This window comes from Ensifer sp. ENS06 (assembly GCF_014852205.1).
Classification (GTDB): Bacteria; Pseudomonadota; Alphaproteobacteria; order Rhizobiales; family Rhizobiaceae; genus Ensifer; species Ensifer adhaerens.
The window spans coordinates 1-56,167 of record NZ_JACVBC010000014.1; the positions used below are offsets into that span (position 1 = coordinate 1).

54 protein-coding genes (1 of these 54 cut by a window edge) are annotated in these 56,167 nt (G+C 63.3%); 30 read left to right on the forward strand and 24 right to left on the reverse strand.

The genetic code is table 11. The features are described 5' to 3' along the window. Both IB279_RS30305 and IB279_RS30310 read left to right on the forward strand, forming a co-directional pair. Nucleotides 1-810: electron transfer flavoprotein subunit alpha/FixB family protein (locus IB279_RS30305; protein WP_192340461.1), on the forward strand; the 810-nt coding region annotated here is incomplete at its 5' end. Between the two features lie 151 nt (nt 811-961). Beyond that, nucleotides 962-1,834: a 3-hydroxybutyryl-CoA dehydrogenase gene (locus IB279_RS30310; protein WP_034806743.1), complete on the forward strand. Its 873-nt coding sequence runs from the start codon at nt 962-964 to the stop codon at nt 1,832-1,834. A gap of 69 nt (nt 1,835-1,903) precedes the next feature. On the opposite strand, the gene IB279_RS30315 is transcribed toward IB279_RS30310, so the two are convergent. Next, the gene (locus IB279_RS30315) at nt 1,904-2,575 is read right to left on the reverse strand and encodes a TlpA disulfide reductase family protein (protein WP_192340463.1); all 672 of its coding nucleotides are present in this window, start codon (nt 2,573-2,575) and stop codon (nt 1,904-1,906) included. A gap of 26 nt (nt 2,576-2,601) precedes the next feature. Here IB279_RS30315 and argH point away from each other — a divergent pair, with 26 nt between their 5' ends. From argH to IB279_RS30335, 4 genes are all read left to right on the forward strand, one after another. After that, the gene (gene argH, locus IB279_RS30320) at nt 2,602-4,005 is read left to right on the forward strand and encodes an argininosuccinate lyase (protein WP_192340465.1); all 1,404 of its coding nucleotides are present in this window, start codon (nt 2,602-2,604) and stop codon (nt 4,003-4,005) included. A gap of 118 nt (nt 4,006-4,123) precedes the next feature. Further along, nucleotides 4,124-4,318 carry a lipoprotein gene (locus IB279_RS30325; RefSeq protein ID WP_034806616.1) on the forward strand — a complete coding sequence of 65 codons (195 nt, stop codon included), beginning with the start codon at nt 4,124-4,126 and terminating at the stop codon, nt 4,316-4,318. A gap of 72 nt (nt 4,319-4,390) precedes the next feature. Beyond that, entirely contained in the window at nt 4,391-5,659 is a 1,269-nt protein-coding gene (gene lysA, locus IB279_RS30330; RefSeq protein WP_034806740.1) for a diaminopimelate decarboxylase, read from the forward strand. A 206-nt stretch (nt 5,660-5,865) separates the two neighbouring features. After that, complete coding sequence (locus IB279_RS30335) at nt 5,866-8,526, forward strand: TIGR02302 family protein (protein WP_060518499.1); 2,661 nt, start codon at nt 5,866-5,868, stop codon at nt 8,524-8,526. A 118-nt stretch (nt 8,527-8,644) separates the two neighbouring features. On the opposite strand, the gene IB279_RS30340 is transcribed toward IB279_RS30335, so the two are convergent. The 3 genes from IB279_RS30340 to IB279_RS30350 all read right to left on the reverse strand — a co-directional run bounded on the left by IB279_RS30340 (nt 8,645) and on the right by IB279_RS30350 (nt 10,505). Beyond that, a complete protein-coding gene (locus IB279_RS30340; protein ID WP_034806737.1) occupies nt 8,645-9,004 on the reverse strand; it encodes a response regulator in 360 nt (119 codons plus the stop codon). Nucleotides 9,005-9,226: 222 nt separating this feature from the next. Further along, complete coding sequence (gene hpt / locus IB279_RS30345; protein WP_034806612.1) at nt 9,227-9,772, reverse strand: hypoxanthine phosphoribosyltransferase; 546 nt, start codon at nt 9,770-9,772, stop codon at nt 9,227-9,229. A 64-nt stretch (nt 9,773-9,836) separates the two neighbouring features. Then, complete coding sequence (locus tag IB279_RS30350; protein WP_112771861.1) at nt 9,837-10,505, reverse strand: hypothetical protein; 669 nt, start codon at nt 10,503-10,505, stop codon at nt 9,837-9,839. Nucleotides 10,506-10,812: 307 nt separating this feature from the next. Between IB279_RS30350 and ftsE the strand changes: the two genes are divergently transcribed. From ftsE to IB279_RS30370, 4 genes are all read left to right on the forward strand, one after another. Then, on the forward strand, nt 10,813-11,472 hold the full coding sequence (gene ftsE, locus IB279_RS30355; protein ID WP_034806610.1) for a cell division ATP-binding protein FtsE: 660 nt from the start codon (nt 10,813-10,815) through the stop codon (nt 11,470-11,472). Continuing rightward, nucleotides 11,465-12,487: an ABC transporter permease gene (locus tag IB279_RS30360; RefSeq protein WP_034806606.1), complete on the forward strand. Its 1,023-nt coding sequence runs from the start codon at nt 11,465-11,467 to the stop codon at nt 12,485-12,487. Before ftsE ends, IB279_RS30360 begins: the two co-directional genes overlap by 8 nt. 97 nt (nt 12,488-12,584) lie before the next feature. Beyond that, nucleotides 12,585-13,283 carry a YdcF family protein gene (locus tag IB279_RS30365; protein WP_060581207.1) on the forward strand — a complete coding sequence of 233 codons (699 nt, stop codon included), beginning with the start codon at nt 12,585-12,587 and terminating at the stop codon, nt 13,281-13,283. A gap of 135 nt (nt 13,284-13,418) precedes the next feature. After that, nucleotides 13,419-14,210, forward strand: coding sequence for a 1-acyl-sn-glycerol-3-phosphate acyltransferase (locus IB279_RS30370; protein WP_112771831.1), 792 nt, complete (start codon nt 13,419-13,421; stop codon nt 14,208-14,210). Nucleotides 14,211-14,214: 4 nt separating this feature from the next. Here the strand turns inward: IB279_RS30370 and IB279_RS30375 are convergent, their stop codons facing one another. After that, the gene (locus IB279_RS30375) at nt 14,215-14,766 is read right to left on the reverse strand and encodes a gamma-glutamylcyclotransferase (RefSeq protein ID WP_060518502.1); all 552 of its coding nucleotides are present in this window, start codon (nt 14,764-14,766) and stop codon (nt 14,215-14,217) included. 202 nt (nt 14,767-14,968) lie between these two features. Between IB279_RS30375 and IB279_RS30380 the strand changes: the two genes are divergently transcribed. Further along, nucleotides 14,969-15,979 (forward strand): DUF2125 domain-containing protein, encoded by a 1,011-nt coding sequence (locus IB279_RS30380; RefSeq protein ID WP_034806594.1) that lies wholly within the window; start codon nt 14,969-14,971, stop codon nt 15,977-15,979. A gap of 62 nt (nt 15,980-16,041) precedes the next feature. Here the strand turns inward: IB279_RS30380 and IB279_RS30385 are convergent, their stop codons facing one another. From IB279_RS30385 to IB279_RS30395, 3 genes are all read right to left on the reverse strand, one after another. Then, complete coding sequence (locus tag IB279_RS30385; RefSeq protein WP_034806590.1) at nt 16,042-16,965, reverse strand: prephenate/arogenate dehydrogenase family protein; 924 nt, start codon at nt 16,963-16,965, stop codon at nt 16,042-16,044. Further along, the gene (gene hisC, locus IB279_RS30390) at nt 16,965-18,071 is read right to left on the reverse strand and encodes a histidinol-phosphate transaminase (RefSeq protein ID WP_034806587.1); all 1,107 of its coding nucleotides are present in this window, start codon (nt 18,069-18,071) and stop codon (nt 16,965-16,967) included. Before hisC ends, IB279_RS30385 begins: the two co-directional genes overlap by 1 nt. A 146-nt stretch (nt 18,072-18,217) precedes the next feature. Next, entirely contained in the window at nt 18,218-18,982 is a 765-nt protein-coding gene (locus IB279_RS30395; protein WP_089044490.1) for a class I SAM-dependent methyltransferase, read from the reverse strand. Between the two features lie 81 nt (nt 18,983-19,063). On the opposite strand from IB279_RS30395, the gene gloB reads away from it, so the two are divergent. Beyond that, on the forward strand, nt 19,064-19,834 hold the full coding sequence (gene gloB, locus IB279_RS30400; RefSeq protein WP_112771830.1) for a hydroxyacylglutathione hydrolase: 771 nt from the start codon (nt 19,064-19,066) through the stop codon (nt 19,832-19,834). Next, entirely contained in the window at nt 19,834-20,271 is a 438-nt protein-coding gene (locus IB279_RS30405; RefSeq protein ID WP_112771829.1) for a cupin domain-containing protein, read from the forward strand. The genes gloB and IB279_RS30405 overlap by 1 nt, the downstream gene beginning before the upstream one ends. Before the next feature lie 12 nt (nt 20,272-20,283). On the opposite strand, the gene IB279_RS30410 is transcribed toward IB279_RS30405, so the two are convergent. Further along, nucleotides 20,284-21,174, reverse strand: coding sequence for a DMT family transporter (locus IB279_RS30410; protein WP_112771828.1), 891 nt, complete (start codon nt 21,172-21,174; stop codon nt 20,284-20,286). A 97-nt stretch (nt 21,175-21,271) separates the two neighbouring features. Then, nucleotides 21,272-22,048, reverse strand: a complete 777-nt coding sequence (locus tag IB279_RS30415; RefSeq protein ID WP_034806574.1) for a DUF3108 domain-containing protein — start codon at nt 22,046-22,048, stop codon at nt 21,272-21,274. 387 nt (nt 22,049-22,435) lie between these two features. On the opposite strand from IB279_RS30415, the gene rpmB reads away from it, so the two are divergent. Together rpmB and IB279_RS30425 are read left to right on the forward strand one after the other, a co-directional pair. Next, nucleotides 22,436-22,726 carry a 50S ribosomal protein L28 gene (rpmB, locus tag IB279_RS30420; protein WP_034806568.1) on the forward strand — a complete coding sequence of 97 codons (291 nt, stop codon included), beginning with the start codon at nt 22,436-22,438 and terminating at the stop codon, nt 22,724-22,726. A gap of 171 nt (nt 22,727-22,897) precedes the next feature. Beyond that, nucleotides 22,898-23,539 carry a VUT family protein gene (locus tag IB279_RS30425; RefSeq protein WP_034806565.1) on the forward strand — a complete coding sequence of 214 codons (642 nt, stop codon included), beginning with the start codon at nt 22,898-22,900 and terminating at the stop codon, nt 23,537-23,539. A 103-nt stretch (nt 23,540-23,642) separates the two neighbouring features. Here IB279_RS30425 and IB279_RS30430 read toward each other — a convergent pair whose 3' ends face one another. The 5 genes from IB279_RS30430 to IB279_RS30450 form a co-directional block, all read right to left on the reverse strand. Then, nucleotides 23,643-24,095, reverse strand: a complete 453-nt coding sequence (locus IB279_RS30430; RefSeq protein ID WP_181529551.1) for a GNAT family N-acetyltransferase — start codon at nt 24,093-24,095, stop codon at nt 23,643-23,645. 270 nt (nt 24,096-24,365) lie between these two features. Next, entirely contained in the window at nt 24,366-25,370 is a 1,005-nt protein-coding gene (locus IB279_RS30435) for an esterase-like activity of phytase family protein (protein ID WP_112771827.1), read from the reverse strand. A gap of 185 nt (nt 25,371-25,555) precedes the next feature. Beyond that, nucleotides 25,556-27,451, reverse strand: coding sequence for a cobaltochelatase subunit CobT (gene cobT, locus IB279_RS30440; RefSeq protein WP_034806554.1), 1,896 nt, complete (start codon nt 27,449-27,451; stop codon nt 25,556-25,558). Between the two features lie 105 nt (nt 27,452-27,556). Beyond that, nucleotides 27,557-28,552 (reverse strand): cobaltochelatase subunit CobS, encoded by a 996-nt coding sequence (cobS, locus tag IB279_RS30445; protein WP_112771826.1) that lies wholly within the window; start codon nt 28,550-28,552, stop codon nt 27,557-27,559. 74 nt (nt 28,553-28,626) lie between these two features. Beyond that, nucleotides 28,627-29,262 carry a J domain-containing protein gene (locus IB279_RS30450; protein WP_034806549.1) on the reverse strand — a complete coding sequence of 212 codons (636 nt, stop codon included), beginning with the start codon at nt 29,260-29,262 and terminating at the stop codon, nt 28,627-28,629. Nucleotides 29,263-29,407: 145 nt separating this feature from the next. Between IB279_RS30450 and IB279_RS30455 the strand changes: the two genes are divergently transcribed. Continuing rightward, nucleotides 29,408-29,689 (forward strand): BolA family transcriptional regulator, encoded by a 282-nt coding sequence (locus IB279_RS30455; RefSeq protein ID WP_060518522.1) that lies wholly within the window; start codon nt 29,408-29,410, stop codon nt 29,687-29,689. Nucleotides 29,690-29,704: 15 nt separating this feature from the next. Here IB279_RS30455 and IB279_RS30460 read toward each other — a convergent pair whose 3' ends face one another. Genes IB279_RS30460 through IB279_RS30470 form a run of 3 tightly spaced genes read right to left on the reverse strand, consistent with a single transcriptional unit; the run spans nt 29,705 to nt 32,725 of the window. Further along, nucleotides 29,705-31,012, reverse strand: a complete 1,308-nt coding sequence (locus tag IB279_RS30460; protein ID WP_034806542.1) for an HlyC/CorC family transporter — start codon at nt 31,010-31,012, stop codon at nt 29,705-29,707. Then, on the reverse strand, nt 31,009-32,142 hold the full coding sequence (gene aroB, locus IB279_RS30465; RefSeq protein WP_112771825.1) for a 3-dehydroquinate synthase: 1,134 nt from the start codon (nt 32,140-32,142) through the stop codon (nt 31,009-31,011). Before aroB ends, IB279_RS30460 begins: the two co-directional genes overlap by 4 nt. Further along, a complete protein-coding gene (locus IB279_RS30470; protein ID WP_112771824.1) occupies nt 32,135-32,725 on the reverse strand; it encodes a shikimate kinase in 591 nt (196 codons plus the stop codon). Before IB279_RS30470 ends, aroB begins: the two co-directional genes overlap by 8 nt. 235 nt (nt 32,726-32,960) lie before the next feature. Here IB279_RS30470 and IB279_RS30475 point away from each other — a divergent pair, with 235 nt between their 5' ends. The 5 genes from IB279_RS30475 to IB279_RS30495 all read left to right on the forward strand — a co-directional run bounded on the left by IB279_RS30475 (nt 32,961) and on the right by IB279_RS30495 (nt 37,040). Then, nucleotides 32,961-33,110: a hypothetical protein gene (locus IB279_RS30475; RefSeq protein ID WP_034806731.1), complete on the forward strand. Its 150-nt coding sequence runs from the start codon at nt 32,961-32,963 to the stop codon at nt 33,108-33,110. After that, nucleotides 33,107-34,063 (forward strand): site-specific tyrosine recombinase XerD, encoded by a 957-nt coding sequence (gene xerD, locus IB279_RS30480; protein ID WP_112771823.1) that lies wholly within the window; start codon nt 33,107-33,109, stop codon nt 34,061-34,063. Before IB279_RS30475 ends, xerD begins: the two co-directional genes overlap by 4 nt. A gap of 64 nt (nt 34,064-34,127) precedes the next feature. Beyond that, the gene (locus IB279_RS30485; RefSeq protein ID WP_034806530.1) at nt 34,128-35,081 is read left to right on the forward strand and encodes an acetyl-CoA carboxylase carboxyltransferase subunit alpha; all 954 of its coding nucleotides are present in this window, start codon (nt 34,128-34,130) and stop codon (nt 35,079-35,081) included. 280 nt (nt 35,082-35,361) lie between these two features. Then, entirely contained in the window at nt 35,362-36,804 is a 1,443-nt protein-coding gene (locus IB279_RS30490; RefSeq protein ID WP_192340467.1) for a murein L,D-transpeptidase family protein, read from the forward strand. Beyond that, nucleotides 36,804-37,040 (forward strand): sulfurtransferase TusA family protein, encoded by a 237-nt coding sequence (locus IB279_RS30495; protein WP_060518528.1) that lies wholly within the window; start codon nt 36,804-36,806, stop codon nt 37,038-37,040. Before IB279_RS30490 ends, IB279_RS30495 begins: the two co-directional genes overlap by 1 nt. A 45-nt stretch (nt 37,041-37,085) precedes the next feature. Here the strand turns inward: IB279_RS30495 and IB279_RS30500 are convergent, their stop codons facing one another. Together IB279_RS30500 and IB279_RS30505 are read right to left on the reverse strand one after the other, a co-directional pair. Beyond that, the gene (locus tag IB279_RS30500; protein ID WP_192340469.1) at nt 37,086-38,273 is read right to left on the reverse strand and encodes a GTP-binding protein; all 1,188 of its coding nucleotides are present in this window, start codon (nt 38,271-38,273) and stop codon (nt 37,086-37,088) included. A 12-nt stretch (nt 38,274-38,285) separates the two neighbouring features. Next, nucleotides 38,286-39,356: a D-alanyl-D-alanine carboxypeptidase family protein gene (locus IB279_RS30505; RefSeq protein ID WP_060518655.1), complete on the reverse strand. Its 1,071-nt coding sequence runs from the start codon at nt 39,354-39,356 to the stop codon at nt 38,286-38,288. Nucleotides 39,357-39,557: 201 nt separating this feature from the next. Between IB279_RS30505 and IB279_RS30510 the strand changes: the two genes are divergently transcribed. Continuing rightward, the gene (locus tag IB279_RS30510; RefSeq protein ID WP_034806520.1) at nt 39,558-40,721 is read left to right on the forward strand and encodes a M20 aminoacylase family protein; all 1,164 of its coding nucleotides are present in this window, start codon (nt 39,558-39,560) and stop codon (nt 40,719-40,721) included. Nucleotides 40,722-40,740: 19 nt separating this feature from the next. Beyond that, nucleotides 40,741-41,205, forward strand: coding sequence for an Lrp/AsnC ligand binding domain-containing protein (locus IB279_RS30515; protein WP_034806518.1), 465 nt, complete (start codon nt 40,741-40,743; stop codon nt 41,203-41,205). 68 nt (nt 41,206-41,273) lie between these two features. On the opposite strand, the gene IB279_RS30520 is transcribed toward IB279_RS30515, so the two are convergent. Next, nucleotides 41,274-42,326, reverse strand: coding sequence for an NAD(P)-dependent alcohol dehydrogenase (locus tag IB279_RS30520; protein ID WP_060518530.1), 1,053 nt, complete (start codon nt 42,324-42,326; stop codon nt 41,274-41,276). A 217-nt stretch (nt 42,327-42,543) separates the two neighbouring features. Here IB279_RS30520 and IB279_RS30525 point away from each other — a divergent pair, with 217 nt between their 5' ends. Then, on the forward strand, nt 42,544-43,482 hold the full coding sequence (locus IB279_RS30525; protein WP_060518532.1) for an AraC family transcriptional regulator: 939 nt from the start codon (nt 42,544-42,546) through the stop codon (nt 43,480-43,482). A gap of 30 nt (nt 43,483-43,512) precedes the next feature. Here the strand turns inward: IB279_RS30525 and IB279_RS30530 are convergent, their stop codons facing one another. Then, nucleotides 43,513-43,947, reverse strand: a complete 435-nt coding sequence (locus IB279_RS30530; protein WP_043617453.1) for an Lrp/AsnC family transcriptional regulator — start codon at nt 43,945-43,947, stop codon at nt 43,513-43,515. A gap of 126 nt (nt 43,948-44,073) precedes the next feature. Between IB279_RS30530 and IB279_RS30535 the strand changes: the two genes are divergently transcribed. Beyond that, nucleotides 44,074-47,130 (forward strand): aminotransferase class III-fold pyridoxal phosphate-dependent enzyme, encoded by a 3,057-nt coding sequence (locus IB279_RS30535; protein WP_192340471.1) that lies wholly within the window; start codon nt 44,074-44,076, stop codon nt 47,128-47,130. Between the two features lie 104 nt (nt 47,131-47,234). After that, nucleotides 47,235-48,257, forward strand: coding sequence for an amino acid ABC transporter substrate-binding protein (locus IB279_RS30540; protein ID WP_181529550.1), 1,023 nt, complete (start codon nt 47,235-47,237; stop codon nt 48,255-48,257). A gap of 97 nt (nt 48,258-48,354) precedes the next feature. Here the strand turns inward: IB279_RS30540 and IB279_RS30545 are convergent, their stop codons facing one another. After that, complete coding sequence (locus IB279_RS30545; protein WP_112771819.1) at nt 48,355-51,279, reverse strand: aminotransferase; 2,925 nt, start codon at nt 51,277-51,279, stop codon at nt 48,355-48,357. A gap of 115 nt (nt 51,280-51,394) precedes the next feature. Further along, nucleotides 51,395-52,138 carry a histidine utilization repressor gene (gene hutC / locus IB279_RS30550; protein ID WP_192340473.1) on the reverse strand — a complete coding sequence of 248 codons (744 nt, stop codon included), beginning with the start codon at nt 52,136-52,138 and terminating at the stop codon, nt 51,395-51,397. 136 nt (nt 52,139-52,274) lie between these two features. On the opposite strand from hutC, the gene hutF reads away from it, so the two are divergent. From hutF to IB279_RS30570, 4 genes are all read left to right on the forward strand, one after another. Then, nucleotides 52,275-53,651 (forward strand): formimidoylglutamate deiminase, encoded by a 1,377-nt coding sequence (hutF, locus tag IB279_RS30555; protein WP_060518540.1) that lies wholly within the window; start codon nt 52,275-52,277, stop codon nt 53,649-53,651. Nucleotides 53,652-53,687: 36 nt separating this feature from the next. Continuing rightward, the gene (locus tag IB279_RS30560) at nt 53,688-54,719 is read left to right on the forward strand and encodes an ABC transporter substrate-binding protein (RefSeq protein WP_089044502.1); all 1,032 of its coding nucleotides are present in this window, start codon (nt 53,688-53,690) and stop codon (nt 54,717-54,719) included. A gap of 143 nt (nt 54,720-54,862) precedes the next feature. Then, the gene (locus IB279_RS30565) at nt 54,863-55,720 is read left to right on the forward strand and encodes a proline/glycine betaine ABC transporter permease (RefSeq protein WP_060518542.1); all 858 of its coding nucleotides are present in this window, start codon (nt 54,863-54,865) and stop codon (nt 55,718-55,720) included. Then, nucleotides 55,713-56,167, forward strand: the 5' portion of a protein-coding gene (locus IB279_RS30570; RefSeq protein ID WP_112771818.1) for a glycine betaine/L-proline ABC transporter ATP-binding protein. 373 nt of this gene lie beyond the right edge of the window; only the first 455 of its 828 coding nucleotides appear in the window; its start codon is at nt 55,713-55,715; its stop codon lies beyond the right edge, outside the window. The genes IB279_RS30565 and IB279_RS30570 overlap by 8 nt, the downstream gene beginning before the upstream one ends.

Here is a 56,167-nt window from a genome sequence, read left to right on the forward strand (position 1 = left end):
GCCAAGGCTGCAGCCGAACAGGCCGCCAAGCTTGCGGGCGTTGCCAAGGTGCTCGTCGCCGACGACGCCTCGCTTGCCAACAACCTGGCAGAGCCGCTCGCTGCCCTGATCGTCTCGCTCGCTGGCAACTACGACACCATCGTTGCCGCCGCGACCTCGGTCGGCAAGAACGTCATGCCGCGCGTTGCAGCCCTGCTCGACGTTTCCCAGGTGTCCGAAATCATCGAAGTTGTCTCGTCGGATACCTTCAAGCGTCCGATCTATGCCGGTAACGCCATCCAGACGGTGCAGACGACCGAAGCCAAGCGCGTCATCACCGTGCGCACCGCTTCCTTCGCTTCCGCCCCTGAAGGCGGCTCGGCCGCGATCGAGAGCGTCTCGGCTGCCGCCAACCCGGGCGTTTCCTCCTTCGTCGCCGACGCGCTGTCGTCGTCCGACCGCCCGGAGCTGACGTCTGCCAAGATCATCATCTCGGGCGGTCGTGCGCTCGGTTCTTCCGAGAAGTTCAGGCAAGTGATCCTGCCGGTTGCCGACAAGCTCGGCGCTGCCGTCGGCGCTTCGCGCGCTGCGGTTGATGCCGGCTACGCGCCGAACGACTGGCAGGTCGGCCAGACCGGCAAGGTCGTTGCCCCCGATCTCTACATCGCCTGCGGCATTTCCGGTGCCATCCAGCACCTCGCCGGCATGAAGGACTCGAAGGTCATCGTCGCCATCAACAAGGACGAAGAGGCGCCGATCTTCCAGGTCGCCGACTACGGCCTGGTTGCCGATCTCTTCGACGCTCTGCCGGAGTTGCAGAAGGCGCTGTAAGCCCAAATCGATGCCACCCTCCGCACCCATGAAAAGGGCTGGCAAAAGCGGGGACTTGGCATTAACAATCTACCGGGCCGGCCAAACCGGCCCGGTTTGCGTGTCTGATGGCGGCCTTGCCGCCAACCCTTGAAGATGGATGTTCGCCGCGATGATCAAGACGGTCGGAATTATTGGTGCCGGGCAAATGGGCTGTGGCATCGCACATGTTTCGGCAATCGCCGGATACAAGGTGCAGATCTATGATCTGGCCGCCGAACGGATCGAAGCGGGTCTTGCAACCGTCAACGGCAACCTTGCCCGTCAGGTCTCCTCCGGCAAGATGACCGACGAGGCCCGCAAGGCAGCCCTCGCCCTGATCAAGGGCTCTTCCGATATCAACGACCTGTCCCAGGCCGATCTGGTAATTGAAGCCGTCACCGAAGACGAAACGATCAAGCGCAAGATCTACGGCCAGGTTTGTCCGATCCTGAAGCCGGAAGCGATTCTCGCGACGAATACCTCGTCCCTGTCGATCACGCGCCTGGCCTCCGCCACCGATCGCCCCGAGCACTTCATGGGCATCCACTTCATGAACCCGGTTCCGGTGATGAAGCTGGTCGAGCTCGTGCGCGGCATCGCCACGGACGAACAGACCTTCAAGACCGCCAAGGAATTCGTCGCGACGCTCGACAAGACCGTGACGGTCGCCGAAGATTTTCCGGCCTTCATCGTCAATCGCATTCTGCTGCCGATGATCAACGAGGCGATCTATACGCTTTATGAAGGCGTCGGCAGTGTCGAGGCGATCGATACCGCCATGAAGCTCGGCGCCAACCATCCCATGGGCCCGCTGCAGCTTGCCGACTTCATCGGCCTCGACACCTGCCTGTCGATCATGCAGGTGCTCTATGACGGCCTGGCGGACTCGAAGTATCGCCCCTGCCCGCTGCTGGTGAAATATGTCGAAGCCGGCTGGCTCGGCCGCAAGTCCGGACGCGGCTTCTACGACTATCGCGGCGAAGTGCCGGTTCCCACCCGCTAATTCCGTCAGCATTTGACAAGAAAAACCCGGCGATCCGCCGGGTTTTTCTTTGTCCAGATCTAGTCTCCTTCAGCTTCCCGCAGCAGGAGCAAGCGCCGCGCTGATCAGCGCCTTGGCGTCGTCGCTGTCCCAGGCGGCCGGCCCGTTCATCGAGCCGATCAGGCAGCCCTTGTCGTCGAGCAGCAGGGTTGCCGGCAGGCCGAAGGCCAGGCCTTCCTTCTTCATGTTGTTGAACACGCCCATCGAGGCGTCGCGATAATAGCCAAGCTCGTGCACGGCCGTCTCGTCGAGGAAAGCCTTCGGCTTCTCGTCGTCGCCGACGTCGATGTTGATCGCCACCACTTCGAACTTGTCGCTGCCGAGCGACTTCTGCAGGGCGTTCAAGGCCGGCATTTCCTCGCGGCAGGGAACGCACCACGTCGCCCAGAGATTGACGAGCAGCGTCTTGCCGGCAAAGGCCGAGACATTGGTCGGCTTGCCGTCCGGACCGTTGAAGTCGAGCGCGATCGGCCGCGGCGACGACGCCGGCGACATCGCGGCGACCTGCCCCTTCATGAAGGGTGTCAGCGCAGCGACCTTGGCCGAGGTCAGCGGGCAACTGGCGGAGGCCGTTTCGGTTGCCTCACCATTGCCAGACCCGGTCTCCTTCACGTATACCGCTGCCGCACCGACGATCACGCCGAACAGGGCGGCGAGCGCGAACAGTTTCACGGCCGGGGGGGATTTCTTCTGGTCGCGCATTTCATTCTCCAAGGCGGGCATTCTTCATGGCTGACGGCAATTCCGAGACGAAATCCTCCAACCAGATGTGGGGCGGTCGCTTTGCCTCGGGTCCGGACGCGATCATGGAGGAAATAAATGCCTCGATCGGCTTCGACAAGAAGCTCTATGCCCAGGACATCCGCGGCTCAATAGCGCATGCGACGATGCTGGCGCATCAAGGCATCATTTCGGCCGACGACAAAGACAAGATCGTTCACGGCCTGAACACGATCCTGTCAGAGATCGAAAGTGGTTCGTTCGAGTTCTCGCGCCGCCTCGAAGACATCCACATGAACATCGAGGCCCGGCTCGCGACCCTGATCGGTCCGGCTGCCGGCCGCCTCCACACCGCCCGCTCGCGCAACGATCAGGTGGCGCTCGACTTCCGCCTCTGGGTCAAGGAAGAGCTGCAGCGCACCGAGAAAGCGCTGACGGCGCTGATCGCCGCCTTCCTCGACCGCGCCGAGGAACATGCAGATACCGTCATGCCCGGCTTCACCCATCTGCAGACCGCGCAGCCCGTCACCTTCGGCCATCACTGCATGGCCTATGTCGAGATGTTCGGCCGTGACCGCTCGCGCGTGCGTCACGCCATCGAGCACATGGACGAGAGCCCGATCGGCGCCGCCGCCCTTGCCGGCACCGGATTCCCGATCGACCGTCACATGACCGCCAAGGCGCTCGGCTTTGCCGGCCCGACCCGCAACTCGATCGACACGGTATCGGACCGCGACTTCGCGCTCGAATTCCTGTCGATGGCCTCGATCACTGCCACGCACCTGTCGCGGCTGGCCGAAGAGATCGTCATCTGGTCGACGCCGCAGTTCGGCTTCATCCGCCTGTCGGATGCATTTTCGACCGGCTCCTCGATCATGCCGCAGAAGAAGAATCCCGACGCCGCTGAACTGGTGCGCGCCAAGACCGGCCGCATCAACGGTTCGTTGATCGCGCTGCTCACGGTCATGAAGGGTCTGCCGCTCGCCTATTCCAAGGACATGCAGGAAGACAAGGAACAGGTCTTCGACTCAGCCGAAAGCCTCGAGCTGGCGATCGCCGCCATGACCGGTATGGTTCGTGACATGACCATCCGTAGCGATCGCATGAAGGCCGCCGCCGGCTCCGGCTATTCGACCGCGACCGACCTTGCCGACTGGCTGGTGCGTGAGGCGGGCCTGCCCTTCCGCGACGCCCACCATGTGACCGGCCGCGCCGTGGCGCTTGCCGAACAGAAGGGCTGCGACCTCGCGGATCTTTCGCTTGCCGACCTGCAGTCGATCTACGCCGACATCACCGAGAAGGTCTTCGATGTTCTGACGGTCGAAGCCTCCGTCGCCAGCCGTACCTCCTTCGGCGGCACGGCGCCCAACGAGGTTCGCAAGCAGATCGCCTGGTGGCGCGCCCGCAACTAAGACATCTGCTCCCAAGCCCGCTGCGGGCGCCTCTTCGCCCGCAGAAACAGGGTGCACAAGTGCCTGAAAAATCGGTAAGACATCGCACCTGCATCAGTTCCCGCGAAGGAAAATCACGATGACATTCACGAAGGCGGCCCGGCTTGCACTTCTGCTGGCGATCCCCGGGCTGGTTCTTGTCGGTTGTGGACGCAAGGGCGACCTCGATCGCCCCGGCTCGACCGCGCCGATCAACACCAAGGCGCCGGCAGGAACTGTCGAGCAGAAGGAAAAAGCAGACGAGCGTTCGTTCCTGCTCGATCCCCTCCTCTAGTAGAAATTACGCAATTCCGAACGGAAGCCGCTTCGCACTTTCCTGGAATTGCTCAAAGCCGAGCTGCGTGACGTGAACCATTTTCAATACCGCGACGGAATTCTCTACGCCGAAGATGTGCCGGTGACCGATATCGCCCGCGCCGTCGGCACACCCTTCTACTGCTACTCGACCGCCACGCTCGAGCGCCACTACACGGTGTTCTCCAAGGCTTTCGCCGATGTGGATGCGATGGTTTGCTATGCGATGAAGGCCAACTCGAACCAGGCGGTACTGAAGACGCTCGGCCGCCTCGGCGCCGGCGTCGACGTGGTCTCTGGCGGTGAGCTGCGCCGGGCGCTGGCGGCCGGCATCCCGGCAAACCGCATCATGTTCTCCGGCGTCGGCAAGACGCCGCTGGAAATGGATCTCGCACTGGAAGCCGGCATCTACTGCTTCAACGTCGAGTCCGAGCCGGAACTTGAGGTCCTTAACCAGCGCGCCGTTCGTGCCGGCAAGCGCGCCCATGTGTCCTTCCGCATCAACCCTGATGTTGACGCGAAGACCCATTCCAAGATTTCCACGGGCAAGAAGGAAAACAAGTTCGGCATTTCCTGGGAGCGCGCCCGTGCGGTCTACGCCCATGCCGCAACGCTGCCCGGCATTGAGGTGACCGGCATCGACATGCATATCGGCAGCCAGATCACCGAACTGCAGCCCTTCGACGACGCCTTCAAGCTGCTGCGCGAACTGGTCGATACCCTGCGCTCCGACGGCCACTCGATCGATCACGTCGACATCGGCGGCGGCCTCGGCATTCCCTACAAGGACGACAACAATCCGCCCCCGCTGCCGGACGCCTATGCGGAAATCGTCAAGAGCCAGCTGCAGTCGCTCGGCTGCAAGATCGTCACCGAACCGGGCCGGCTGATCGTCGGCAATGCCGGCATTCTTGTGACCGAAGTCATCTACGTGAAGGACGGTGGCGACAAGACCTTCGTCATCGTCGACGGTGCGATGAACGATCTCATCCGCCCGACCCTCTATGAGGCCTATCACGAGATCCGCCCGGTCCGCATTTCCGCCGCCAACGCGCCGCGCATCCGCGCCGACGTCGTGGGCCCGGTCTGCGAAACCGGCGACTATCTGGCGCTCGACCGCGAGATGGCGATGCCGAAGCCTGGCGATCTCTTTGCCATCAGCTCGGCCGGCGCCTACGGCGCCGTGCAAGCCAGCACCTACAATTCACGCCTCCTGATCCCGGAAGTTCTGGTCAAGGGCGACCGTTTCCACGTCGTTCGCCCGCGTCAGGACTATGACGCGTTGATCGGTCTCGATTCGGTGCCGGACTGGCTCGACTGACCCGTCCGGGCGCGACAACGACAATCTGTGGATCGGCCGCCCGGCCGATCACGATTGTGTTTGCGCCCTCGTCTTCGCCACAAACGATGGTATCCTGAACGCAAGCGGGATAGGCGAAGTTGCGTGCATTTTTGAGCTCGGCCGTCGCCTCACTATATTGGGTCAGCCACAAGCGTTGATGGGCGACCGAAAGGAAACTTGGGCGGATGACGCAATTCCGGCAGGATGAAACGCCACAACCGAAGCCGTTTTCGAGAACTCTGGCGCTGAAGAGATGGCTGGCGCGCGCGGTGCTGGTCGCCGAGCAGGTCCTGCCGCGTATCCTTCTGCCCGGCGCGATCGCCCTTCTGTTTCTTGCCTTCGCCTGGCTCGGCTTCTTTCGCGCTGCACCTTTCTGGCTGCATGCGGTGGCGCTCTTTGCCTTTGCGCTAACCTTCCTCGCCTCTCTCGTACCGCTCAGCCGGTTGCGGCTTCCCGGTAATGCCGATGCCGATCGCATGCTCGAAGAGCGCAATGCGCTGCCGCATCAGGCCATCCGCGTCCAGGACGATCGCCCCGCGACCGACACCCCTCTGGGCGAGGCGCTCTGGCGCGAACACCAGGCGCGCATGGCACGCATGATCGGCACCCTCGAGACTGGCCTGCCGCGGCCCGATATCGCCAGGCACGATCCCTTCGCGCTCAGGGCCGTGCCTGTGCTGCTCGCTTGCGTCGCCTTTGCCTATTCCTATTCCAACCGCGCCGGATTGCTGAGCGATGCGTTCCGGCTGCCGCAGACGTCGATCGAGGCTGCCAACATCCGCGTCGATGCCTGGGTGACGCCGCCGCCCTATACCGGGCGGGCGCCAATCTTCCTGACGGGCAAGCCGGAAGCCGCCGCTGCCGTGAATGAAGACGCCGCGGCGATCACCATCCCGCAGTTCAGCGACATCACCGTCCGGATCACCGGCGCCGGTGCGGACGCGCCAGTGCGCTACGCGGAAACCGGCGGGAGCAAACCGATCGCCATTCCGGTGGCCGGCGAAAAGGCCGAGGAGAAACAGAGCAAGCCGAAAGTGGACGATACCGGCCCGAAGGTCGCCGAAATGGTTGCAACGGAGCCGGCGCGCAATCCGAATGCCGTGCGCAACCACGTCTACAAGGTCGTCAAGGATGGCGAACTTATCGTCGGCAGCCAGCGCTGGGCGTTCAAGATCACCCCGGACGGCGTGCCTCAGATCGCCTTTGACGGAATCCCCCATCCGACCATCAACGCGGCGCTCGAAATCACGTTTACGGCCAACGACGATTACGGCATCGCCCAGGCCTGGGCGGAGCTCAAGCCGCTCGACGAACCGGCGGAAGGCGCCCGCGCGCTCTATCCGCTACCGGAATACCGGCTCGATCTGCCGCGCCGTAACGCGCGCGAGGCAAAGGGCACGACCAGCCGAAACCTCAGCGAGCATCCGCTCGCCGGCAAGCGGGTAGCGGTGACGCTCGTCGCCCGGGATGCTGCCGGACAGGAAGGCCGCAGCCCGCCGCACGACATGATCCTGCCTGCCCGCCAGTTCTCGCAGCCGCTCGCCGGCGCCGTCGCCGAACAGCGTCAGGTTTTCGCGCTCAATGCCAACGACCTGCCGCGCGCCATCGACCTCAACGACGCCGTCACCTCGCTTGCCGAGGACTGGATCCCGAACCTCACTCATTTCCTGCTGTTGAAATCGGCGCGCACCCGTATGGCGCTCGCCTATAACGACGACATGTTGCGCGATGCTGCCGGATACCTCTGGGAGATCGCGCTCGGCATCGAGGACGGCGACCTGTCGCTTGCCGAGCGCCGCCTGCGCGAAGCCCAGCAGGCGCTGTCGGACGCCTTGGAGCGCAACGCTTCGGACCAGGAAATCGCCAAGCTGATGCAGGAACTGCGCCAGGCGATGCAGGAATACATGCAGGCGCTCGCCGAGCAGGCGATGAAAAATCCACGCATGACCGGCAAGCTCGACCCGAACAACATCCTGCGCCAGCAGGACCTCGAGAAGATGATGAACCAGATCGAGAATCTGGCGCGCTCGGGCGCGCGCGATCAGGCACAGCAGATGCTCTCGGAACTGCAGCGCATGATGAACAACCTCCAGGCTGGCCGCAGCCAGCAGCAGATGGGCGAGCAGAACGACGCCATGCGCCAGCAGATGGACAAGCTCGGCAAGCTGATGCAGCAACAGCAGCAGTTGATGGACGAGACCTTCAAGTTCGATCAGGCCCTGCGTGACCGGATGCAGCGGGGCGACCCGCTGCAGGGCGAAGACAACGAGCTCTTCGGTCAGGAAATGCCGCAGGACCCAGGTCAGCAGGGCGATCCGAATGGTCAGCCCAGCCCGCTTGACAACATGACCGCCGAACAGCTCAAGGATGCACTGAAACAGCTGAAAGAGCAGCAGGACGCACTCGGAAAACAGCTCGGTGAGCTGAACAAGGGCCTGGAAAGCATGGGCATCAAGCCCGGCAAGGGCTTCGGCGAAGCCAAGCGCGAAATGGACGGCGCTTCCGGCGCGCTCGGCAAGGGCCAGGGCGAACAAGCCGTCGGCAATCAGGGCCGCGCGCTACAGGCCCTGCGCCAAGGCGCCCAGGATATGATGAACCAGATGCAGGGCCAAGGTCAGGGCGGCCCTGGCATGGGTGTTCCGCAATACGGTCAAAACGGCCGCGATCCTTTGGGACGACGGCAACAGAATCTCGGCCCGAATTTCGGTGACCAGGTCAAGGTTCCAGACGAGATCGATTCTCAGCGCGCCCGACAAATCCTTGACGAGATTCGCCGCAGGCTGGGCGACAGCCTGTCGCCGGAGCAGGAGCGCCAGTACCTCGAACGCCTGCTCGACATGCGCTGAGCCGAGCGCCCGGCTCAGCCCTTTGCCTCATCACGGCAGAACATGACAACGGCTCCCGTCGCATCCAATCGATGCGCCGGGTCGCAGTCCTGTTGCTGTGGGCCGGCAGGTCTGGCCGTCAGGCGGCCAACGCCAGCGCGACTGCCTTGCGGATATCGGGAAGGGAGAAGGGCTTGGAGATGACGTCGACGATTTTGTCGGTGAGATCGTCAGCCCGCTCGCGCTGCTCGGCATAGCCGGTCATCAGCAGGATCTTCATGGCCGGAAAGGCCGCCGACGCCTGGTGCGTCAGCTCGATGCCGTCCATCACGGGCATACGGATATCGGAGAGCAGAAGGTCGAACGCCTCGGCCTCCAGGCAGGCAAGGCCATCGGCCCCATCGCCCGCTTCGACCGTCTCGTGGCCGTCGAGCCTCAGGGCCCGCGCAACGAAGGAACGCAATGCATCCTCGTCCTCGGTAATCAGGATCTTCGCCATCATGGCCTCCGCGTTCGCTTCCGAGTCCGGCGTTCACGCCGGCACCCGCACCTGATCCAAAAGTACAGCGGGCGTGGATCATCGGGAGACACACTGGCGCTGCAGCGCCGCCGATCCCCGTCGAGAATCACTGCGGCACGCACCAAAACAACCAGTTTTTCGTTTGTGTTCGGTAAACGCCGAACGACTGGATTTCAGGGCGCATGCCCCAAATCGAGACGTTTACTCGGCGTCGCCGGTGACAACACCGACAAAAGGCAGCTCGCGGAAGGCATAGGCGACGTCCATGCCGTAGCCGACGACGAAGTGATCGGGGCATTCGAAGCCGACATAATCCGCCTCGAGCTCGACCTTGCGCTTGACCCGCTTGTCGAGCAGCACGGCGATCGTGACGTTGCGGGCGCCGCGCTCGTACATCAGTTCCTTGGCGAAACGCAGCGTGCGGCCGGATTCGAGAATGTCGTCGATCAGCAGAACGTCGCGCCCATGCACGTCGCTGTCGATATCCTTGGTGATCTTGACGCCCTGCGAAACGGTGCCGGTGCCGTAGCTCGACAGCGTGATGAACTCGACTTCCGGTGCCAGACCGGCCGTATGCATCGAGCGGATCAGATCGGCCGCGAAGATGAACGATCCCTTGAGCACCGCGATCACCAGTAGATCCTTGTGCGGGCCGTTGACGATCATTCCGGCGAGCTCGCTGTTGCGGGCAGCGATGGTTTCGGCCGTATAGAGAGGTTCGATATTCTTACCGCGAACAACGGGCATCAAGGCTTCTCCAGCGTTTCATCCGGAAGACCTTAAGCCTTCCCTTTGGCGCCGCTTAGCACAATCAGCGGGCCGAAACACCGTTTTCGGCGAAGGAAACCGTCACATCCGGCATTTTTCCACCCGCATAGGGCAGTCTCGTCATGAAATGACGGCTCTCACCGGGCGCGACGGCAGCACCCTCGGGCATCACCCGTGTCGTCGTGACCTTGCGCCCGTTGGCGGCAATCTCCACCACGACGAGCGGCAATCGCTGCTCGATATCGGAGCGATTGTCGATCGAACCATAGACGGACAGCACACGCATGCCGCCGGAGTAGTCGAGCCCACTCTTGATCCCCGATATCGTCAGCGGCTGGACGTCGGCCTGTCCATCGCCGGCAAAGCCGACGATCGCCAGGAAGGAAGCAAGCGCAACGCCCGCGACCATCCCGGCAAAGCGGCGTGCCGGCATGTCGCGCAGCCGCATTTCGGCAAGACGCAACAATCGAGCGCCGAGCGACGGCTCCTGCTCCACGACCGTCAGCGTCGGCCGCCTGCGGCTGCCCGTTTGTGCATTGTCGTTGAAAACAGGATAGGGCGTGCGGCGCGACGAAGCGGATATCACCTCGAATTCCGCATCCACATAGTCGGCGCGCCTCGGCGCTGAAGCCCCGTCGCGTCCGCCGCGCTCGGGCGGCAGGAAATCTGTATCGGCGTTGTTGCTGGCGGATTTGGTCCGGAATGCCTGCATGATCATTTCCTCCTGTCCCGCAAGAGAACACGGCCGCAGGCGGCCAGTTTGTCTGCGCAACCCTCGGGCAATGCCAAGCCTCATGCGGTGCAAGAACTAGGCATTGCATCAAATCTTTCCGACACGTAAACCGGAATGGTTAATGTTTCGGAAAGACGTCGCGAAAGCGGCGCCTTTTCATGAAAAATTAACCGTCACTTAACCATGATTCCGCTGGCGGTTTTGCCTTTCTTGGCTGGTCGTCCTATGCGCGGAGGACCGGAACCGGCCGTCGGTTGCAGGGCCGTGAGAGAGACTGGGCTGCCGCTTGATTCACTTTGAGAACGTCGGACTGCGCTATGGCATGGGACCGGAAATCCTCCGGGACCTGACCTTCGACATTCCACGCCGTTCATTCCAGTTCCTGACGGGTCCGTCGGGCGCCGGCAAGACCACGTTGCTGCGGCTTCTTTTCCTCTCGCTGCAGCCGACACGCGGCCTGATCCGGATGTTCGACCGCAACATTTCGTCGATCCCGCGCGAAGAATTCCCGATGCTGCGCCGGCGCGTCGGCATCGTCTTCCAGGACTTTCGCCTGCTCGATCATCTCACCACCTACGAGAACGTCGCGCTGCCGTTGCGCGTGCGCGGCAAGGAGGAGACGAGCTACCGTGCAGACGTGCTGGAGCTTTTGAAATGGGTGGGTCTCGGCGAGCGCATCAACGTGCTGCCACCGGTCCTTTCCGGCGGTGAAAAACAGCGCGCCGCCATCGCTCGGGCGCTGATCGACCGGCCGGAGATCCTGCTTGCCGACGAGCCGACCGGCAACGTCGATCCGCCGATGGCAAGGCGCCTGCTCAATCTTTTCCTCGAGCTCAACCGGCTCGGCACGGCGGTCGTGATCGCCACCCACGATCTGTCGCTGATGGACCAGGTGGAGGCGCGGCGCATGATCCTTTCGCAAGGGCGGCTCGACATCTATGAGTGACAGCCGCACGAAACACCAAAAGGATGTGCCCGAACAGGCACCGGAGGCACAACAGCGCCGGACGGAAATGCGCGTGCGCCCGACCGGCCCGATCGTGCCGTCGAGCAATGTGTCGGGCCATGCGCTGATGTGCGTCATCGCCATCATGTCGTTCCTCGCCTGCCTGACGCTCGGCGGCGTCAGCATGGTGCGAGCCACGGCCCAGAGCTGGCAGTCGCAGATCTCCCGCGAGATCACCATCCAGATCAAGCCCGACGACAATCTCGACATGGAAAAGGCGCTGGCGGATGCCCGCGACCTGGCGCTGACCTTCAGTGGCACGACGGACGGCAAGATCGTCGACCGGGCCGCCACCGCCCGCCTGCTCGAACCCTGGCTCGGCGAAGGCCTCGATCTTGACGAATTGCCCGTGCCGCGCCTCGTCATCATCACCATCGACGAAAGCAATCCGCCGGACTTTGCGGCCATGCGCAAGGCGCTGACAGAAATAATCCCGCAGGCTTTCCTCGACGACCACCGCACCTGGGTCGACCGGCTGGTCGCCATGGCCAACACCACGGCCATGATCGGCACCGGCGTGCTGACCCTGGTCTTTTCCGCCATGGTGCTGACAGTGGTCTTCGCAACGCGCGGCGCGCTGTCGGGCAATCGCCATATCGTCGAGGTGCTGCATTTCGTCGGTGCCGAAGCCGGCTTCGTCGCGTCGGAATTCCAGAAGCACTTCCTCAGGATCAGCCTCAAGGGCGCCGGCGCCGGCGGTCTGCTCGCAGCACTTTTCTTTGCGCTCGCGGGTTTCTGGCAGTCACGGACCTTGGCGACCCCCGAGACAGATCAGGCCACGGCCCTCTTCGGTACCTTCACCATCGGTTATGGTGGCTATCTCGGCATTGCCGCGATCATCGTCGTCATCGCCATCCTGACGACCGTTACGGCGCGGCTGACGGTTACCCGCACGATCTACGAAATCGACCTCATCCGTTCGGACCCCGGCCGTACCGACCTCTACCAAAGCTGAGCCGCCTGATGTTTCGCCGCCACTCGATCTATTCCTTGCCGCAATCTGCGGCTATGTGAAGAGAATCATGATGGCGCGAGAGCTACGCGGGAACGGAATGGCCGGAGGAGATAAATGGCACGGGCAAGCCGACGATCGCCGGCGGTCCCGCAGTCTCCTGCGCAAAATCCTCCGCCGAACCTTCTTCGTCCTGCTCCTGCCGCTGGCAATCCTGATCGCCGCCTTCCTGAACTTTGCGGACACGGTCGCCTCCCTGCAGCCGCCGGGTCATCCGAAGGCCGACGCGATCGTGGTCCTGACCGGCGGTTTCCAGCGCATCGACCAGGCGGTCGATCTTCTGAAGGGTGGCGCCGGCAAGCGCCTGCTGATCTCCGGGGTTCACCCGACGACCACAGGCAGCCAGATCCGCCGCAACACCCAGAGCTCGGCCGACCTTTTCAAGTGCTGCGTCGACATCGGCCATGAGGCGATCGATACCATCGGAAATGCCACGGAAGCGGCACAATGGATCCATGATCGCGGCTATGCGAGCGTGCTCGTCGTCACCAACAACTATCACATGCCGCGCAGCCTCCTGGAACTGCGCCGCGCCCGGCCGGAAACGGAGTTCATCCCCTACCCGGTCGTCAACTCCGATCTGAAGACCACAAACTGGCTGCGCAATCCGATGGTGCTGAAGTCGATCCTTCTGGAATTCGGCAAGTATACGGTGGCTTCGATACGCGACTTCGCCGGCGCCCGCCCGACCAGCGGCCTGCGCACCGACGCATCGCGAGCGACGCCCGCCGAAGAATAAGGGCCAGCAGGAACAGTCTTCGCCGCTGCAAAGTGAAACAGAGCAGTTTTCCTTCAGCACTTAATCGTGTAGGCAGCGATCAACCGGCTCAAAGACGCCGGTCCCCTTGAGACCTCGCCTACGAGAGCGTGCCTGATGATCGTCTTGCGTTCGATCCTTTTCAACATGGTGTTCTACGCCAATCTGATCGTCCAGATGATCGTGCTGACCCCGATCTACTTCCTGCTGCCGCGCAAGAAGGCGTGGTTCGTGCCGAAGAACTGGGTGCGCAGCAACCACTGGCTCATGGAAAAGATGGTCGGCACGACCTTCGAGATCGAAGGCTTGGAGAATATCCCCGAGGTTCCCTATATCTTCGCTCCCAAGCACCAGTCCTTCTGGGATGCCTATGCGCTGCTCCCCTGGCTCACCGATCCCTTTTATATCCTGAAGCGCGAGCTCACCTGGATCCCGCTCTTCGGCTGGTATGTGCTCAAGCAACGCATGGTTCCGGTAAATCGCGCGGCCCGCGGCAAGGCGATGACCGGCGTGATGGACCGCACCAAGCAGGAAATGGCAACCGGCCGCGAGCTCATCATCTACCCGGAAGGCACGCGTCGCCCGCCGGGCGCTCCGCCGGAATACAAATACGGCATCGCCCGCCTCTACCGCGACCTCAGCGTGCCGGTGGTGCCGGTCGCCATGCATCCCGGCCTCTTCTGGCCGCGCCGCAAGTTCCTGCGCTTCCCCGGCCACTTCAAGGTTCGCATCCTGCCGCCCATCGAGGCCGGCATGGACCCGGACGCTTTCCTGGCGAAGCTCGTCGAGGTAACCGAGAGGGCGAGCGACGAGTTGCTCGTCGAAACCGTGAAGGCCAATCCGCACCTGCCGCTGCCGCCGACCGCCGAGCAGCGGCTGAAGGAACTGAAGGCAGAAGGCCGGGCCTGAGCCTTCAGGCCCGGGCTGAACGCGGCGCCTGCCGCAGCAATCCGACCACCTCTTCCAGCCAGTGATCGCGGATGCCCATTTCCTTGAGATGGGCGAGCGTGTTGAACACGTATTCGCTGTTCGGCCCGGATTTTCCCGTCGAAACCGCGACGATTCCGGCCGCCTCCGTGGTGGTCAGCGAGCCCGCATACTGCACGTGGGCGCGGTCGATGACGTAGGCGAGCGCCGGAACGCGGCGGCCGTCGGCAAGCAGCACCGGCATGGTGCGTTCCTTGTAGACGTGGGTCACCAGTTCACGCTCGCGCAGATAATCGACGACATCCGCCTGCTGCCCGCGCTGGACGCGAAACGCCGTCCCGATGCAGGAGCCGCCGCGGTCGAGCCCAAGCACCAGCCCCGGCCGCTGTTCGGTGCCACGGTGAACCCAGGAATGCACGCAGAGTGAGCGGCGAAAACCGAAGGCGCGTGCCGTGAGCTTCTCCTCGAAGGCAAAGCCCGGGTTCCACATCAGCGAGCCGTAGCCAAACACCCAAAATTCGTCCATATCCACTGTCATTCAACCCGCACTGCTGTTCTCACTGCCGAATCACGATCGGTCGCGTGGGACGGTGAGCCATTTTCGGTTTCTACGGCACAGCATCCCGGCACGAAAGAGACAAGGTCGTCCTCCTGCGGCCGAAGGAAAGAATAGTTTTGCGGATCGATGGCGCCACCCGAAAGGCAGCCTCCATCCTGTTTTGAATGAGGTACCCCCGCCCATGTCGGCCACCGCAGTCTCCAACCCATCGCCGGTCAGCCGGAAATTCCGCTGGCTCCTGGCAGGCATCGTGCTTGTCACCGGCGTTTATTCGGCCGGCTGGTTTCTCGCCGCCGACCAGATCGAGAAGCGGCTTGCGACCCGCCTCGCTGAAGGACAGGCGGCCGGCCTCGGCGGCGAATGCACCAACATGGACGTGCGCGGCTTCCCGTTCCGCATCGGCCTCTTCTGCGACAAGGTCCATCTGGACGACACCCGCAACGGCACCTCGGCCTCGTTCGGAGCGCTGAGGACCGCTGCCCAGGTCTACCAGCCGGGCCATGCGGTGATCGAGCTTGACGGCCCGGCCGAGATCCGGGCTTCCCCCGGCCTCAACATCTTCGCCGACTGGACGTTGCTGCATGCGAGCGTGCGCGCGACCCTGTCCGGCGTTGACCGCACGTCGCTAACCTACGACAACCTGACGGGCCGGTTGCGATTGCCGCTTGAAGGCGACGGATTTGGCTTCGGCGCCAGCCACGGCGAATTGCACCTGCGCCAGAACGGCGCGGATCTCGACGCCGCCTTGAGCGTCGACAAACTGGACGTTCGGCCCGAGGAAGGCCCGAGCCTCGCACCGCCGGCGACCGTCGCCGCCGACCTGACCTTCACCGACCGGGCCGGATGGATGACAACCCCGCCGACGCCCGAGATGTTTCGCGGCAGCAAGGGCGAGCTGAGACAGCTCACCCTCGACCTCGGCTCGGGCATGAACGCCAAGCTTTCCGGGCCGTTCTCGGTCAATGATCAGGGACTGATTTCTGGCGAGTTCTCGCTGACGATGACCAATATCGAGGCCTGGCGCGCCAATCTGGTCACCCTGATCCCGGATGATGCCAACCTCGTCGACAACACCGCCAACATGCTGAAGGCTCTCGCCAACGGCAAGAACGAGGCGACCGTGAAGCTCAACGTGCGCGACGGCACGGCATTCCTCGCCTTCATCCCGATCGGCGTCCTGCCGACCCTCTAGGCTACGGTCATACACCTCACAGGAAGGAAGACCGCTCCACGGTCTTCCTTGATCTGCTCAGGCTATTTCTGATCCATGGCATGGCGACCGAAGTCCGGCATCGCCGTGTCCTGGCCGGCCTGAATGATCGAGCGGCGAATGGCCCGGGTGCGGGTAAAGAGATCGAACAGCTTGTCGCCGTCGCCCCAGCGGATCGCCCGCTGGAGGTAGGCGAGATCTTCCGAAAACCGCGCCAGCATCTCCAGGATCGCATCCTTGTTGTGCAGGCAGACGTCGCGCCACATGGTCGGGTCGGATGCCGCCAGACGCGTGAAGTCGCGGAAGCCCGAAGCCGAATATTTGATGACTTCGGATTCGGTAACGGTCTCGAGATCGTCAGCCGTGCCGACGATGTTGTAGGCAATGATGTGCGGCAGGTGCGAAACGATTGCCAGCACCTTGTCGTGGTGTTCGGCGTCCATCTCCTCGACCATCGAGCCGAGCGTTTCCCAGAAAAGCCGCAGCCGCGCCACCGCTTCCTCATCCGCGCCAGGGGGCGGCGTCAGGATGCACCAGCGGCCGCGGAAGAGGCCGACGAAGCCGGCATCCGGGCCGGAATGCTCGGTACCGGCAATCGGATGCCCCGGCACGAAATGCACGTTCTCGGGCAAGTGCGGCGCCATCTGTGCGATCACCGAACCCTTGGTCGAACCAACGTCGGTGACGATGGCGCCTGGCTTCAGATGCGCTGAGATCTCGGCGGCAACAGCGCCGGACGCGCCGACCGGTACCGAGACGATGACGAGATCCGCGTCGCGAACGGCATCCGCCGCAGACAGCGTATAGCGATCGCCGAGCCCGAGTTCCTGCGTCCGCTTCAGCGTCGCCTCGCTGCGCGTGGAGACCACGAGCGTGCCGGCGAGCTGCTTCTCGCGGATTTCGCGCGCGATCGACGAGCCGATCAGACCAATGCCGATGAGGGCGATCGTTTCAAACTGCTGAGCCATTATTTCCGTCCCATGAATTCGGTCAGCGCCGCGATGACGCCCTCGTTGGCTTCCGCGGAGCCGATGGTCATGCGCAAGGCATTCGGGAAGCCGTAGCTGCGGACTGCCCTGAGGATATAGCCGCGGCGGGTCAGGAACTCATCGGCCTCCTCCGCCCGCTTGCCGGCCTCGTCGGGGAAATGGATCAGCACGAAATTCGTGACCGACGGCGTGATGCGGAGCCCGATCGCCTCGAGCGCTTCGGCAACGCGGGCAAGCCAGGTGAGATTGTGATCGACAGCCGTTGCGACGAAAGCCTGATCGCGGATCGCCGCCGCACCCGCCGCAATGGAAGGCGCACTGAGATTGAACGGCCCGCGGACACGGTCGACCGCGTCGATCACTTCCGGCGGCGCATACATCCAGCCGATGCGCAGGCCGGCAAGACCATAGATCTTCGAGAAGGTGCGGGTCATTACCACGTTGCGGCTGGCCGAGACGAGCTCAAGACCGGCGGCATAGTCGTTGCGGCGCACATATTCGGCATAGGCGGCGTCGAGCACCAGGAGCACGCCCTCGGGCAGGCCCGCATGCAGCCGGCGGACTTCGTCGACCGGGATATAGGTGCCGGTCGGATTGGCGGGATTGGCGAGAAAGACCATCTTGGTCCGCTCGGTGACCGCGGAAAGGATGGCGTCCACATCGACGCGTGCATCTTTTTCCTCGACGGTCACGGGCGTCGCACCGGCCGCCAGGATCTGGATCTTGTAGACCAGGAAACCGTGCTCGGTGATGATGCCTTCGTCGCCGGGGCCGAGATAGGTGTGGCACAGCAGCCCGAGCAGTTCGTCCGAGCCGTTGCCGCACATGATGTTTGCCGGATTGAGCCCGTGAACGGCCCCGATTGCCTCCCGCAGCGCCCGCGCCTGGCCGTCCGGATAGCGCTCCAGATTGAAGGCCATCGCCTGGAAGGCTTCTATCGCCTTCGGGCTGGCACCGAGCGGCGTCTCGTTCGACGAGAGCTTATGCACCTTGGCGACACCCGGCGCATGCTCCTTGCCCGGCACATAGGCGGCAATGTCAAGGATGCCGGGACGCGGCTCAGGGCTCTTCGAAGCAAGGCTCATCGGGTCAGCTTTCTATGGCCATCAAGGTGCCACAGCGACCTTTGTCGCGCCTTGGGAGGCGCGGGGCGCTATAGGCAGGAAAAGAGGTCAAGCCATTACCGGCGCAAGCGGCTTTTGTCGAGGGTCCGCCGCCTGTACGCAGCGCCTTATCGGGTGAGGCGTGGCCGTTCGCGTGTGCTCGGCACGCCCTGCGGCGCCAGCACCGGCACGAAGACACGGCGGGACGCGCGCGCTGCGACCGGCAGCCCCTGGTAAAGCCGCTTCTGCGCCTCGACGACGATGACGCCTGAGAACACTGGCCAGAGCCAGCGGCCGAGCCGCTCAAAGCCTCGGCGCAGCCGCAGGATCGCCCGGAGCTTCGACGGCGGGAAGAACAGCGCGTCGGCCGTAGCCCCCGGCGTGAAGTTGGTCTCGCGCAACAGCGCCGTCAGCTGCCCGCGCGAATAGGGTCGGCCGGAGCCGAAGGGCGTATGCTCCATGCGTGCCCAGACGCCGCGTCGATTGGGCACGACGATCACGAGCCGGCCGCCCGGCGCCAGCACCCGCCAGATCTCCTTCATCGTCTCGCGCGGACTTTCGGCAAATTCCAGCGAATGCACCATCAGCACCCGGTCGATCGATGCGTCCGGCAGCGGCAATTCCTCGTCGAACACCAGCGCCGTCGAGGAAAGCTCGGCAACCGGCCAGTTCACCGCGCCCTGGCCCGCAGGCATGAAGGCGAAGGTGCGCTCCGTGTCCTTGCGGAACCGCTCGAGATAGGGAACGGCATAGCCGAGGCCGACCAGCCGCTCGTCCGGCAGCCGCGCCCAGACGGACGAAAGCGCCATGGTGACGGATTGCTCCGCCATCCGGCCAAGCTCGGAGTGATAGAATTCGCGAAGGTCGACAATATCGGTATGCATTCGCAACATGTTAGCTTCGAAGCGGTAGACTTCAAGGTAAGGCTCGCTACATTCGGCAGCATCTCCCCTCTCCTGACCGGAGGACCTGCCATGGCCGCGCTCGAACTCGATCTTTTCCTCTGCCGCACCGACAATTTCGGCGTGCTGATCCACGACCCCGAAAGCGGCCTGACCGCCTCGATCGACGCGCCCGAGGAGGCGCCAATCCTGGAGGCGCTGGAACGCCGCGGCTGGACGCTCAGCCATATTCTCACGACGCACCATCATGGCGACCACGTCGCGGCCAATGACGCGTTGAAAGCCCGCTTCGGCGCCATCATCATCGGTCCGTTCAACGAGGCCGCGAAAATTCCGGGCCTCGACAAGACGGTGCGTCATGGCGAACGCTTCGAGTTTGCGGGCCGCAACGTCGAGGTGATCGAAACACCCGGCCATACCGCCGGCCATATCTGCTTCCATTTTCCACAGGACAAGCTGCTCTTTGCCGCCGACACGCTTTTTGCGCTCGGCTGCGGCCGTCTGTTCGAGGGGACGCCGGCGACCATGTGGCAGTCTCTCAGCCGGCTGATGGCCTTGCCGGACGACACGACCGTCTATTTCGGCCACGAATACACGCTCTCCAATGCCCGCTTCGCGGTCACCGTCGATCCCGACAATGCCGAACTCAAGGCACGCGCTGCCGAGATCGAGGAAATCCGCTGCGACGGCGGCTTCACCGCGCCGACGACAATCGGCCTGGAGAAGCGTACGAACCCGTTCCTGCGCGCCGCCGATCCCGGCATTCGCGCCCATCTCGGCCTGCGAGATGCCGACGATGCCGCGGTCTTTGCGGAAATCCGCAAGCGGAAGGATAACTTCTGATGGCTGAAGCACAGACGGCGGAAGAGGTCATCGAGACGCTCGCCCTCACACGCCATCCGGAGGGCGGCTGGTACATCGAGACCTTCCGTGACACGGCCGGCGGCCCGCGGGGCCATTCGACGGCGATCTATTATCTGCTTGAGCGTGGCGACCGTTCGCACTGGCACCGCGTCCGCGACGCCGTCGAGATCTGGCACTACCACGCCGGCGCGCCGCTCGAACTCAGCATTGCCGAGGACGGCAAGCCCGCCGAGACGTTGCGGCTTGGGCCCGACATCCGGGACGGTGAGCGGCCGCAGGGCGTAGTACCGGCCAACTGGTGGCAGTCGGCTGCCTCGCTCGGCGATTGGACGCTGGTCGGCTGCACGGTCGCGCCGGCCTTCGATTTTGCCGCCTTCGAGATGGCAGCCCCCGACTGGCAGCCGCCGACCCGATAGCGATCTTTCGGACTACTCCGCCGGCTGGGTGACTGCGGCATCCTTGCGCAAAATCAGATCCTGGGCGGCGAGCACCGCCCCGCCGGTGACGAACAGGCAGGCAAGCGCTATGCGCCAGGATGGCTCGGCAAAGCCGAAGAGGATCAGGATCAGCGTCGAGAGCACCGGTGCTGCATAGCTCGAAACGCCGAGAAGCTGGATGTCGCCGTTCTTCACCCCGAAGTCCCAGGCATAGAAGGCCGCCCCCACCGGCAAGAGGCCGAGGCCCGCGACCGCCAGCCACTCGAAGGTCGTCGCCGGCCAGACCGTCGTTTCGAGCGCGAGATGGCAGACGAAGGACAGGATCGAGGTGGCAAGGCAGAAGCCGGTGACCACATCGGTCGAAACCGCCTCGAAGCGGCGTGTGATCAGCGAATAACCCGACCAGGTAAAGGCGCAGAGGAAGGCCGCGCCATAGCCGATGAGATAGGCATCGTCGAAGGCGACGCCGTTGCGCGCGACGATCAGGATCGTGCCGACGAGGCCCGCAAGCGCGCCGGCGATGTGATACCAGCGCAGCCGCTCCCCCGGCAGCAGTGCCGAACCGACAACGATCAAGAGCGGCCAGAGATAGGCGATCAGCCCGGCCTCCACCGCCGGCGCATTGCGCAGCGCCGTGAAGTAGAGGAAGTGATAGCCGAAGAGGCCGGCAATGCCCGTGATCCAGACCTTCGCCGGCTGCTTGAGCAGCGCCAGGCGCTCCGGTTTTGCCACAAGCACCGCAAGGCCGGGCAGGCTGCCGATCAGGAAACAGATTGCCGAAAGCTGGAACGGCGGCATCTTGCCCGATGCCGCCGTGAACAGCGCGAGCAGCGACCACATCAGGATGGCCGAAAAACCGATCAGAGTTGCCTTGAGTTTCATAGTCGTCCCCGGGCGCGATTTCTCTCAACGGAAACCTGCGCCGTCAAAATCACGGTGCTTGCTGGTATTTAACCTTTTAGTTGCACGCGATCGCGCGTCAACCACCAAATCGCGTCGCCGAGACCGTGACCGGCCCAAGCTTGGTGGGGATGCGGACATAGACGGGGGCATAGACATTCATGGTCTCAGCCTTGGCGAACCAGATTTCCATCGTCTGCAGTCGCCGCAGATATTCGACGTCCTCGCGGCCCTTCTTGTAGCCGGCCTTCGGCACGAAGCGGATGCCGCAGACGATCACCTCGCCTTCGAAGCCCTTCGTCTTGAAAGGCCTGGTGCCCTTCGGCGAAAGCTTGATGTCGAGCCGCGACTCGCCGTCGAAAATCGGCAGGGTGTTGGGGCAGACGCGCGCTTGCGCCGGAATGATCAGCCCCGAAAGCGGATCGAGAACGTTGCGCATGTCGCGCGAGGTGACCGGCACCCAGTTCTTCGGCAAAGGCGTGCGCTTCGGCGTCATGCTCGCATGCACGACATTGCCGTTGCGGTAGGTAACGCTGATCGCCCGGCTCTTCGAGCCGCTGCGATAGGACATCGAATATTGCGACGCGCGCAGGTAATCCTTGTCGACAACGCCGGAAACCTGTGTCTGGCCCGACGTGCGGCTGAGGATATCGAGCAGGCCCGCCGATTTCAGCGTCCCCGATATCGTGTAGCGATTCTTCTGAACCTCGGTGTGGAATGAGGCGCGCGCCACCGGCAGACCGGACAGCGAGATGCTGTAATCCGTCAGATGCTCGGCATCGGCGGCCGATGATGCTGTGGAAAACAAGACCGCCGAAAGCAGCATTGCCCCGCGAAAGCCATTTCGCAACTTCATGCCTTTAGGAATCCATCACTTGAACATCGCCGCAATACCCTGAAATGCAGGGTGTTTACGGCTTTTCTGCGCCATTTCGCTGTCGCCGGCTACGCGGTCGGTCCAATCACGGAACCAAACCGTCGTGTGTCCTCGGTCAAGAAATAGCGCATAGCAAAACCGCTTGGAATGGGTCTCACGCACCATTATTGTTGCCCGGACAGCGCTTCGCATGGGCAGATCGGCCGGGAAAAACCGCGGTTTTCCGAGAATGCAAGAGGTTTGGCTTGACGGGCGGGCCGTCTCTGACTATAGAACCGCGACTTTCCAATAATGGCCTAGGAACGCGGCCTGGGCTCTGGGCCCGCTACCGCATTGTCCGGCGGCGATAAAGAGAATAGGTGTACCATGTCCCGTAGTTGCGAATTGACCGGCAAGGGCGTCCAGTCGGGCAACAATGTAAGCCACGCCAACAACAAGACCAAGCGCCGGTTCCTTCCGAACCTGTGCAACGTCACGCTGATTTCCGATGCTCTCGGCCAGCGCTACCGCCTGCGCGTTTCCGCAGCTGCTCTCCGCTCGGTTGAACACCGTGGCGGCCTCGACGCCTTCCTGCTGAAGTCGGACGAGAACGAGCTGAGCATGCGCGCTCGCCTGCTGCGTCGCCAGATCGTCAAGAAGGTTGCTGAAGCCGCCTAATCGGCGCCAGCGCACCGTCTTTGACACGCGTTTAAAAGGCTTGCGGGTTCATCCGGCAAGCCTTTTTCTCGTGCGCACGTTTCTTAACCGATACGCGCTTTTGCCTTCATCGGCCGGGTGCACTGCCCTGCTTTCATCCCTCTAGCTGGTGGCATACCCCAGGATAAAAAAATGCTGATCAACCGCACTTTCTTCGTCTATGTCGCGCTGATGACCCTCGTGGTCGTCGCCTCGAACATCCTCGTTCAGTTTCCGCTGCCGGGCTCGATTGCCGGTATGCAGCTCGGCGATCTCCTCACCTGGGGCGCCTTCAGCTATCCCTTCGCCTTCCTGGTGACCGACCTTACCAACCGCCAGTTCGGGCCGCGCATCGCGCGCCGCGTGGTAGTCGCAGGCTTCATCGTCGCCATTCTGCTCTCCATCGTCGCCGCCACGCCGCGCATCGCTATCGCGTCGGGCTCGGCCTTCCTGTTCGGTCAACTCCTGGACATCTCGGTGTTCAACCGGCTCCGCCGTCAGAGCTGGTGGCATGCGCCGCTCGCAGGCTCGCTGATCGGCTCGGCGCTCGATACCGCAATGTTCTTCTCCTTTGCGTTCGCACCGTTCTTCGTGTTCTTCGGCCCGAACGACAGCTTTGCGCTGGAAACCGCACCGCTCCTCGGCGTACTTGCGGCTGAAGCACCGCGCTGGATCTCCTGGGCGGTCGGTGACTTGAGCGTGAAGATCCTCTGCGGCCTCGTCATGCTGCTCCCCTATGGCGCGCTGATGAGCATCGTGAAGCCCATGCCCGCTGCGGAAAAGCAGGCGGCCTAAGGGCCGCCTGCCGGCACGCCTCGGCCCGCGCCGAAGCGGCGACCGGGCGTCGATTGCAAGGCGCGGGGAAGAGCAGCAGCCGCCCTTCCCCGCGCCTCACCTTCTAGCGCTGCTTCAAAAGCATCTGAGCGTTTTCGAATGGCAGCCCTTCGTCGTCTTCCGACCGCCGGGACTGTTCTTCAAAGCCGAGGTTCTCGTAGAAGGCATAGGCCTGCGAATTTGCGGTGTAGACCTCCAAGCGGAGCTGCCCCTTCAGCTGCAGGGCATGCGAAACCAACAAGTGGCCGATGCCGGCACCCTGGTGTCGCGGCGAGACGAACAGCCCACCGATGAAATCGTCGAGCAAGCTGACGAACCCGGCCGGTTCGCCGCCCCGGATGGCGACCCAAGTCTCCGCGTTCGGCAGATAGACGGTCTCGATCAACAGGCGCTGTTCACGCAACCGCGCCTCGCCGACAAATGCGTGCGCCGTTATCGAGGCCTCGAACCAGATGGCCGACAGTTCTTCCAAATCCGCAGCACGATAGGCGCGGATCATCACATCCATTTTTTTCATGGTTTTTCCGTTCAATAGATATGCATCAAGAGGGACGCCTGTTCGGCGCCTTGAACAACCGCGAATGCGGGTAAATTTTCAGCCTCTGCGCATAAATCTCCTTCAACGGACAATCGGCCAATAGGCCTTTGCCGGGACACCGTCAAGCATCGGACGGGCTTGTTCGGGCCTCTGCGCAGCCGCGCCGAGCGAGACGGCTCGATCCTTCACCGGCTCTTGGCCGGATCTCCACACGATCGGGCGGATCGCACTGTTCAGGAGTTGGCTGGCTTACTGTGTCAGCGCGGTGTTGAGCCGGAACTCCAGCATCAGGTTGCGCTCGAGGATCGAATGGTTGTCGTCGGAGACGACGATGACCCGCACTTCGCCGTCGGGACGCACGACGACGTCGAGGCCTTCCATGTTGTCGATCTGGTAGCCCATGTCCGCTTCGAAGAGGACTTCGCCGTCGACGACCGCGCCGGGCTTGATCTTATCGCCTGGGACCCGACGGATCTGCATGCCGAGACCCGAGCCGAAGGAGAAACGTCGCTCCAGCAGCAAGAGGTCGCCGTTCGGCAGGAAGGCGCCATCGGTTGCCGCATAGGGATCCTTGCGCACGACGCTGAATGCGCCGCGCTGTGGCCCGTCGAGGATACCGGCCAAAAGATTGTCCGCCTTGTCGACGCTGCGTTCGGCAATGGCGATCATGGCGCCCGCGAGGGGGCTGTCCTTCGGCGAGACCGCGATCGTCTCAATGCCGGCGTTGCTGCGCAGCTCGCTGATCGGAAACGGCAATGCCAGGCTTCCGATCGGCTTCGAGCCGGCAAAACCCGGATCCGGATAGATGTCGATGCGATGGGCCTGCTCGTAACTGACGATCGCCTGGCCTTCTCGAAGGGCAAGCCCTTCGGAATCCACCTTCCATTTCGCCAGGCCGACATCACCGTTACGATCCGCCATCGGCGTGGCGGTCAGGTTGGTGATACCGGAAAGCCGACCCTGCTCGTCGCGGGTTACCGCACCTTCCAGCCAGTGGCCGGTATCCATGACGGCGACGAAAGAGCTGCCGTCAGGACGAAAGCGGATTGCCGAAACCGCGCCGAACAGCGGATTTGACGAGGTCATCTCCAGACCGCCGAGAAACTCCAGGGCGCCAAACCGGGTGGCGCTGGAGCCGACAGCGAAATTACTGATCTGGCGGCTGCGGATCGGCAGGTCTTCGCTATCGGAAGCGGACCATGCCGGGCAGGCCGAAGCCAGGAGGAAAAGGGCTAGGAGACCGCGGCCAAGCATCAAGAGAAGTACCTTCAGGGGGGCATCGGGAATGACGCGGCGTGCGCTCACAGTGAGCCCGCCACGCATGGTAGCTTGGTAGACTGTAAAACTATGTCCGTAAATTGACTTCGGCCGCCAGCGATGCGTGCAGGTGCCGATTGGCAGCTCGCAGGCGATGTTCCACCGCCCCCAAGGGGGAAGCATCACCCGGCGCGGCGAAGACGCGAAGAACCGCGGCGCTGGCTTTCGTCCTCGAAGAGTGCGGCCAGCTGTTCGGTCATCGCGCCGGCAAGCTCATCGGCATCGACGATGGTGACGGCACGGCGATAGTAGCGCGTCACGTCGTGGCCGATACCGATCGCCAGCAGTTCCACCGGCGAGCGCGTTTCGATCTGCTCGATGACCGCGCGCAGGTGACGCTCCAGATAGTTTCCTGGATTGACCGACAGCGTCGAGTCGTCGACCGGCGCGCCGTCCGAAATCATCATCAGGATGCGCCGCTGTTCGCGCCGCGCCATCAGCCGCTCATGCGCCCAAATCAACGCCTCGCCGTCGATGTTTTCCTTGAGCAGGCCTTCCCGCATCATCAGGCCCAGATTGCGTCGTGCGCGGCGCCACGGAGCGTCGGCAGACTTGTAGACGATGTGTCGCAGGTCGTTGAGGCGACCCGGGGCCTGTGGCTTGCCGCCGGCCAGCCACTTCTCGCGTGACTGCCCACCCTTCCACGCCTTGGTGGTAAAACCGAGGATCTCGACCTTGACGCCGCAGCGCTCGAGCGTGCGCGCCAGGATATCGGCGCAGGTGGCCGCAACCGTGATCGGACGGCCTCGCATCGAGCCGGAATTGTCGATCAGCAGCGTCACGACGGTATCGCGGAAGTTGGTGTCCTTTTCGCGCTTGAAGGAGAGCGGCTGCATCGGATCGATGATGATGCGCTGAAGTCGCGCCGAGTCGAGATAGCCCTCTTCGAGATCGAACTCCCAGGAGCGGTTCTGCTGCGCCATCAGGCGGCGCTGCAGCCGATTGGCAAGCCGGCCGACCGCGCCTTGAAGATGGGCAAGCTGCTTGTCGAGGAAGGCGCGCAGCCGGTCGAGCTCGGCCTCGTCGCAAAGCTCTTCCGAGGCGATGGTCTCGTCGAACTCGCGGGTGAAGACGGCGTAGTCGACCTTCTCGTTGAAGTCGGCGAAGGGCTGGTTCGGACGCTTGACCTCGCCGGGCGTTTCGCTGTCCTCGTCGCCTTCGTCCTGGAGATCGTCGTCGGAGATCTCCGCGCCGTCCATCTCGCCTTCTTCCATCTGCTCTTCGGCAGCCTGGTTCTCGTCGGCGGGTGCGGCATCGTCGCCGGCTTCCTCGTCGCTGGCGTTCTCGTCCTGCTCCTGGCTGCGCGGCTGGTCTTCGTCGGTCTCGCTTTCCTGCTCGTCCGGCTCGTTGTCGTCGTCACCGTATTTCTCGGCGACTTCCATCGAGGTCAGCATGTCGCGAACGACCCGGGCAAAGGCCTGCTGGTTGTTGATCGTCGACGACAGGTGCTCAATGTCGCCGGCAGCCTTGCCCTCGATGAACTCGCGCCAGAGGTCGAGCACCTTGCCGGCAGACGCCGGCGGCTTCTGGCCCGTCAGCTTCTCGCGCACCAGCAGCGCTACGGCCTCGCCGAGCGGCGCGTCCGCCTGGCGCTCGATGGTTGCGAAATTCGCCTTGGCGTATTTCTCTTCGAGCATGACGTTGAGGTTCTTGGCGACACCCGCCATGCGCAACGACCCGATCGCCTCGACACGAGCCTGCTCCACCGCATCGAAGATCGCGCGGGCGTCCGCCCCTTGCGGCGACATGGTCGCGTGGATCCGCGCATCGTGACAGGCCTTGCGCAGCGCCATGCTGTCACCGAGCCCGCGGGTCACGGCAAGTTCCTGCAGGGTCGGGCGCTTGGAAAGTTCCGGCAGACGGATGCGTTCGCCGGTCATGCCCGGCCGCTCGTTGGCGAAGGCGACTTCCACCTCGGCATCGCCCGCGATCGATCGGATGCAGCCGGAAAGCGCCCGCTTGAACGGTTCCGCAGCATTCTCGCGCGTGGTTGGCTTTGCCTTCGAATTCGAGCTCACGACAGTTCCTTCTTCAGCCAGAGGCGACGGCGCCCCAGTGGGGCGTCATCCGGTTTGCCACAGCGTCATGACCCGCCCTCCCAAAGGGGACGGCAGGCCGTGGGATCAGGCGGTGGCTTCGAGCACGATGTTGGCAGCGCTTTCCTTCAGCTCGATGCCGAAGGCGCGCTGGTAGTGCTCGGCGACCAGCGCCCGCTCAAGCTCGTCGCACTTGTTGAGGAAGGTCACGCGGAAGGCGAAAGCGATGTCGCCGAAGATGTGGGCGTTCTCGGCCCAGGTGATGACCGTACGCGGGCTCATGACGGTCGAGAGATCGCCATTGATGAAAGCAGCGCGCGTGAGGTCGGCGACACGTACCATCTTGGAGATGGTCTCGCGGCCCTTGTCGGCAGTGAAGCCCTTGACCTTGGCGGCGACGATGTCGACTTCCTTGTCGTGCGGCAGGTAGTTCAGCGTGGTGACGATCGACCAGCGGTCCATCTGCGCCTGGTTGATCTGCTGCGTGCCGTGATAGAGGCCGGTCGTGTCGCCGAGGCCGACGGTGTTGGCGGTCGCAAACAGGCGGAAGGCCGGGTGCGGACGGATGACACGGCTCTGGTCGAGCAGCGTCAGGCGGCCGGAGGATTCCAGCACGCGCTGGATGACGAACATGACGTCCGGGCGGCCGGCATCGTATTCGTCGAAGACGAGCGCGACATTGTGCTGGTAGGCCCAGGGCAGGATGCCGTCCTTGAATTCGGTGACCTGCAGGCCGTCCTTGACGACGATCGCGTCCTTGCCGACGAGGTCGATACGGCTGACATGGCTATCGAGGTTGACGCGCACGCACGGCCAGTTGAGGCGCGCGGCGACCTGCTCGATATGGGTGGACTTGCCGGTGCCGTGATAGCCCGACACCATCACGCGTCGGTTGTGGGCGAAGCCTGCGAGAATGGCGAGCGTCGTTTCGCGGTCGAAGAGGTAGTCCGGATCCAGATCCGGGACATAGGCGTCGCCCTTCGAATAGGCAGGAACGCGCAAATCCGTATCAATGCCGAAAACCTCCCGGACGGAAATCGTGGTGTCGGGGAGGTTGGAAATGTCGAGGTCAATCTTGCTCATCATGTCTCCAGAGCGGCCACCGGACGGCACCCGCGCATTCGCCTGCAAAAGTGCTTCTGTATTAATCCGGGTTGTTAGCAGAAACCAGCCTGTTTTAACAATTGGTAGGCCTGAATAACCGCGCGAAAACGCTCTTCCGATCCTCTATCTCCGCCATTGGCATCGGGGTGATGCTTCTTGACGAGGTCCTTGTATGCCGCCTTGATGTCGGCAGTGGTCGCCGAGGCTCCGAGACCAAGCGTTTCGAAGGCCTTCGCCTCGAGCGTCTTCAGCTTGCGCTGACGTGGCTCGGGACGACCGGATCGCGCCCGTGCCTCGCTGACAAAGCCGAAGGGATCGCGCATGCGGGCCTGGGCGCCGGCAGAGCCAGACCGCGTCTGCGACTGGGTCGGGCCGTTCTTGGCGTTCTTGTTGACGCCGACGGTCCAGGTGGGCCGATGACCGGTGATCGCTTCCTTCTGGTAGCGGGCGACCTCGCTGTCGGAGAGGCCGGAGAAGAAGTTGTAGCCCTTGTTGTATTCCTTCACGTGCTCGAAGCAGAACATGAAGTACTGCCCCTCGGCGTTGCGACCGACGGGCGCCCGGTGCACACCCTTCTGATCGCAGCCGTCCCACTGACAGACGGGAGCCGCCGGCTCTGCCTGCGGCTCGACCTTGCGCCGGGTTCGAATGCGATCGAAGTATTTTGAATCGAGTCTCATGGCGCTCATTATGGGGTTTGGCGGGAGTCACAACAAGAATTGACAAAGCGGAATGTTGCTGGCTTTGTGCGGGCATTTTGCGCCGCCGTGCCAGCGATTACCGGGTTCTTAACTGCGAGGGGGCGCCAAGCAAACAGCAAAATGGGACGGAAGAATGTCGCTCACCGAGACCATCGAAAAGAAGCTGATCGAGGCCTTCCACCCTGAACGGCTCGAGGTCATCAACGAGAGCCATCAGCATGCCGGCCATCAGCCGGGGTTCGATGGTACCGGCGAGTCCCACATGCGCGTGCGTATCGTTTCTAGCGCCTTTGCCGGCATGAGCCGCGTCGCCCGCCACCGCGCCATCAATGATCTCCTGAAGCCAGAACTCGACGCCGGCCTGCATGCGCTCGCCGTCGAGCCGGCAGCCCCCGGCGAGCCGACCCGCTGGTAGAGGCAATCGCGGCCATCACGCAGGCGGAGCACCCTCTTCCGCCGGACGGATGCGCAGCTTGGTAATGCGGTTCTTCACCCGCTTCATCACGATGAAGCGTTTGCCGTGGAAGGTGAAGGCCTGGCGCTCCTCCGGAATGCTCTTGGACTCGTGGATGACCAGACCGGCCACCGTCGTCGCCTCCTCGTCCGGCAGCGACCAGTCGAGCGCGCGGTTGAGATCGCGGATCGGCACCGAGCCATCGACGACGATCGAGCCATCGGCTTCCTGGCGCACGCCCTGAATGTCGAGGTCGTGCTCATCGGCGATATCGCCGACGATTTCCTCCAGAATGTCCTCCAGCGTCACCAGACCCTGAACCTGACCATACTCGTCGACGACGATCGCCAGATGCAGCTTGCGACGCAGGAACGCGTTGAGCTGATCCTTGAGGTTGGTCGTGTCCGGCACGAACCAGGGCTTCTGCGCGATCTTGACGATATCGAGGTTTTCCGGCTCGACATTGGGTTCGGCCAGCGCCCTCAGCAAATCCTTGGAATGCACGACGCCGATGATGTTGTCGGTCGACCCGCGCCAGAGCGGCAGCCGCGTGAACGGGCTTTCGAGAATATCGCGGACGCAGGTTTCCGGCGGCTCGTCGGCATTGATCGCCCGCATGCTGGTGCGGTGGATCATGATGTCGGAGATTTCAAGCTCGCCAAGATCGAGCACGCCGCCGAGCCGATCGCGGTCGGCCTTGATCACCGAGCCCTCGCGGTGCAGCAGGTCCACGGCGCCGCGCAGTTCCTCATGCGCCGACAGCATAGACATGTCGGAGGCCAGGTTGATGCCGAAGATGTTGAGCAGGCGCCGGACGATGCCGTTGACGAGGCTCGAAACCGGGCCGACGACGGCGACGAAGAGACGGACGAGCGGTGCCACGGCAATCGCGAAACGATCCGGCGAGGCAATCGCCCAGCTCTTCGGCAGTACTTCCGAGAAGATGACGAGCAGCACGGTCATGGCGAGTGTGGCGATCGCCACGCCGCTGTCGCCGAAGAGACCGATCAGCAGGCTCGTCGTCAGTGACGAGGCAAGAATGTTGACGAGATTGTTGCCGATTAGCAACGCGCCGATCAGCCGGTCGCGACGCTCGATCAGCCGGTTGACGATGCCGGCGCGCTCTTCGCCGTTGTTTTCCAGCGTATGCATACGCGAGCGCGACGCGGCGGTCAGCGCCGTCTCCGAACCCGAAAAGAAGCCCGAAAGCACAAGCAGGCAGAAGACTGACAGGATCGACAGCCAGTACTCCGCCAGGAAGGCAATGAAGGCTTCGCCGGTCATTGCGGGTGCTTTTCCCTCAGGAAGCTCAGAACCTCGGAGGATGGGACGTCATCAGCGACGAAGGACTGGCCAATACCCTTCGTCAGGATGAAGGTGAGCTTGCCGCCCTTGACCTTCTTGTCCTGGGCAATCGCGTCCATCAGCCGTTCTGCCGGAGGCAGTGTACCGGGAATTTCCGACATGCGCGTCGGCAGGCCGACCGCCCTCAGATGCGCCTCGACACGGGTTGCATCGTCGGCGCTCGCAAGGTTCATGCGCGTCGAGAACTGATGCGCCAGCACCATGCCGATCGAAACGCCCTCACCGTGCACCAGCCGGGCGCTGTCGTATTCGGTCGCCGCCTCCAGTGCATGGCCGAAGGTGTGGCCGAGATTGAGCAGCGCGCGCAGGCCATTTTCGCGTTCGTCCGCCGCCACGACGTCCGCCTTGGCCTGGCAGCTGACTGCGATCGCCTCGATGCGGGCGCTACCCCCCGCAAAGACCGCTTGCCAGTTGTTTTCGAGCCAGGCAAAGAAGTCCGGTTTGTCGATCAGCCCGTATTTCGCGACCTCGGCATAACCGGCGCGGAATTCGCGCTCGCTCAAGGTGTCGAGCACGTCGGTGTCGGCCAGCACCAGGTCCGGCTGGTGGAAGACGCCGATCAGGTTCTTGCCGCGCGGCGAATTGATGCCGGTCTTGCCGCCGACGGAGGAATCCACCTGCGCCAAAAGCGAGGTCGGTATCTGGATGAAGCGCGAGCCGCGGCGCACGATGCCGGCGGCAAAGCCGGTGAGATCACCGATGACGCCGCCGCCAAGCGCGATCACCGCATCGTTGCGCTCGATCCGGGCGCCGAGCACCGTTTCGCAGACCGGAATCAGATGTTCGAAGCTCTTGGTCTTTTCGCCGGCGGGAAGCACCAGCGACACGGCGTCGATGTCGCACTCCCCAAGGCTCGCCATCAGCGGCTCAAGGTAGCGCGGCGCGACGTTCTCATCGGTGATGACGGCCATCTTGCGCCCCTTGAGGCGGGCGGCGATTTCCTCACCGGCCGCAGCAATCAGCCCGGGACCGATCAGGATGTCGTAGGAACGGTCACCGAGGTCGACACGGACCTTGCGTTCGGCGGCAGGCATCGCATGGCTATTCATGGGTCTTCTTGTCCTGGTAGTCGATGACGGCGGTGAGGACATCCTCGACCATCGTCTCTTTCTTCACATCGCGCGACAGCACCGTCAGGTCCGCTTCGGCGTAGATCGGGTAACGCGCATTCATCAGGTTTTCGAGCGTCTGCTTCGGGTTCTCGGTCTTCAGCAGCGGCCGGGTGTCGCGCTTGTTGACCCGCTCCCAGAGCACGTCGAGCTCGGCGTTCAGCCAGACCGTCAGGCCACCCTTCTTGATCTGGCGGCGCGAGCGCTCGTTGATATAAGCGCCGCCGCCGGTCGAGACCACGCGCGGACCGCTGCGCAAGAGCCGCTTCAGCACCCGCGTTTCAAGCGCCCGGAACTCGTCTTCGCCATAGCGGGCAAAGAGATCGCTGATCGTCATGCGCGAGACGCGCTCGATCTCATGGTCGGAATCGACGAAGGGAATGCCAAGCGCCTGAGCCGTCAAACGACCGATTGCCGATTTGCCGGCGCCCATCAGGCCGATGAACACGAGATTACGTTTACCGAGTACAAGCTTCGCCCGCTCGGCAAGCGTTGCGGAAACCGGTTCGATCACGTCGTTCATTGGACTTCTTATTCCCCATTCCCTTTCGGTATCGACAAATCAGGGTGTAGCGTCAAGTCGTCGCGCGCGTCCGCTCACGGTTCTTGAACTCGGCGGAAGCGGCGTTCATATAGGTCTGGCACCCGCCACAGCGTCGCGCGCTCATTCCGAGCGCCTGAAACGCACTGGCCGTTTGAACGCCTGCATGTATCCTTGCGTCCGCTTCGATCGAAAGGCACATGCACAGGAGATTGAAATGCCGACCCTCTTCCGGTTCCTGTTCTTCTGCGCCGTAATTGCCGGGATAGTGTACGGCACGATGATCTCTCTCGTCACCTTCGTCGAGCCGACGGAGCGCGACGTCACCGTGAAGATCCCGTCCGAACGGGTGAACAAGACCCAATGAGCGATCTTTCCGCCGCCCATGTCGAGGCTTTCCTCGAAATGATGAGCGCCGAGCGGGGTGCAGCGGTCAATACGCTGCAATCCTACGAGCGTGACCTCGAAGATGCCTCCTCGCATCTGCGCACGCTCGGAACCGGGCTGACCGGGGCGACACCAGATGACCTTCGCGGGTATCTCGCCCATCTCGCCGGTCAGGGCTTCAAGGCCTCCTCGCAAGCGCGGCGGCTTTCGGCGCTCAGGCAGTTCTACAAATTCCTCTACGCCGAAGGCATGCGCGGCGACGACCCGACCGGGATCCTCGACGCGCCGAAGAAGGGACGTAGCCTGCCGAAGACGCTGAGCGTCGACGACGTCTCGCGCCTGATCGGCCAGGCGGAGACCGAGGCGGCAGCCGGCGGTACCGACCACCTCGCCAAATTGCGCATGCATGCGCTGATCGAACTGCTCTATGCGACCGGCATGCGCGTCAGCGAACTCATGTCGCTGCCCGCAAGCGTGCTCGCCCAGAACGGCCGCTTCCTCGTCATCCGCGGCAAGGGCAACAAGGACCGCCTCGTTCCGCTATCACAGGCAGCGATCCGGGCCATGCGGGCCTATGGCGAGGCGCTCGCCGAGGAGATTGCGCGCGAGGAAAGTGGCAACCGAGAGAGCCCGTGGCTCTTCCCCTCCTCGGGCAAGCAGGGGTTCCTGCCGCGCCAGGTTTTTGCCCGCGATCTGAAATCGCTGGCCGCGCGCGCCGGCATTCGCGTCGCCACGATCTCCCCGCACGTGCTTAGACATGCCTTCGCCAGCCACCTGCTGGCCAATGGCGCCGACCTTCGCGCGGTGCAGGAACTGCTCGGTCACTCGGACATTTCAACGACACAAATCTATACACATGTTCTGGAAGAACGGCTGCACAACCTGGTGCAAAACCATCACCCTCTTGCCAAACAGGCGAAAAAACAGGATTAGGACCGCCGGGCAGGCTGGTTTCGGCCCGCAGACCCTTGTCGCAAAATGATCGGAAACGCATCTCATGCACAACTATCTCGATTTCGAAAAACCCATCTCCGACCTCGAAGGCAAGATTCTCGAATTGAAGAAGCTTGCCGGCGAAGACGAGAGTGTGAACACTTCGGATGAGATCGAACGCCTGGAGACGCGCGTCCGCGACGCGATGGTCGAGATCTATTCCAAGCTGACGCCGTGGCAGAAGACCCAGGTCGCCCGCCACCCCTCGCGCCCGCACTTCCTGGATTATGCCGCCGAGCTCTTCACCGAGTTCACGCCGCTTGCCGGCGACCGCAACTTCGCCAACGACGACGCCATCCAGGCCGGCCTTGCGCGCTTCCGCGGCATGCCGGTCGCCGTTCTCGGCCAGGAAAAGGGCAACGACACCAAGTCGCGCATCAAGCACAATTTCGGCAGCCCCCGTCCGGAAGGCTACCGCAAGGCGATCCGCGTCATGGAAATGGCTGACCGCTTCGGCCTGCCGCTGATCACGCTGGTCGATACCGCAGGCGCCTACCCTGGCGTTAACGCCGAAGAGCGCGGCCAGGCGGAAGCGATTGCCCGCTCCACCGAGATGTGCCTCAACGTTCGCGTGCCGATCGTCACCGTCGTCATCGGCGAAGGCGGCTCCGGCGGTGCGATTGCGATTGCCACCGGCAACCGCGTCTACATGCTCGAGCATGCGATCTACAGCGTCATCTCGCCGGAAGGTGCAGCCTCTATCCTGTGGCGCGATTCCACCCGCGCCAAGGAAGCGGCCAGCAACATGAAGATCACGTCCGAGGATCTGAAAGCGCTCGGCGTCATCGACGGCATCATTCAGGAACCGGTCGGCGGCGCGCACCGCGACCCGAACGCGGTCATCGGCCGCACCGGAACCGTGATCGCCGACGCGCTCAAGGAACTTTCCGGACGCGATGGCGACCAGTTGCGCACCGATCGCCGACAAAAATATCTGAATATCGGCCGTAACCTCTAAGCCGGATCGGCAGTCCTTAAGCGGGAGCGGGGCGGAAATCCCACGACCTTCCCCTCGCCCGATCTGATGGCCCGCGATTGCGGAAGCGGATTTCGCAACTGCAAAGCGGAGTGTGGCCAAATCTTGGCCATATTCATGAGGTCATGAACAGCGCATCGGCAGGGCCACCCTGCAGGGTTAAGAATTCGTGAAGTATAATCGCTTAGTGATTCTCTAAAAGGCCCACCCTCGCGGACTTGGGCTTTCCTAGTCGAGTTTGGGTTTGAACGGGCCTCTGCTGATGCGTTTCTGGAACCTTTTAGCTTCCGCCGCCATTGTCGCCGCGCTTGCCGGCTGCACCAACGAAACGCTGGATGCGACGACATCGGTCGATATCAAGTCCGTCAGGAACAAGACCGAGTATCAGGTCTCTGCCCCGATGGTCAAAAAGATGAGCGAGCTCGGGATGCAGAAGCAAGCCCCGATCGCACTGCGCATCTTCAAGGAAGAAGGCACGCTCGAGGTCTGGAAGGCCAATACCGCCAACCGCTTCCAGCTTTTGAAGACCTACAAGATCTGCGCCTGGTCCGGCAAGCTTGGGCCCAAGGTGAAGGAAGGCGACCGGCAGGCGCCGGAAGGCTTCTACCCGCTCTTCCCGCGCCAGATGAACCCCAATTCCAACTACTATCTGGCGATCAACACCGGCTATCCCAACGCCTACGACAAGGCGAACGGTCGCCAGGGCACACACCTGATGATCCACGGCGCCTGCTCGTCGTCGGGCTGTTACTCGATGACCGACGAGCAGATGATCGAGATCTTTGCGCTCGCCCGCGATAGCTTCAAGGGCGGCCAGGAAAGTGTTCAGCTGCAGGCCTTCCCCTTCCGCATGACCGCGGAGAACATGGCGCGGCACCGCGACAATCCGAATATCGACTTCTGGAAGATGCTGAAGGTCGGCTACGACCAGTTCGAAGTCACCAAGCGTCCGCCGGAAGTCAATGTCTGCGAGAAGAAGTACGTCTTCAACCAGCAGGCCTCCGGCCCGTTCAATCCGGGTGGCCAGTGCCCCGCCATGTCGACGCCGCCGGCCCTGCAGGTGGCGATGGCGAGCTTCGAAAAGAGCTACCAGACCGACTACGACAAGGCGATGAAGAAGTATGACGGCATGGTCTGGTACGAACCGAGCGAAGCCGAGCGCAAGGCGATCGTCGCCAAGCAGCGCGTCGGCCGCGAACTCGCCTATGCGCCGACCGGCAACTCGCTTGACGCCGGCAAGATGATGAAGGCGAGCGATCTCGAAAAGAAGATCGCCTTGCAGAAGGAAGCGGAAGAAACCAAGCAGGCCGTCGAGATCCAGAAGAAGGAACTCGAAAAGGCGACCGATGGCGGCAAGCACGTCCCGGTCCCGGCCGCCAATCCCATTCCGCAGCCAGTGATGCAGGCGGCCGTCGAGCAGCCGAAGAAATCCTTCTGGAGCCTGTTCTCCAAGAGCGAGCCGGAATTGCAGATGCCGGCCCCGGTCGTCATCACGCCTGAACAGCAGGCTACTGCCGCACCGCTGACGCAAGCCGCCTCGGCAACGACGGCAAAGCAGGCGAAGGCGCCGGCCCCTGCCGCCCAGCAGCAGGCCGCTGCCGTGACCACGGCAACGACACCGTCAGCCGATGCGGCCGCCGAAGCGCCTGTTATGACGGAAGAGCCGCCGAAGAAGCGGCCGTTCTGGAAGATCTGGGGCAATTGATGCCGGACGAACAGAAGATCGTCTATGACCTGAGGGGGCTTAAATGCCCCCTTCCCGTTTTGAAGACGCGTAAACGCATGACTTCGCTGGCGCCGGGCGCTTTGCTGGAGATTGAGACCACCGATCCGCTGGCGGTGATCGACATTCCGCATTTCTGCAACGAGGACGGCCACAAGCTTGTAGAGGCCGCACCCGCCGACGGCGGCCACCGGTTCCTCATCCGCAAGGGCTCGTGAGACGCCACGTCTGCCGCGCGGCAACGCTTCGATTACTGAGGTGATTTAGAACCGCATGCCTGGCACGGCGAGCGGATTGTCGGACAACGCTTGGGCGTCTGGCCGGTCGATGCGCGGCTTGCCGGTGAAGGCGTCGAAGAGGTCGCGGACGAAGGCCTCTTCCAACCCCTTGGTGATCAGCACCATGCGCGTGCGACGGTCGTTCGGGTCCGGCCAGGCGGCGAGCCGCTCCGGCGTGTGGAAGACGTTCTGCACGCCATGCAGCACCAGCGGCCGGTCCGGCCTGTCGGCAACCGCGACGATCGCCTTCATCCGGAGCAGCTTCTCGCCATGCGCCGAGCGCAGGAGATCGATGAACATGTCGAGCGCCATAGGCTCGATCGGCCGGTCGTGCACGATGCTGAAGGAGCGGATGTCGCCGCCATGTCGCGTCACATCGTGATGGTGATGATGATCGTGACCATGATCATGGTGGTGATCGTGGTCGTGATGATCGTGACCGTGGTCATGGTCATGGTCATGATCATGGTCATGATCATGATCATCGTGGTCGTGGTGCGCTTCGTCCTGCAGCCAGCGGCCGACATCGGCGATCTTCGACGACGGGTCGTAGAGGCCACAATCGAACAGCTCTGCGCGCCCGGCTTCGGCGCTGTCGCCATCGATCAGCGGCGCGCGCGGATTGAGCGCGCGGATCCGCGCCGTCAGCGCATCACGCTCCGACGTTTCGGCAAGGCCTGTCTTGCTGATGACGATGCGATCGGCAACGGCAATCTGCTTCAGCGCTTCTTCGTGGTTGGCGATCGTCTGCAGGCCGTTGACGGCGTCGACGACGGTGACCACGCCATCTAGCCGGAAGTTCTGCGCAATGATCGGATTGCCGATCACCGATTGCAGCACTGGCGCTGGGTCGGCAAGGCCGGTGGTTTCGATAACGACGCGCTTCAGCGGCCTGATCTTGCCGGTCTGCATGCGGTCCATGAGATCGGCAAGCGTATCGACCAGTTCGCCACGCACGGTGCAGCAGAGGCAGCCGTCGGAAAGCTCGATGACCCCGTCGCTGGAGGCTTCCACCAGCAGATGATCGATCGACACGTCGCCGAACTCGTTGATGATAACGGCCGTATCCGAGAGATCGGGATCCTTCAGCAGCCGGTTGAGCAGCGTCGTCTTGCCCGCACCGAGGAAGCCGGTAAGGATCGAGACCGGCACCGCCGACAAGGGACTAACCATCATGCACTCCGATCAGAAGGTCGGCCGCGGCACCGGGATCGGCACATTGGCGACATCGCCCTGGCCGACCGGGTCGCCGGCAAGCTTCGGCGCTTTTTCGCCGCTGCCGGCGATCAGCCCGGCGAAGGCAAGCTTCAGCGGCCGGTTGATTTCGTGGATATAGGGCGAGAGCAGCTTCTGGCGGCCGGCTTCGTCGCGGCCCTCGCTGCGAACCTTCGCGGCCGCCTTCGAGCAGATCTGCTTGCTGACATCGGCCACCATGTCGCGCGTCTCGCCATAGGCCGGGATCTGCACCAGCGACGGCTTGCCGTTGCCGTTCGTCGTCAGTGCCATCTGCAGGAGCCGTGCGGACTCATCCGCACGCGCACCGAGGCTGTCCTCGCCGAGCACGACCGAGACGACGCTGCGCCCCTCGCGGGTGGCGGATGAAACCTGGTTGAAGCCGGAGGCGCAGATGAAGCCGGTTTTCATGCCGTCAGCCCCTTCGAAGCGGCCGATCAGCATGTTGTAGTTCGGATAATCCTTCTTGCCGGTGGTGAAACCTTCCAGCGAGAAATAGGAGGCGTATTGCGGAAACTCGCGCTTGAGCGTGATCGCGAGTACCGCAAGGTCGCGGGCGGTCGTGTACTGGCCGGGACCAGGCAGACCGTTGGGATTGATGAAGTTCGAGGAGGTCATGCCGATGCGGCGGGCCTCGGCATTCATCCGCTCGATGAAGGCGGGCTCCGAACCGGCGACCGTTTCGGCGATCGCGACCGCAACATCGTTTGCCGACTTCACCAGCATCATCTTCAGCGCGCTGTCGAGCGTCATCGCCTGGCCGGGCTTGTAGAACATCTTGCTCGGCGGCTCGGCGGCGGCGTTCTTGGTCATGATGACCGGGCTCTCGAGCGTGAGCTGACCGGACTTGATGGCGCGGAAGGCCGTGTAGGCCGTCATCAGCTTGGTCAGCGACGCCGGATACCATTTCTGGAAGATATCCTGGTGCTCGTAAACCTTCAGCGAATTGACGTCGACGACCAGCCTTGGATTGGCCGCAGCCGGCAGCGCCGCAAGAAGCGTGGCGCATGTCGCCGCCGTCACTCCGAGCGCCTTCATCTTGCCACGCGTGAAAAATCCTGCTGTCACCACGATAGGACCTCGAAAATCCGCTGTTGCCTCGTCTCGTCCGGCTATTTAGCCTATATGGCGAGGAGATGGCAAAGCCCATTCACGGGCAGTCGTGCCAATCCACACCGATACGCAGATACAATTAGTGATCGAACAGACCGACAGGACGAAACGATGCCGATACTTAACCGTGCCGCCGAGCTCCAGAATGAAGTCACCGAATGGCGGCGCCACCTGCACAGGAATCCGGAGCTCCTGTTCGCGGTCGAAAATACGGCAGCCTTCGTCGAAAAGAAACTGAAGGAGTTCGGCGTTGACGAAATCGTGACGGGGCTTGGCCGCACCGGCGTCGTCGGCCTCATCCGCGGCAATCTCGGCGCGGGCCGCACCATCGGCCTGCGCGCCGACATGGACGCGCTGCCGATCACCGAGACGAGCGGCAAGGACTGGGCCTCTGAGACATCCGGCAAGATGCATGCCTGCGGCCACGACGGCCACACGGCCATGCTTCTCGGCGCGGCGAAGTATCTCGCCGAGACCCGTAACTTCGCCGGCCAAGTCGCGGTGATCTTCCAGCCTGCCGAAGAAGGCGGCGGCGGCGGCAACGAGATGGTCAAGGACGGCATGATGGAGCGCTTCGCCATTGCCGAAGTCTACGGCATGCACAACATGCCGGGCATGCCCGTCGGCCAGTTCGGCAGCCGCGTCGGCCCGATCATGGCCTCGACCGACGAGTTCACCATCACCATCAAGGGCCGTGGCGGCCATGCGGCCCAGCCGCACAAGACGATCGACCCGATCATCGTCGGAACGCAGATCGTGACCGCCTTGCAGACGATTGCGTCGCGCACAGTCGATCCGCTCGCCTCCGTCGTCGTCTCCGTCACCAAGTTCAATGCCGGCTTCGCCCACAACGTCATTCCGCAGGAAGCCGTGCTTGGCGGCACCGTGCGCACCCTCATGCCTGAGGTGCGCGAGATCGGCGAAAGCCGCATCCGCACGATTGCCGAGGGTGTTGCCCAGATCTACGGCGCGACCGTCCAGGTCTCCTACAACCGCAACTATCCGGTAACGGTGAACCATGCCGACGAGACCGGTTATGCCTTGCAGGCGGCAGCCGAGATTGCCGGTGCCGGCAATGTCCAGCCGTCGCTCGATCCGATGATGGGCGGTGAGGATTTCTCCTACATGCTGCTTGCCCGCCCCGGCGCCTTTATCTTCATGGGCAACGGTGACACCGCCGGGCTGCATCACCCGGCCTATGACTTCAACGACGAGGCGATCCCGCACGGCATTTCCTACTGGGTGAAGCTCGCGGAAACGCGACTTGCCGCCTGAGGCACGGTTGGGAGGCACGATGCATCAGATCGACAAGATTGACCGACGAATTCTCAACATTCTCCAGGCGGACGGCCGCATCACCAATCTGGAGCTTGCCGATCGCATCGGCCTGTCGCCGACCGCGACCAGCGAACGCCTGCGCCGGCTGTTGAAGGAGGGATACGTCTCGGGCTTCGGCGCGCGATTGGACCCGCAGAAGCTCGGCTTTGGGCTGCTGGTCTTCATCGAGGTCATGCTCGACAAGACGACGCCCGACGTCTTCGACCAGTTCGCCGCCGCCGTCAAACAGGCGCCGGCCGTGCTCGAATGTCACATGGTCGCAGGCGGCTTCGACTATCTGGTCAAGACGCGGTTCGAGGACATGGCGGCCTACCGCAACTTCCTCGGCCAGGTTCTCTGGACGCTCCCGGGCGTCAAGGAGACCCGCACCTATGCTGTCATGGAAGAGATCAAGAACGACGGGCCGCTGCCGCTGGTGTGAGCCTCTGTCGCAGAAAAATAAAAGAACGGCCCGGGATCTACACAGATCCCGGGCCGTCTGCTTTCAGCTTAGGCGGCGTCCTGCAGCGATGCCATGTCGATGACAAATCGATAACGCACGTCGCTCTTGACGACGCGTTCATAGGCTTCATTGATCTCTTGGATGCGGATCGTTTCGATTTCCGAGACGATGTCGTGTTCGCCGCAGAAGTCGAGCATTTCCTGGGTCTCCTTGATCGAGCCGATCATCGAGCCGGAAATGCTGCGGCGCGCCGGCACCAGCGAGAAGGCATGCACCGGCACGGCGTTCTCCGGAATGCCGACCAGCACGAGATCGCCATCGACCTTGAGCAGGTTGAGGTAGGCGTTCCAGTCGATCTCGGCTGCAACCGTGCAGATGATCAGGTCAAACGTGCCCGCCAGCGCCGTGAACGTCTCGGGGTCGTTGGTGGCATAGTAGTGATCGGCGCCGAGCTTCAGCCCGTCTTCCTTTTTGGAAAGCGTCTGGCTGAGAACGGTCACGTCTGCGCCCATGGCATGCGCCAGCTTGACGCCCATATGTCCGAGACCGCCCATGCCGACGATCGCGACCTTCTTGCCGGGACCGGCCTTCCAGTGGCGCAGCGGCGAATAGAGCGTGATGCCGGCGCAAAGCAGCGGTGCCGCAGCGTCGAGCGGCAGGTTCTCGGGGATCGACAGAACGTAGCCTTCCTTGACGACGATGCTGTCGGAGTAGCCGCCCTGGGTCGGTGTCTTGCCGTCGGCTTCGACGCCGTTGTAGGTCACGACCAGGCCGGGCATGTAGTGTTCCAGATCCAGATCGCGGGTAGCGCAGGTGGTGCAGGAATCGACGAAGCAGCCGACGCCGGCGCGGTCGCCGACCTTGAACTTGGTCACCTTGGAGCCGACCGCCGTGACGATGCCGACGATCTCGTGGCCCGGAACCATCGGGAACGCCGAGTTGCCCCATTCGTTGCGGGCCTGGTGGATGTCCGAGTGGCAGACGCCGCAATATTTGATCTCGATCACCACGTCGTCGTCGCGCGGTTCGCGGCGTTCGAAGGTGAAGGGCGTCAGCGGCTTCGACGCATCGGTCGCCGCATATCCTCTTGCAATGGCCATCAGTCTGTCCTCATTTTGGGAAAGGGTGCAGGTCCGGAGGGAGCCCGGCCTGACGCATCAGGACTATGAGGGTGCGCACGCTGCAAGCGTTAGAGCGATCCTGCAAAGTTTTTGCACGATCCTACAAGATTGACAGCGACATCCTGGAGATGGCACGTCGAGACCCTATCTGAGCGTTGCCTCGCACAACGCTAAGCCGCTGGAAAGACCTGAGATTATGACAGCCACGCGACAGACCGCCCGTCCCGAGATGATCGACGTCATTGCCCGGTTTGCCAAAACCGACGGTGATCACATGACGCAGATTGCCGGCCTGAGCCTGCACCGCCACGGCGGCGACGCCCCGGTCAACTGCTCCGCCTACAGGCCGAGTTTGGCGATCATCGTGCAAGGAGCAAAGCGCGTGGTGCTCGGCGAAGAGACGCTGATCTACGGCGCCTCGGATTATCTGCTGACGTCGATCGACCTGCCGGTTCTGTCCCAAGTCTGCCAGGCCTCTGCAGACGAGCCCTATCTCAGCATGGCCTTCACGCTCGATCCCGGTAAGATCCAGGCGCTGCTTGCGTCCCTGTCGCAGCTGCCGACACCCGCCGCCTCCGTGCGCGGCATGAGCGTCAGCAAGATCACTGTCGAACTCGAAGATGCCGCACTTCGCTTGCTGCGTCTGCTCGAGCGGCCGGACGATATCCCTGCGCTGCTGCCACTGATCGAGCAGGAAATCCTCTACCGGCTTTTGACCGGGCCGCACGGCCATCGCCTCAGACAGATGGCGACGACCGACAGCCAGCCGCATCAGGTCGGCCGCGCAGTCGCCTGGCTGAAGGAACACTATTCGCGGCCCTTGCGGATCGACGATCTCGCCAACCGTGTTTCCATGAGCGTCTCGTCGCTGCACCATCACTTCAAGGCGATCACTGCGATGAGCCCCCTGCAATACCAGAAACAGCTTCGGTTGCAGGAGGCCCGGCGGCTGATGCTGGAGGAGAGTCTCGACGCCGGCGATGCCGGCCATCAGGTGGGTTATGAAAGCCAGTCGCAGTTCAGTCGCGAATATGCCCGCCATTTCGGCGAGCCACCGATGCGCGACATCGGCCGCGTGCGCCGCTCGCTGCTCGAACGGCTTGCTCCGCAGGCGGAGCTGCTGAGCGAGGGCTGACGAGGCGCCCTCGGTTCCGCTGGCGGCGTATCAGCTTCGCTCGATATCCCGCCTAAGCACGATCGAGGTGGTCAGATCCTCGACATTGTCCATCGTCGCCACCTCGTTGCGCAGCTCGTTGAGCGCATTGATCGAGCCGACCTCGACCTCGACGACGAGATCCAGCTGGCCGCTGACGGAGGACACCTTGCGGACCGTAGAGAAACCGGCAAGCCGGTCGAGCACGCCGATCGATGGCGTGCGCTTCAGCGTCACCAGCAGAAAGGCCTGAATCGTGCCCTCGTCCAGCTGGCCGATATCGGCGCGATAGCCGCGAATGACGCCGGCCTTTTCCAGTCGCGTGACCCTCTCGGTCGTCGCGCTTCTGGAGAGCCCGATCCGGCCCGCCAGCGACTTCATCGGAATCCGCGCCTCCTGCGACAGAATGCTGAGGATGGTGCGGTCGATCGCGTCGATGTCCTGCATGTCCCCTCCTCCGTGCCCGCCGACAAGATGACGGTTATTATAAACATAGTGCCGGTGCAACCGGCATATTGCCGGATGCATCGGAGCACTGCCCATGCAAATCTCGTCATCGAGATGAGGATCCCCATGAACGATATGCTGAAGACCACGCCCGACTTTTCGACCGAAGCGGCAGCCGCCTTGCTGAAGGAGCATTACGGCCTCTCCGGCGCACTCTCGCTGCTTGCCAGCGAACGCGATCAGAACTTCAAGGTCGAGGCTGAGGACGGCAGCATCTCCATTCTGAAGATCATCAATGGTGCCGAGCCCGAGGTCGAAAGCGATTTCCAGACCGCACTGCTCAGCCACGTCGGCGCCCATGCCGCCGACCTGCCGGTGCCGCATATCCGCCCGACGCTGTCAGGCGCGAGCCTTGCTTCGACCACGAGCACGCGCGGCGTCACCCACCGCCTGCGGCTCGTCAGCTGGGTAGAGGGCCTGCCGCTTGCCGAAACCGGGCGCAACGATGCGGCGCTACAGTCGCTCGGACGGATGCTCGGCCGCTTCGATGCCTCGCTCAAGGGCTTCATGCATCCGGGCGCGCTGCGCGATCTCGACTGGGATATCCGCCATGCCGGCCGCTCGGCCGACCGGCTGCACCACGTCACCTCGGCCGAAGACCGTGCTTTGCTCGAACGCTTCCTTGTCCGCTTCGAAAAGACCGTGGCACCACGACTTGCAACCCTTCGTGCCGCCGTCATTCACAACGACGCCAACGATTGGAACGTGCTGGTCGATAAAGTCGATCACGACACCATTTCCGGCCTCATCGATTTCGGCGACGCCCTGCATGCGCCCGTGATTGCAGAGGTGGCGATCGCCGCCGCCTATGCCGGGCTCGACCATCCTGATCCGATCGGCGCCGCTGCGGCAATCGCCCGCGGCTTCCATGCGGAGTATCCGCTGGCGGAAGAAGAGGTCGATCTGCTCTTCGATCTCATCGTCATGCGCCTCGTCACGTCGGTCACGATCTCGGCGTCCCGCCGGGCGCACACCGACGACAATCCCTATCTCGCGATCAGCGAACGGCCGGCCTGGACGCTTTTGCGCAAGCTCGACCGAATGAACCCGCGTTTCGCCACCGCCATCCTGCGGCATGCCTGCGGCTTCGAGGCAGCACCCGGCGCCCGCAAGGTTGCCGCCTGGATCAACGCGAACCGCAAGTCGCTGAAACCGCTGCTCGAACGCCCCGCCGCCACCTATCCGGCAGCGCTCGTCCCCTATGGCGACCCCACCCACCCGATGACGGTGAAATCCGCGGGCGAAAAGCCGGATGAAGCCCAGGCGATCTGGGAGGACTATTGCCGCGCACATGGCGTCGCGCTCGGCATCGGACCCTTTGGCGAAGAACGCACCGTCTATGCCGGTGAAATGTTCGTCTCGCGCTTCATCGATCACACCCGCCGCACCCGCCATCTCGGGCTCGACCTGTTCATGGCCGCCGGCACCAGGCTCTACACCCCGCTTGCCGCAACCGTCGTCAGCGTCGAAATCGAGAAGGACCCGCTGGGTTATGGCTGCCTGATAGCACTTCGCCACGAGCCGGACGGATGCCCGCCCTTCGTCACGCTCTGGGGTCATATGGCGCACGAGGCCATGGGTCGCATCAAGGCTGGCGACCAACTCGAAGCCGGCGCACTCGTCGGCGAAATGGGCGCGCCGAAGGAAAACGGCGGCTGGGCGCCGCATCTGCATCTGCAGCTTTCGACCGACACCAGCCTCTCGGCAACCGAGATCCTCGGCGTCGGCGAGCCGCAGTTCCTCGACGTCTGGGCCGAACTCTTCCCCGATGCGCGCACCTTCGCCGGCATCGCCAAGGAGTTCTACGAGAAGAAAGGTCGTTCGCACGAAGAAATCGTCAAGCGCCGCAAGGAACTGCTCCTGCCGAACCTCTCGATCTCCTACGACAAGCCGATCAAGTTCGTGCGCGGCGAAGGCGTCTGGCTGATCGACGACAGCGGCCGCGCCTATCTCGACTGCTTCAACAATGTCTGCCACATCGGCCACGCCCATCCAGCGGTCATCGAGGCGATGGCAAAGCAGGCGGCGACCCTCAACACCAACACCCGCTACCTGCACGACAACATCGTCGCCTACGCCGAGCGGCTGACGGCAACGCTGCCGAAGGAATTGACGGTCGCCGGCTTCGTCAACAGCGGTTCCGAGGCCAACAGCCTGGCGCTGAGGTTGATGCGCGCTCATACGGGCCGCGAGAATGCGATCACGCTCGACTGGTCCTATCACGGCACGACCCAAGAGCTGATCGACATCAGCCCTTACAAGTTCCGCCGCAAGGGCGGCAAGGGGCCGAAGCCGCACGTCCACGTCGCCGCCGTCCCGGACGGCTACCATGCGCCGGCCGATTGGCCGGCCGAGGAACACGGCAAGCGGTTTGCCGAAAGCGTCGCGGAGCTGATCCAGGCGATGCGGGCCAAGGGCGAAGGTCCGGGCTTTTTCATCGCGGAATCGATCCCGAGCGTCGCCGGCCAGGTGTTCCTGCCGGAAGGCTACCTGAAAGAAGTCTATCGCCTCGTGCGCGAAGCCGGCGGCGTCTGCGTCGCCGACGAGGTGCAGGTGGGCTTCGGCCGTGTCGGCAGCCATTGGTGGGCGTTCGAAACGCAAGGCGTCGTGCCCGATATCGTCACCATGGGCAAGCCGATCGGCGACGGCCATCCGCTCGCCGCCGTCGTCACGACGCGCGAGGTGACCGACAGCTTCAACAACGGCATGGAGTATTTCAACACCTTCGGCGGCAACCCGGTCTCCTGTGCCGTCGGTCTTGCGGTACTCGACGTGATCGAAGGGCAGGATCTGCGCGGCAACGCGCTCTCGATCGGCAACTATCTGATCGACGCCTTCCGCGCCATGCAGTTCCGCTACGAGGTGATCGGCGACGTGCGCGGCATGGGGCTGTTCCTCGGCATCGAGCTTGTGTCCGACCGCAAGACCAAGGCGCCGGCCACCGAATTCGCCCGCGCCGTCTCCAACGGTGCCCGCCGCCGCGGCGTGCTGATGGGCACCGAAGGTCCGCATGACAACGTTCTTAAAATGCGTCCGCCAATGATCTTCTCGAAACGCGATGCCGACCATCTCATCGCCGTGCTCGAAGAAACCTTCGCGGATGTGAGCAGCAAGCTCGGCTGACGCCGGGCGCGATACCGCCGAACCATAACCGACCAGCCGGGATGTAAACCCATCCCGACAGCGAAGACGCATGCCCTAAAACAATGAAAGAGGAGAACAGGACAATGAAACTTGGAGTGAAACCTGGAGTTCTGGCACTGGCGAGCGCGGCGTTTCTTGCCGGCACCGCCGCCAACGCCGGCATGCTCGACGTCATCAAGGAACGCGGTGAGCTTCGCTGCGGCGTCAGCCAGGGCGTGCTCGGTTTTTCCGCGCCCAACGACAAGGGCGAATGGGCGGGCTTCGACATCGATTTCTGCCGCGCGGTCGCAGCCGCAGCACTCGGCAATCCCGACAAGGTGAAATACGTGCCGCTCTCGACCAAGGAGCGCTTCACCGCGCTGCAGTCGGGCGAGGCCGACCTGCTTTCGCGCCAGACCACCTGGACGCTGTCGCGCGACACCGATCTCGGCATGAGCTTCGTCGGCGTCAACTACTATGACGGCCAAGCCTTCATGGTGCGCAACGATCTCGGCGTGAAGAGCGTCAAGGAACTGTCGGGCGCCTCCGTCTGCACCGAGACCGGCACGACGACCGAACAGAACATGGCGGACTACTTCGGCGCCAACAACATCCAGTACCAGGTGGTCGCCTTCGAAAAGGCCGACCAAACGATCCAGGCCTTCAACACCGCCCGCTGCGACGTCTATTCGACCGACGCTTCTGCGCTCTATGCCCAGCGCCTGACGCTGAACGACCCCGATCGTTTCGTCGTGCTGCCGGAAGTCATCTCCAAGGAGCCGCTCGGTCCAGCCGTCCGCCAGGGTGACGATCAGTGGTTCAAGATCGTGCGCTGGACGCTGTTCGCGCTGACCGAAGCCGAAGAACTCGGCATCACCAAGGACAATGCCGCAAAGCTTCTCGAAAGCGGCACGAACGCCCAGAAACGCTTCCTCGGCATCGAGAACGAAGCCGGCAAGTCGCTGGGGCTCGATCCGAAGTGGGCCTACCAGGTGGTTTCCGCCGTCGGCAACTATGGCGAAGTCTTCGAACGCCACCTCGGCAAGGACAGCCCGCTGAAGATCGATCGCGGTCTCAACAAACTCTGGAGCCAGGGCGGCCTGATGTACGCCCCGCCGGCACGCTGATCCCCAGGAGCAGTTCCGGCAAAATCTCCCGTTTGGAATTGCTCATCCAAGGAAAAGCGCCAACGAGACGCCGCGGCCCTCCCCGCGGCGTTTTCGCTTACCAGCCTTCCTCCAGCACCCGGCCCAGCATGTCGGCGAAAAAGTCGGCGCTCTCGCGGGATAGGCAGAGCGGCGGCTTGATCTTCAGCACGTTCAGGTGGTCGCCGGTCGGCTGCATGATGACGCCGAGATCGAGCAGGCGGTCGCAGATCGCCGCCGTCTCCTCGGTCGCCGGCGACAGGGTCTCCCGATCGCGCACGAATTCGACGCCGAGATAGAGTCCCATGCCATGCACAGCGCCGATCAGCGGGAAGTGCTGCCCTAGCGCTTCGAGCCGCGCCTTCAGATAGCCGCCGACCACCTGTGCGTTTTCCGGCAACCGTTCTTCGGTCAGGATATCCAGGACCACCTGCCCGACGACGGAGCTCACCGGGCTGCCGCCCGAGGACGAGAAGAAGTACCCCTCCTTCTCCAGCGCATCGGCGATCTCGCGGCGGGTGATGACGGCGCCGAGCGGATGGCCGTTACCCATGCCCTTGGCGACGGTAATGATATCGGGCACGACGCCCTGCTCCTCGAAGCCCCAGAAATAGTCTCCGAGGCGGCCGTACCCGACCTGCACCTCGTCGGCGATGCAGACGCCGCCGCGGGCCCGCACCATGGCATAGACCGCGTCGAGATAGCCCTTCGGCAGCGGAATACCGCCGGCATTGCCGTAGACCGGTTCGCAGATGAAGCCCGCGACCTTCTCGTCCGCCGCGTCCAGCTCGGTCAGTTTCTTGACGACGGAGCGCACATAGCTGTCGGTCGTGTCGGCGCCGCGGAACTCGCCGCGATAGGTGTTGGGCGCGGTGACCGGATGTACCCAGGCCGGGCGGGTTTCGAGCGCCTGCGGATTGTCGGCGATCGAGGTCGACACCGCGTCGCTCGCGACCGTCCAGCCGTGATAGGCCTCGAGCAGGCTCACGATGTTGCGCGCGCCGGAATAGGCCCAGGCGAGCCGCAGTGCCAGATCGTTCGCCTCCGAGCCGCTGTTGACCAGAAACACCGTGTCAAGCCCATCCGGCGCGAGCGCTGCAAGCCGCGTCGAGAATTCGGCGACGGAGGCATAGTGAAAACGCGAATTGGTGTTGAGCAGCGACCATTGCCGCCCCACCGCGGCTGCAAGCCGCGGATGCCCATGGCCGAGAATGGTAACGTTGTTGACCATGTCGAGATAGCTGCGGCCCTCGATGTCGAACAAATGGTCCTTCCAGCCGCGCTCGATCTGCGGTGGTTTCAGGTAGTAGTTCTTCTGCGGCTTGGCGAAGTGCTGCTGGCGGCGGGCAAGCAGTGTTTCGCTGTGCGGCTCCGGCCCATCGCATTCGAAGCCGAGGACGCCGGCCGGCGACGGGCACAGGTGCTTCCACGCCGCCGCCTGACGCGGCACGACGAAAAGCGGAGGCACGAGACCATGCTCGCGGCAAAGCTGGACGCGGATCAGGCCGTAGGAGTGCTGTTCACCGGAGACGACGCCCAGCACGGCACCAGCAACGATCGTCTCCTCGAGGTCGGCACCGGCTTCCACGCCCTCGAGAAACAGGCTGGCTTCGGCACCTTCGAGCACCAGCAGCCCGTCCTGCCGGACGATACGGGCGGCAAAGGGAGCGACAATCTCGCGACCGGCCTCCAGGCAGATATCGACATGCAGTGCGAAGGTGGCATCGGGCTTCGGTGACCGCAGCTGGGTCTCCGTCATCCGGTATTCGCCATAGCGCGTGGTCGCGATGCCGATTGCATGGGCGGCGTGTTGCAGCAGCGAGATCGGCAATCCCTGGTGCTGCCAGCGCTCCTCTGGCAACAGCGGGCTCAGGATCGAGAGGTCGATCTGGCGCACGTCAGTGGGGCCGAGCCCCTGGATCAGGCTCTCACCGGTCACTCGGGCCGATACCGGGGCGAAGCCGACGGCCGAAAGAATGGCGTGCTCCATCAGCGCAGAAGGCACCGATGACGCGACCTCGAAGATCTCCCGCTCATGCGCGGCATTGCCCTCGACGTAAGCATTGTCGGGCTCGCGGGAGAGCTGGTGTTCGGAGCTTGCGACCAGCACCGCAGCGCGCGCGACGATCAGCGGCCAAAGCGCCTTCAGTTCCACCTCGGTCAACGGGCATGCCGCATGAAACGCCTTGACCGCGGGTAGGATGAACCAGGGGTCTCCATCCGCATGATGCAGCAGCGAGGCGCAGGTGACAGCGAGTTCGGCAGCCAGCCAGCCATTGAGGATATCGCCGAAATCGATGACGCCGTCCGGCATCGCCCGGCCGGCGGCGTCGAGCCGGCTGACCACATTGTCGTCGGTGACGTCATGGTGGATCGCCTGGGTCCTGAGTTCAGGGGTAAGCGGCTGCAACCGCCGCATGGCGCCGACCATCAGTTCAGCGATGCGCTTCTTGCGCTGCTGGTCCGCCATATCGGTAAGCAGAGGCAGGACGACGGGGCCGGCGCGCCTCAGATCCCATTGCAGTTCCCGCTCGAGCCCCGGATGCTCGAAGTCCTCCAATGCCGACGCGAGCTGACCCGCCAGGCCGCCGAGGGCAGCCACGGCTTCGCGCGAAAGATGTTTGCGCCGGGTGAGCGGTTCGCCTTCGAGATAGGTGAGCAAGCGGATGCGATAATCCGCGCCGCGGACGGCAACGCTCTCGATCGCCTCGCCCTTGAGAGAGGGCACGACCTCCGCAACGCGTGCCGTCGGCAGACGTTTGCCAAGGTGCCGCAAGGCCGCATTCTGCGCTTCCAGTTCCAGCGGCTCGTATTCCGCCCGGCAGATCTTCAGCACATAGCGCCGCTCGCCGGTGTCGAGACGGTAGTTGCGGTCCTGCTGGCTGCCGAGTTCGCTGATCGTGCCCGACAGGCCATAGTGTTCGGCGAGCAGCGAACGCGCCTCCTCGGCGCCGACATCGGGTCTCGGGAGCTCGGTGCGAAGCTTCAGCGGGTCCTCAACCATGATCTCGTCATCCTCCCCTTAGGCGGTCGATCCTCCGAATCGACCGGAATGTTGTCGAGAATAGAGCGGGATCAAGGAAAAGATGTGCGGTTTCCCGATTACACCCACCCGCAACCTACTGCGACATGCCTTCGAGCCGATAGCGCGTGCCGGGATAGAGCAGCCGCGCCGTCGTCACATTGCCTGCGTCCGACCATGTGCGGCGCCGGATCATCAGGCACGGTTCGTTGCGGTCGATGCCGAGCAACTTGCATTCCCAGAGCTGCGGTGCGACCGCCTCGACGATCTGCTCGGTGCGGGTGATCGGCGCCATCGCCGTCAGATAGGCGTTCGGCGTCATCGCCTGGAAATCCTGCTCCAGATAGCGCGGGCAGATCGCCGGATTGACGAAACGATCCTCGATCTGGATCGGCAGGCCGTTTTCCGAGTGCACCATGATCGAATGGAAGACGCGGGCGCCGGTGGCAAGCCCGAGTGCATAGCCGATGTCAGGCGTCGCGACCTCTTCCTTGAGCAGCGTCATCGACGACGTATGGGCGTGGCCACGTTCATGGATCTCGTCGGCAATGTTGCGGACTTCAAGCAGCGCGGTGCTGCCCTTGTGCGCGGCGACGAAAGAACCGACGCCCTGCACCCGCGTGATCGCGCCTTCGGTTGCCAGCTCCCTGAGCGCCCGGTTGGCGGTCATGCGGCTGACGCCGAGGTCGGCGACGATCTCGTTTTCCGAGGGGATCCGATGATGAGCGGGCCATTCACCGCTCTCGATGCGGCTGCGGATAAACTGCTTGACCGCCTCGTAGCGCGGCATCGGGCCGTCTTCGAAAGCGATTGTCTCGTTCCGTTTTCCCAGTGCCGTCATCAACTCAAGCCCCGCCTTTCCGCGCCGCCGAACAAATCATGCGCATTCGCCCTCGAATCTTTTCGTTCATTTCACGCTTGCGCGCCAGCGTAAAATATCTATAGTTCCATATACAACTACGTACAGGAAAATGCACATGGCTAGTTTTCCCGTCAACCGGATCTTTGCAGAACGGGCTCTCCTGCCCGGCGGCTGGGCCGAAAACGTCGCGATTTCGCTCGACGCTTCCGGTCGCATCGCAACGATCGAAACCGGCACCACCGCCGCTAGCGGCGACGAGCGCACGGCCGGCCCGCTGATCCCGGCGATCGCCAACCTTCACTCCCACGCCTTCCAGCGCGCCATGGCCGGCCTTGCCGAAGTGGCGGGCAGCGGTGACGACAGCTTCTGGACCTGGCGCGAGGAAATGTATCGCACCGTCGGGCTGGTAACCCCTGACGACGTCGAGGCGATCGCCGCCAAGCTCTATATGGAAATGCTGAAGGGCGGTTTCGGCCACGTCGCCGAGTTCCACTATCTGCACCACCAGGCCGACGGCACCCCCTATGCCGACTCGGCCGAAATGTCGCTGCGCATTCTCGCTGCCGCCCGCACGACCGGCATCGGCCTCACGCATTTGCCTGTCTTCTACGCCCACGCCAATTTCGGCGGCGTCGCGCCCAATCCCGGCCAGCGGCCGTTCCTGCACGATCCTGATCATTTCCTCGCACTGCTTGAGCGGCTCGCGCCGCTCTGCCGCGACGCCGGCCATACGCTCGGCTACGCAATCCATTCGCTGCGCGCCGCAACGCCCGAGGAGATGCGCATCATCCTCGATGCCGCACCCGTTGCCGGTCCGATCCACATCCATGTGGCCGAGCAGACCAAGGAAGTCGACGACAGCCTCGCCTGGAGCGGCCGCCGCCCGGTCGAGTGGCTGCTCGATGAAATGCCGGTCGACGCACGCTGGTGCGCAATCCACGCAACGCATCTGACGGAAAGCGAACGGCAGCGTCTGGCGCGTTCGGGCGCCGTTGCCGGCCTCTGCCCGGCGACCGAGGCCAATCTCGGCGACGGCATTTTCCCGGCGGTCGATTTCATGGCCGAAGGCGGCGTCATTGGCGTCGGCACCGACAGCCACGTGGCGACCAGCGTCGCCGAGGAGTTGCGGCTGCTCGAATACGGCCAGCGCCTGCGCGACCGCCGCCGCAACCGGCTGGCCACCGGGCCGGGCGCCTCGATCGGCCGAACCATCTTCGACGCGGCGCTCAAGGGCGGCGCCCAGGCCGCCGGTCAGAAGGCGGCCGGCATCACCGTCGGCGCGCGCGCCGATTTCGTCGTGCTTGACGGCAGCAATCCCTACATCGCCGCCGCCACCGACAACCAGATCCTCGACCGCTGGCTCTTTGCACTCGGCGGCGAGACTGTCCGCGACGTCATGGTCGCGGGCGCGTGGAAGATCCGGAACGGACGCCACGACCGGGAGGACGATATCGACCGCGCCTTTGCGCGGGTGCTGATGAAACTGAAGTAATCGTCAAAGCCAAAAATCAAATCAGGGAACAGCTTAATGTCGAACAAATTGAAACTCACCCTGGCCGCAACCGGCCTCGTGCTCGCGGCCTCCACCGGCAGCGCCAGCGCTTCGTATTGCGGCGACGGCAAGACCGTCATGTTCGCCGGCATCGATTGGGAAAGCGGCGCCTTCATCACCGAAGTGATGAAGACCATTCTTGCCAAGGGCTACGACTGCCAGGTGGATTCGATCCCCGGCAACTCGGTGACGCTGGAACAGGCAACCGCCAACAACGACGTCCAGATCTTCGCCGAGGAATGGCTCGGCCGTTCGGACGTCTGGAACAAGGCGGTCGAGGAAAAGAAGGTCGTCGCCGTCGGCAAGACCTTCGTCGGCGCCAGCGAAGGCTGGTTCGTGCCGGAATACGTCATCAAGGGCGATGCGTCGCGCAGCCTTGAAGCCAAGGCGCCGGACCTGAAGAGCGTGTCGCAGCTCTCCGATCCGAAGATCGTCGAGCTCTTCGCCGATCCGGAAGAGCCCAGCAAGGGCCGCTTCCTCAACTGCCCTTCGGGCTGGACCTGCGAGGGCGTCAGCTCCGCCAAGCTCGAAGCCTACAAGCTCGGCGAAACCTATGTGAACTTCCGCCCGGGCACCGGCACGGCGCTCGATTCCGCCATCACGTCCGCTTACCTCCAGGGCGAACCGATCCTCTTCTACTACTGGTCGCCGACGGCGATCATGGGCAAGTTCAAGCTCGTGCAACTCGAGGAGCCGGCCTATAGCGAGGAGTGCTGGAAGGAGCTTTCGAGTGCCAACGGCAAGCGCGAGCAGGGCTGCGCCTTCCCGTCGGTCGACGTCTCCTACGGCGTCAACAGCACCTTCGCGCAGGAAGCCCCTGAAATCATCGCCATCCTCGAAAAGGCGACTTTCCCGCTCGACGCCGTCAACGGCAGTCTCGCCTACATGGCCGACAACAAGGTCGACGCGACGGCAGCGGCCGCCGAGTTCCTTAAAACCAAGGCCGATGTCTGGGGCAAGTGGGTTTCGGACGAAGCCCGCGGCAAGATCGAAGCCAGCCTCAAGTAATCGCGACCAGCCGCTGACTTGGGCTTCATCGCCGCGTCTAACGCGGCGCAGGAGCTTGATCCGGCGGCCGGCCACATACCCGTGGCAAGTGCCGCCGGCGGCCGATCTGTGTCCGCTGGCAGCCCGAGCAAGGAACGCATCCGATGTTTCCGGATTCTCTCAATCTCTCCATTCGCGGGCCGGTGAACGATTTCATCCAGGCGCTGGTCAGCGGTTATGGCTGGGTCTTCAAGGCGATCAGCGCCGTCATTCTGAAAGCCGTTCTATTCATCGAATGGATCCTGCGCGGCCTGCCCTGGTGGGTCGTCATCCTGATCTTCATGGCGCTCGCCTGGCAAAGCTCGAAGCGCTGGACCCTGACGGTCGCCGTCGGCGTGCTGCTGTTCTTCGTCGGCGTGCTCGGCCTCTGGGACCTGACGATGCAGACGCTCGCCCTTATGCTGATGGCAACGATCGTCTCCGTCGTCATCGGTGTGCCGATGGGCATCTTCGTCGCCAAGAGCCGGACAGTGCGCAGCATCACCCTGCCGGTGCTCGACGTAATGCAGACCATGCCGAGCTTCGTCTACCTGATCCCGGCCTTGATGCTCTTCGGCCTCGGCAAGGTCCCGGCGATCCTCGCCACCATCATCTATGCCGTGCCGCCACTCATTCGCCTTACCGATCTTGGCATCCGCCAGGTCGACCATGAAGTGGTGGAAGCAGCGACCGCTTTCGGCGGCAGCCCCAACCAGATCCTCTTCGGTGTCGAGCTGCCACTCGCCGCGCCGACAATCATGGCCGGCCTCAACCAGACGATCATGATGGCGCTGTCGATGGTGGTCGTCGCCTCGATGATCGGCGCCCGCGGCCTCGGCGAGCAGGTGCTGAACGGCATCCAGACGCTCGACGTCGGCAAGGGGCTGGAAGCCGGTATCGGCATCGTCATTCTCGCGATCGTTCTCGACCGCATCACGCAAGGCTTCGGCAAGAGCCGGACGGAGGATCCCCGCAATGGCTGATATCGAGATCCGCAACGTCTACAAGATCTTCGGGCAGGACGCGAAAGCCGCGCTCGCCATGGCCAAGGAAGGGCTCAACAAGTCCGAAATCCTCGCCCGCTCCGGCTGCAGCGTCGGCCTCAACAATGTCAGCCTGACGATCGGCGCCGGCAAGATCTTCGTAATCATGGGGCTTTCTGGCTCCGGCAAGTCGACCCTCGTGCGCCACATCAACCGGCTGATCGAGCCGACCAGCGGCGAAGTGGCCTTCGACGGCAGCAACATCCTGGACCTCGACGCCAAGGCGCTGCGCACCTTCCGCATGCACCGCGTCAGCATGGTGTTCCAGAGTTTTGCGCTGATGCCGCATCGCACGGTGCTGCAGAACGTCGTCTACGGCCAGCGCGTGCGCGGCCTGCCCAAGGCCGAGGCCCGCGAAATCGGCATGAAATGGATCGAGACCGTCGG

Excerpts from the sequence above, each read along its gene's own strand:
- IB279_RS30450 (WP_034806549.1), bottom strand. The coding sequence starts at position 29,262 with ATGAGCGCCATGAGACTCGATTCAAAATACTTCGATCGCATTCGAACC.
- IB279_RS30515 (WP_034806518.1), top strand. The coding sequence starts at position 40,741 with ATGCATCAGATCGACAAGATTGACCGACGAATTCTCAACATTCTCCAG.
- IB279_RS30405 (WP_112771829.1), top strand. The coding sequence starts at position 19,834 with ATGGCTGAAGCACAGACGGCGGAAGAGGTCATCGAGACGCTCGCCCTC.
- rpmB (WP_034806568.1), top strand. The coding sequence starts at position 22,436 with ATGTCCCGTAGTTGCGAATTGACCGGCAAGGGCGTCCAGTCGGGCAAC.
- hutF (WP_060518540.1), top strand. The coding sequence starts at position 52,275 with ATGGCTAGTTTTCCCGTCAACCGGATCTTTGCAGAACGGGCTCTCCTG.
- IB279_RS30395 (WP_089044490.1), bottom strand. The coding sequence starts at position 18,982 with ATGTTGCGAATGCATACCGATATTGTCGACCTTCGCGAATTCTATCAC.
- hpt (WP_034806612.1), bottom strand. The coding sequence starts at position 9,772 with ATGCCCGTTGTTCGCGGTAAGAATATCGAACCTCTCTATACGGCCGAA.
- IB279_RS30310 (WP_034806743.1), top strand. The coding sequence starts at position 962 with ATGATCAAGACGGTCGGAATTATTGGTGCCGGGCAAATGGGCTGTGGC.
- IB279_RS30500 (WP_192340469.1), bottom strand. The coding sequence starts at position 38,273 with ATGGTTAGTCCCTTGTCGGCGGTGCCGGTCTCGATCCTTACCGGCTTC.
- IB279_RS30485 (WP_034806530.1), top strand. The coding sequence starts at position 34,128 with ATGCACAACTATCTCGATTTCGAAAAACCCATCTCCGACCTCGAAGGC.
- IB279_RS30335 (WP_060518499.1), top strand. The coding sequence starts at position 5,866 with ATGACGCAATTCCGGCAGGATGAAACGCCACAACCGAAGCCGTTTTCG.
- IB279_RS30370 (WP_112771831.1), top strand. The coding sequence starts at position 13,419 with ATGATCGTCTTGCGTTCGATCCTTTTCAACATGGTGTTCTACGCCAAT.
- IB279_RS30365 (WP_060581207.1), top strand. The coding sequence starts at position 12,585 with ATGGCCGGAGGAGATAAATGGCACGGGCAAGCCGACGATCGCCGGCGG.
- IB279_RS30565 (WP_060518542.1), top strand. The coding sequence starts at position 54,863 with ATGTTTCCGGATTCTCTCAATCTCTCCATTCGCGGGCCGGTGAACGAT.
- IB279_RS30495 (WP_060518528.1), top strand. The coding sequence starts at position 36,804 with ATGCCGGACGAACAGAAGATCGTCTATGACCTGAGGGGGCTTAAATGC.
- IB279_RS30490 (WP_192340467.1), top strand. The coding sequence starts at position 35,362 with ATGCGTTTCTGGAACCTTTTAGCTTCCGCCGCCATTGTCGCCGCGCTT.
- IB279_RS30325 (WP_034806616.1), top strand. The coding sequence starts at position 4,124 with ATGACATTCACGAAGGCGGCCCGGCTTGCACTTCTGCTGGCGATCCCC.
- IB279_RS30460 (WP_034806542.1), bottom strand. The coding sequence starts at position 31,012 with ATGACCGGCGAAGCCTTCATTGCCTTCCTGGCGGAGTACTGGCTGTCG.
- aroB (WP_112771825.1), bottom strand. The coding sequence starts at position 32,142 with ATGAATAGCCATGCGATGCCTGCCGCCGAACGCAAGGTCCGTGTCGAC.
- IB279_RS30410 (WP_112771828.1), bottom strand. The coding sequence starts at position 21,174 with ATGAAACTCAAGGCAACTCTGATCGGTTTTTCGGCCATCCTGATGTGG.
- IB279_RS30540 (WP_181529550.1), top strand. The coding sequence starts at position 47,235 with ATGAAACTTGGAGTGAAACCTGGAGTTCTGGCACTGGCGAGCGCGGCG.
- argH (WP_192340465.1), top strand. The coding sequence starts at position 2,602 with ATGGCTGACGGCAATTCCGAGACGAAATCCTCCAACCAGATGTGGGGC.
- gloB (WP_112771830.1), top strand. The coding sequence starts at position 19,064 with ATGGCCGCGCTCGAACTCGATCTTTTCCTCTGCCGCACCGACAATTTC.
- IB279_RS30510 (WP_034806520.1), top strand. The coding sequence starts at position 39,558 with ATGCCGATACTTAACCGTGCCGCCGAGCTCCAGAATGAAGTCACCGAA.
- IB279_RS30380 (WP_034806594.1), top strand. The coding sequence starts at position 14,969 with ATGTCGGCCACCGCAGTCTCCAACCCATCGCCGGTCAGCCGGAAATTC.
- xerD (WP_112771823.1), top strand. The coding sequence starts at position 33,107 with ATGAGCGATCTTTCCGCCGCCCATGTCGAGGCTTTCCTCGAAATGATG.
- IB279_RS30315 (WP_192340463.1), bottom strand. The coding sequence starts at position 2,575 with ATGCGCGACCAGAAGAAATCCCCCCCGGCCGTGAAACTGTTCGCGCTC.
- IB279_RS30560 (WP_089044502.1), top strand. The coding sequence starts at position 53,688 with ATGTCGAACAAATTGAAACTCACCCTGGCCGCAACCGGCCTCGTGCTC.
- IB279_RS30350 (WP_112771861.1), bottom strand. The coding sequence starts at position 10,505 with ATGCAGGCATTCCGGACCAAATCCGCCAGCAACAACGCCGATACAGAT.
- IB279_RS30475 (WP_034806731.1), top strand. The coding sequence starts at position 32,961 with ATGCCGACCCTCTTCCGGTTCCTGTTCTTCTGCGCCGTAATTGCCGGG.
- IB279_RS30545 (WP_112771819.1), bottom strand. The coding sequence starts at position 51,279 with ATGGTTGAGGACCCGCTGAAGCTTCGCACCGAGCTCCCGAGACCCGAT.
- IB279_RS30415 (WP_034806574.1), bottom strand. The coding sequence starts at position 22,048 with ATGAAGTTGCGAAATGGCTTTCGCGGGGCAATGCTGCTTTCGGCGGTC.
- IB279_RS30520 (WP_060518530.1), bottom strand. The coding sequence starts at position 42,326 with ATGGCCATTGCAAGAGGATATGCGGCGACCGATGCGTCGAAGCCGCTG.
- hisC (WP_034806587.1), bottom strand. The coding sequence starts at position 18,071 with ATGAGCCTTGCTTCGAAGAGCCCTGAGCCGCGTCCCGGCATCCTTGAC.
- IB279_RS30470 (WP_112771824.1), bottom strand. The coding sequence starts at position 32,725 with ATGAACGACGTGATCGAACCGGTTTCCGCAACGCTTGCCGAGCGGGCG.
- IB279_RS30430 (WP_181529551.1), bottom strand. The coding sequence starts at position 24,095 with ATGAAAAAAATGGATGTGATGATCCGCGCCTATCGTGCTGCGGATTTG.
- IB279_RS30340 (WP_034806737.1), bottom strand. The coding sequence starts at position 9,004 with ATGGCGAAGATCCTGATTACCGAGGACGAGGATGCATTGCGTTCCTTC.
- IB279_RS30385 (WP_034806590.1), bottom strand. The coding sequence starts at position 16,965 with ATGGCTCAGCAGTTTGAAACGATCGCCCTCATCGGCATTGGTCTGATC.
- IB279_RS30525 (WP_060518532.1), top strand. The coding sequence starts at position 42,544 with ATGACAGCCACGCGACAGACCGCCCGTCCCGAGATGATCGACGTCATT.
- IB279_RS30455 (WP_060518522.1), top strand. The coding sequence starts at position 29,408 with ATGTCGCTCACCGAGACCATCGAAAAGAAGCTGATCGAGGCCTTCCAC.
- IB279_RS30535 (WP_192340471.1), top strand. The coding sequence starts at position 44,074 with ATGAACGATATGCTGAAGACCACGCCCGACTTTTCGACCGAAGCGGCA.
- IB279_RS30530 (WP_043617453.1), bottom strand. The coding sequence starts at position 43,947 with ATGCAGGACATCGACGCGATCGACCGCACCATCCTCAGCATTCTGTCG.
- IB279_RS30360 (WP_034806606.1), top strand. The coding sequence starts at position 11,465 with ATGAGTGACAGCCGCACGAAACACCAAAAGGATGTGCCCGAACAGGCA.
- IB279_RS30435 (WP_112771827.1), bottom strand. The coding sequence starts at position 25,370 with ATGCTTGGCCGCGGTCTCCTAGCCCTTTTCCTCCTGGCTTCGGCCTGC.
- IB279_RS30425 (WP_034806565.1), top strand. The coding sequence starts at position 22,898 with ATGCTGATCAACCGCACTTTCTTCGTCTATGTCGCGCTGATGACCCTC.
- cobS (WP_112771826.1), bottom strand. The coding sequence starts at position 28,552 with ATGAGCAAGATTGACCTCGACATTTCCAACCTCCCCGACACCACGATT.
- IB279_RS30375 (WP_060518502.1), bottom strand. The coding sequence starts at position 14,766 with ATGACAGTGGATATGGACGAATTTTGGGTGTTTGGCTACGGCTCGCTG.
- hutC (WP_192340473.1), bottom strand. The coding sequence starts at position 52,138 with ATGACGGCACTGGGAAAACGGAACGAGACAATCGCTTTCGAAGACGGC.